Source organism: Streptomyces sp. NPDC002156 (assembly GCF_053593675.1).
In genome coordinates, this window is record NZ_JBSFDA010000001.1 from 228,124 (window position 1) to 283,906 (window position 55,783).

The 55,783-nt window shown below is 70.5% G+C and carries 54 protein-coding genes and 1 riboswitch (2 of these 55 running past the window's edge); of the genes, 26 read left to right on the top strand and 28 right to left on the bottom strand.

Annotation, left to right across the window (positions count from 1 at the left end):
• Positions 1 to 1,205, bottom strand: the 5' portion of a protein-coding gene (locus ACWCRB_RS00970; protein WP_450993960.1) for a S53 family peptidase. 424 nt of this gene lie to the left of the window's left edge; the window shows 1,205 of its 1,629 coding nt (coding positions 1–1,205); the start codon lies at positions 1,203 to 1,205; the stop codon falls past the left edge of the window.
• 123 nt (positions 1,206 to 1,328) lie between these two features.
• Positions 1,329 to 4,193, bottom strand: coding sequence for an AAA family ATPase (locus ACWCRB_RS00975; RefSeq protein ID WP_450993961.1), 2,865 nt, complete (start codon positions 4,191 to 4,193; stop codon positions 1,329 to 1,331).
• Between the two features lie 246 nt (positions 4,194 to 4,439).
• Positions 4,440 to 4,553, top strand: a riboswitch (SAM riboswitch).
• 34 nt (positions 4,554 to 4,587) lie between these two features.
• Here ACWCRB_RS00975 and ACWCRB_RS00980 point away from each other — a divergent pair.
• The 5 genes from ACWCRB_RS00980 (at position 4,588) to ACWCRB_RS01000 (ending at position 10,127) form a co-directional block, all read left to right on the top strand.
• Positions 4,588 to 4,704 carry a putative leader peptide gene (locus ACWCRB_RS00980; RefSeq protein WP_332874970.1) on the top strand — a complete coding sequence of 39 codons (117 nt, stop codon included), beginning with the start codon at positions 4,588 to 4,590 and terminating at the stop codon, positions 4,702 to 4,704.
• A 214-nt stretch (positions 4,705 to 4,918) separates the two neighbouring features.
• Positions 4,919 to 6,538: an ABC transporter substrate-binding protein gene (locus ACWCRB_RS00985; RefSeq protein ID WP_450993962.1), complete on the top strand. Its 1,620-nt coding sequence runs from the start codon at positions 4,919 to 4,921 to the stop codon at positions 6,536 to 6,538.
• Between the two features lie 3 nt (positions 6,539 to 6,541).
• A complete protein-coding gene (locus ACWCRB_RS00990) occupies positions 6,542 to 7,501 on the top strand; it encodes an ABC transporter permease (RefSeq protein WP_450993963.1) in 960 nt (319 codons plus the stop codon).
• A complete protein-coding gene (locus ACWCRB_RS00995; protein ID WP_450993964.1) occupies positions 7,498 to 8,439 on the top strand; it encodes an ABC transporter permease in 942 nt (313 codons plus the stop codon). Before ACWCRB_RS00990 ends, ACWCRB_RS00995 begins: the two co-directional genes overlap by 4 nt.
• Positions 8,436 to 10,127 carry a dipeptide ABC transporter ATP-binding protein gene (locus tag ACWCRB_RS01000; RefSeq protein WP_450993965.1) on the top strand — a complete coding sequence of 564 codons (1,692 nt, stop codon included), beginning with the start codon at positions 8,436 to 8,438 and terminating at the stop codon, positions 10,125 to 10,127. Before ACWCRB_RS00995 ends, ACWCRB_RS01000 begins: the two co-directional genes overlap by 4 nt.
• 679 nt (positions 10,128 to 10,806) lie before the next feature.
• On the opposite strand, the gene ACWCRB_RS01005 is transcribed toward ACWCRB_RS01000, so the two are convergent.
• Positions 10,807 to 11,580, bottom strand: a complete 774-nt coding sequence (locus tag ACWCRB_RS01005) for an IclR family transcriptional regulator (protein ID WP_450993966.1) — start codon at positions 11,578 to 11,580, stop codon at positions 10,807 to 10,809.
• A 135-nt stretch (positions 11,581 to 11,715) separates the two neighbouring features.
• On the opposite strand from ACWCRB_RS01005, the gene ACWCRB_RS01010 reads away from it, so the two are divergent.
• The 3 genes from ACWCRB_RS01010 to ACWCRB_RS01020 are packed head-to-tail and all read left to right on the top strand — an operon-like array spanning position 11,716 to position 14,943.
• A complete protein-coding gene (locus ACWCRB_RS01010; RefSeq protein WP_450993967.1) occupies positions 11,716 to 12,909 on the top strand; it encodes an FAD-dependent monooxygenase in 1,194 nt (397 codons plus the stop codon).
• A gap of 32 nt (positions 12,910 to 12,941) precedes the next feature.
• Entirely contained in the window at positions 12,942 to 13,883 is a 942-nt protein-coding gene (locus ACWCRB_RS01015) for a dioxygenase family protein (protein WP_450993968.1), read from the top strand.
• Complete coding sequence (locus ACWCRB_RS01020; RefSeq protein WP_450993969.1) at positions 13,867 to 14,943, top strand: maleylacetate reductase; 1,077 nt, start codon at positions 13,867 to 13,869, stop codon at positions 14,941 to 14,943. Before ACWCRB_RS01015 ends, ACWCRB_RS01020 begins: the two co-directional genes overlap by 17 nt.
• 184 nt (positions 14,944 to 15,127) lie before the next feature.
• Here ACWCRB_RS01020 and ACWCRB_RS01025 read toward each other — a convergent pair whose 3' ends face one another.
• Genes ACWCRB_RS01025 through ACWCRB_RS01040 form a run of 4 tightly spaced genes read right to left on the bottom strand, consistent with a single transcriptional unit; the run spans position 15,128 to position 17,379 of the window.
• Positions 15,128 to 15,364 carry a Rieske 2Fe-2S domain-containing protein gene (locus tag ACWCRB_RS01025; RefSeq protein ID WP_450994061.1) on the bottom strand — a complete coding sequence of 79 codons (237 nt, stop codon included), beginning with the start codon at positions 15,362 to 15,364 and terminating at the stop codon, positions 15,128 to 15,130.
• Complete coding sequence (locus tag ACWCRB_RS01030) at positions 15,333 to 15,938, bottom strand: nuclear transport factor 2 family protein (protein WP_450993970.1); 606 nt, start codon at positions 15,936 to 15,938, stop codon at positions 15,333 to 15,335. Before ACWCRB_RS01030 ends, ACWCRB_RS01025 begins: the two co-directional genes overlap by 32 nt.
• An 11-nt stretch (positions 15,939 to 15,949) precedes the next feature.
• Positions 15,950 to 17,191 (bottom strand): DUF3500 domain-containing protein, encoded by a 1,242-nt coding sequence (locus ACWCRB_RS01035; protein ID WP_450994062.1) that lies wholly within the window; start codon positions 17,189 to 17,191, stop codon positions 15,950 to 15,952.
• Entirely contained in the window at positions 17,188 to 17,379 is a 192-nt protein-coding gene (locus tag ACWCRB_RS01040; RefSeq protein ID WP_450994064.1) for a hypothetical protein, read from the bottom strand. The genes ACWCRB_RS01035 and ACWCRB_RS01040 overlap by 4 nt, the downstream gene beginning before the upstream one ends.
• Before the next feature lie 77 nt (positions 17,380 to 17,456).
• Between ACWCRB_RS01040 and ACWCRB_RS01045 the strand changes: the two genes are divergently transcribed.
• The 4 genes from ACWCRB_RS01045 (at position 17,457) to ACWCRB_RS01060 (ending at position 20,658) form a co-directional block, all read left to right on the top strand.
• Entirely contained in the window at positions 17,457 to 18,374 is a 918-nt protein-coding gene (locus ACWCRB_RS01045; protein ID WP_450993971.1) for a fumarylacetoacetate hydrolase family protein, read from the top strand.
• 191 nt (positions 18,375 to 18,565) lie between these two features.
• The gene (locus ACWCRB_RS01050; protein WP_450993972.1) at positions 18,566 to 19,339 is read left to right on the top strand and encodes a 2-keto-4-pentenoate hydratase; all 774 of its coding nucleotides are present in this window, start codon (positions 18,566 to 18,568) and stop codon (positions 19,337 to 19,339) included.
• A 19-nt stretch (positions 19,340 to 19,358) separates the two neighbouring features.
• Positions 19,359 to 19,562, top strand: a complete 204-nt coding sequence (locus ACWCRB_RS01055; protein ID WP_450993973.1) for a 2-hydroxymuconate tautomerase — start codon at positions 19,359 to 19,361, stop codon at positions 19,560 to 19,562.
• Between the two features lie 226 nt (positions 19,563 to 19,788).
• Positions 19,789 to 20,658 carry an IclR family transcriptional regulator gene (locus ACWCRB_RS01060; protein WP_450993974.1) on the top strand — a complete coding sequence of 290 codons (870 nt, stop codon included), beginning with the start codon at positions 19,789 to 19,791 and terminating at the stop codon, positions 20,656 to 20,658.
• Between the two features lie 377 nt (positions 20,659 to 21,035).
• On the opposite strand, the gene purU is transcribed toward ACWCRB_RS01060, so the two are convergent.
• The 5 genes from purU to ACWCRB_RS01085 all read right to left on the bottom strand — a co-directional run bounded on the left by purU (position 21,036) and on the right by ACWCRB_RS01085 (position 25,601).
• On the bottom strand, positions 21,036 to 21,905 hold the full coding sequence (purU, locus tag ACWCRB_RS01065) for a formyltetrahydrofolate deformylase (RefSeq protein WP_450993975.1): 870 nt from the start codon (positions 21,903 to 21,905) through the stop codon (positions 21,036 to 21,038).
• Entirely contained in the window at positions 21,902 to 22,063 is a 162-nt protein-coding gene (locus ACWCRB_RS01070) for a hypothetical protein (protein WP_450993976.1), read from the bottom strand. Before ACWCRB_RS01070 ends, purU begins: the two co-directional genes overlap by 4 nt.
• A 202-nt stretch (positions 22,064 to 22,265) precedes the next feature.
• Positions 22,266 to 23,171, bottom strand: coding sequence for a methylenetetrahydrofolate reductase (locus ACWCRB_RS01075; protein ID WP_450993977.1), 906 nt, complete (start codon positions 23,169 to 23,171; stop codon positions 22,266 to 22,268).
• Positions 23,168 to 24,586, bottom strand: coding sequence for a vanillate/3-O-methylgallate O-demethylase (gene ligM / locus ACWCRB_RS01080; protein ID WP_450993978.1), 1,419 nt, complete (start codon positions 24,584 to 24,586; stop codon positions 23,168 to 23,170). The genes ACWCRB_RS01075 and ligM overlap by 4 nt, the downstream gene beginning before the upstream one ends.
• A gap of 121 nt (positions 24,587 to 24,707) precedes the next feature.
• Positions 24,708 to 25,601 carry a dioxygenase family protein gene (locus ACWCRB_RS01085; protein WP_450993979.1) on the bottom strand — a complete coding sequence of 298 codons (894 nt, stop codon included), beginning with the start codon at positions 25,599 to 25,601 and terminating at the stop codon, positions 24,708 to 24,710.
• A gap of 313 nt (positions 25,602 to 25,914) precedes the next feature.
• Between ACWCRB_RS01085 and ACWCRB_RS01090 the strand changes: the two genes are divergently transcribed.
• Positions 25,915 to 26,556: a TetR/AcrR family transcriptional regulator gene (locus tag ACWCRB_RS01090; RefSeq protein WP_450993980.1), complete on the top strand. Its 642-nt coding sequence runs from the start codon at positions 25,915 to 25,917 to the stop codon at positions 26,554 to 26,556.
• Positions 26,557 to 26,614: 58 nt separating this feature from the next.
• Here ACWCRB_RS01090 and ACWCRB_RS01095 read toward each other — a convergent pair whose 3' ends face one another.
• Genes ACWCRB_RS01095 through ACWCRB_RS01105 form a run of 3 tightly spaced genes read right to left on the bottom strand, consistent with a single transcriptional unit; the run spans position 26,615 to position 29,297 of the window.
• Complete coding sequence (locus tag ACWCRB_RS01095; protein ID WP_450993981.1) at positions 26,615 to 27,034, bottom strand: nuclear transport factor 2 family protein; 420 nt, start codon at positions 27,032 to 27,034, stop codon at positions 26,615 to 26,617.
• The gene (locus tag ACWCRB_RS01100) at positions 27,031 to 27,993 is read right to left on the bottom strand and encodes a PDR/VanB family oxidoreductase (RefSeq protein ID WP_450993982.1); all 963 of its coding nucleotides are present in this window, start codon (positions 27,991 to 27,993) and stop codon (positions 27,031 to 27,033) included. The genes ACWCRB_RS01095 and ACWCRB_RS01100 overlap by 4 nt, the downstream gene beginning before the upstream one ends.
• Entirely contained in the window at positions 27,990 to 29,297 is a 1,308-nt protein-coding gene (locus ACWCRB_RS01105) for a Rieske 2Fe-2S domain-containing protein (protein ID WP_450993983.1), read from the bottom strand. The genes ACWCRB_RS01100 and ACWCRB_RS01105 overlap by 4 nt, the downstream gene beginning before the upstream one ends.
• Before the next feature lie 458 nt (positions 29,298 to 29,755).
• Between ACWCRB_RS01105 and ACWCRB_RS01110 the strand changes: the two genes are divergently transcribed.
• The 8 genes from ACWCRB_RS01110 (at position 29,756) to ACWCRB_RS01145 (ending at position 37,048) form a co-directional block, all read left to right on the top strand.
• Complete coding sequence (locus ACWCRB_RS01110; protein WP_450993984.1) at positions 29,756 to 31,429, top strand: GMC family oxidoreductase; 1,674 nt, start codon at positions 29,756 to 29,758, stop codon at positions 31,427 to 31,429.
• Positions 31,426 to 31,848 carry a GlcG/HbpS family heme-binding protein gene (locus ACWCRB_RS01115; protein WP_450993985.1) on the top strand — a complete coding sequence of 141 codons (423 nt, stop codon included), beginning with the start codon at positions 31,426 to 31,428 and terminating at the stop codon, positions 31,846 to 31,848. The genes ACWCRB_RS01110 and ACWCRB_RS01115 overlap by 4 nt, the downstream gene beginning before the upstream one ends.
• A gap of 39 nt (positions 31,849 to 31,887) precedes the next feature.
• Positions 31,888 to 32,961 carry an amidohydrolase family protein gene (locus ACWCRB_RS01120; protein WP_450993986.1) on the top strand — a complete coding sequence of 358 codons (1,074 nt, stop codon included), beginning with the start codon at positions 31,888 to 31,890 and terminating at the stop codon, positions 32,959 to 32,961.
• Positions 32,961 to 33,368 (top strand): metal-sulfur cluster assembly factor, encoded by a 408-nt coding sequence (locus ACWCRB_RS01125; RefSeq protein WP_450993987.1) that lies wholly within the window; start codon positions 32,961 to 32,963, stop codon positions 33,366 to 33,368. Before ACWCRB_RS01120 ends, ACWCRB_RS01125 begins: the two co-directional genes overlap by 1 nt.
• Positions 33,358 to 34,320 carry an alpha/beta hydrolase fold domain-containing protein gene (locus ACWCRB_RS01130; protein WP_450993988.1) on the top strand — a complete coding sequence of 321 codons (963 nt, stop codon included), beginning with the start codon at positions 33,358 to 33,360 and terminating at the stop codon, positions 34,318 to 34,320. Before ACWCRB_RS01125 ends, ACWCRB_RS01130 begins: the two co-directional genes overlap by 11 nt.
• Positions 34,313 to 34,759, top strand: coding sequence for a DoxX family membrane protein (locus ACWCRB_RS01135; RefSeq protein ID WP_450993989.1), 447 nt, complete (start codon positions 34,313 to 34,315; stop codon positions 34,757 to 34,759). Before ACWCRB_RS01130 ends, ACWCRB_RS01135 begins: the two co-directional genes overlap by 8 nt.
• Before the next feature lie 313 nt (positions 34,760 to 35,072).
• The gene (locus ACWCRB_RS01140) at positions 35,073 to 35,921 is read left to right on the top strand and encodes an alpha/beta fold hydrolase (protein WP_450993990.1); all 849 of its coding nucleotides are present in this window, start codon (positions 35,073 to 35,075) and stop codon (positions 35,919 to 35,921) included.
• A 176-nt stretch (positions 35,922 to 36,097) separates the two neighbouring features.
• On the top strand, positions 36,098 to 37,048 hold the full coding sequence (locus ACWCRB_RS01145) for a nuclear transport factor 2 family protein (protein ID WP_450993991.1): 951 nt from the start codon (positions 36,098 to 36,100) through the stop codon (positions 37,046 to 37,048).
• A gap of 109 nt (positions 37,049 to 37,157) precedes the next feature.
• On the opposite strand, the gene ACWCRB_RS01150 is transcribed toward ACWCRB_RS01145, so the two are convergent.
• The gene (locus ACWCRB_RS01150; protein ID WP_450993992.1) at positions 37,158 to 37,814 is read right to left on the bottom strand and encodes a TetR/AcrR family transcriptional regulator; all 657 of its coding nucleotides are present in this window, start codon (positions 37,812 to 37,814) and stop codon (positions 37,158 to 37,160) included.
• The gene (locus tag ACWCRB_RS01155) at positions 37,807 to 38,721 is read right to left on the bottom strand and encodes an SDR family NAD(P)-dependent oxidoreductase (RefSeq protein ID WP_450993993.1); all 915 of its coding nucleotides are present in this window, start codon (positions 38,719 to 38,721) and stop codon (positions 37,807 to 37,809) included. The genes ACWCRB_RS01150 and ACWCRB_RS01155 overlap by 8 nt, the downstream gene beginning before the upstream one ends.
• A 122-nt stretch (positions 38,722 to 38,843) precedes the next feature.
• On the opposite strand from ACWCRB_RS01155, the gene ACWCRB_RS01160 reads away from it, so the two are divergent.
• On the top strand, positions 38,844 to 39,338 hold the full coding sequence (locus ACWCRB_RS01160; RefSeq protein ID WP_450993994.1) for a MarR family winged helix-turn-helix transcriptional regulator: 495 nt from the start codon (positions 38,844 to 38,846) through the stop codon (positions 39,336 to 39,338).
• 42 nt (positions 39,339 to 39,380) lie between these two features.
• Here the strand turns inward: ACWCRB_RS01160 and ACWCRB_RS01165 are convergent, their stop codons facing one another.
• The 9 genes from ACWCRB_RS01165 to ACWCRB_RS01205 all read right to left on the bottom strand — a co-directional run bounded on the left by ACWCRB_RS01165 (position 39,381) and on the right by ACWCRB_RS01205 (position 48,101).
• Positions 39,381 to 40,013, bottom strand: a complete 633-nt coding sequence (locus ACWCRB_RS01165) for an MBL fold metallo-hydrolase (RefSeq protein WP_450993995.1) — start codon at positions 40,011 to 40,013, stop codon at positions 39,381 to 39,383.
• Positions 40,010 to 41,095: an S-(hydroxymethyl)mycothiol dehydrogenase gene (locus ACWCRB_RS01170; protein WP_450993996.1), complete on the bottom strand. Its 1,086-nt coding sequence runs from the start codon at positions 41,093 to 41,095 to the stop codon at positions 40,010 to 40,012. Before ACWCRB_RS01170 ends, ACWCRB_RS01165 begins: the two co-directional genes overlap by 4 nt.
• A gap of 18 nt (positions 41,096 to 41,113) precedes the next feature.
• Positions 41,114 to 42,325, bottom strand: a complete 1,212-nt coding sequence (locus ACWCRB_RS01175) for a cytochrome P450 (RefSeq protein WP_450993997.1) — start codon at positions 42,323 to 42,325, stop codon at positions 41,114 to 41,116.
• A 44-nt stretch (positions 42,326 to 42,369) separates the two neighbouring features.
• On the bottom strand, positions 42,370 to 43,377 hold the full coding sequence (locus ACWCRB_RS01180) for a PDR/VanB family oxidoreductase (RefSeq protein ID WP_450993998.1): 1,008 nt from the start codon (positions 43,375 to 43,377) through the stop codon (positions 42,370 to 42,372).
• Between the two features lie 100 nt (positions 43,378 to 43,477).
• Positions 43,478 to 44,284 (bottom strand): IclR family transcriptional regulator, encoded by an 807-nt coding sequence (locus ACWCRB_RS01185; RefSeq protein ID WP_450993999.1) that lies wholly within the window; start codon positions 44,282 to 44,284, stop codon positions 43,478 to 43,480.
• Positions 44,285 to 44,414: 130 nt separating this feature from the next.
• Complete coding sequence (locus tag ACWCRB_RS01190; RefSeq protein ID WP_450994000.1) at positions 44,415 to 45,449, bottom strand: nuclear transport factor 2 family protein; 1,035 nt, start codon at positions 45,447 to 45,449, stop codon at positions 44,415 to 44,417.
• Positions 45,450 to 45,615: 166 nt separating this feature from the next.
• Positions 45,616 to 46,635, bottom strand: coding sequence for a helix-turn-helix transcriptional regulator (locus ACWCRB_RS01195; protein WP_450994001.1), 1,020 nt, complete (start codon positions 46,633 to 46,635; stop codon positions 45,616 to 45,618).
• 80 nt (positions 46,636 to 46,715) lie between these two features.
• On the bottom strand, positions 46,716 to 47,447 hold the full coding sequence (locus ACWCRB_RS01200) for a TetR family transcriptional regulator (RefSeq protein ID WP_450994002.1): 732 nt from the start codon (positions 47,445 to 47,447) through the stop codon (positions 46,716 to 46,718).
• 114 nt (positions 47,448 to 47,561) lie between these two features.
• On the bottom strand, positions 47,562 to 48,101 hold the full coding sequence (locus ACWCRB_RS01205) for a MarR family winged helix-turn-helix transcriptional regulator (protein ID WP_450994003.1): 540 nt from the start codon (positions 48,099 to 48,101) through the stop codon (positions 47,562 to 47,564).
• A gap of 93 nt (positions 48,102 to 48,194) precedes the next feature.
• On the opposite strand from ACWCRB_RS01205, the gene ACWCRB_RS01210 reads away from it, so the two are divergent.
• The 4 genes from ACWCRB_RS01210 (at position 48,195) to ACWCRB_RS01225 (ending at position 51,784) form a co-directional block, all read left to right on the top strand.
• The gene (locus ACWCRB_RS01210) at positions 48,195 to 48,833 is read left to right on the top strand and encodes a GTP cyclohydrolase II (protein ID WP_450994004.1); all 639 of its coding nucleotides are present in this window, start codon (positions 48,195 to 48,197) and stop codon (positions 48,831 to 48,833) included.
• Between the two features lie 107 nt (positions 48,834 to 48,940).
• Positions 48,941 to 49,888, top strand: coding sequence for an NADP-dependent oxidoreductase (locus tag ACWCRB_RS01215; protein WP_450994005.1), 948 nt, complete (start codon positions 48,941 to 48,943; stop codon positions 49,886 to 49,888).
• A 64-nt stretch (positions 49,889 to 49,952) separates the two neighbouring features.
• Positions 49,953 to 50,885 (top strand): NADP-dependent oxidoreductase, encoded by a 933-nt coding sequence (locus tag ACWCRB_RS01220; RefSeq protein ID WP_450994006.1) that lies wholly within the window; start codon positions 49,953 to 49,955, stop codon positions 50,883 to 50,885.
• 104 nt (positions 50,886 to 50,989) lie between these two features.
• Positions 50,990 to 51,784, top strand: coding sequence for a maleylpyruvate isomerase family mycothiol-dependent enzyme (locus ACWCRB_RS01225; protein WP_450994007.1), 795 nt, complete (start codon positions 50,990 to 50,992; stop codon positions 51,782 to 51,784).
• An 82-nt stretch (positions 51,785 to 51,866) separates the two neighbouring features.
• Here ACWCRB_RS01225 and ACWCRB_RS01230 read toward each other — a convergent pair whose 3' ends face one another.
• A complete protein-coding gene (locus ACWCRB_RS01230) occupies positions 51,867 to 55,556 on the bottom strand; it encodes a family 78 glycoside hydrolase catalytic domain (RefSeq protein WP_450994008.1) in 3,690 nt (1,229 codons plus the stop codon).
• Positions 55,557 to 55,746: 190 nt separating this feature from the next.
• Positions 55,747 to 55,783: the final stretch of an EthD domain-containing protein gene (locus tag ACWCRB_RS01235; RefSeq protein ID WP_450994009.1), read on the bottom strand. The gene runs 710 nt beyond the window's last position; only the last 37 of its 747 coding nucleotides appear in the window; its start codon lies off the right edge, out of view — the gene reads right to left on this strand; it ends in the stop codon at positions 55,747 to 55,749.

Here is a 55,783-nt window from a genome sequence, read left to right on the forward strand (position 1 = left end):
TTGCTGAAGGCGTTGGCGGAGGTCACGGTCAGCTTGGTGCCGCCGACGCCGGTGACATACGGGTCGCTGGCCGGGTAGTCGACGGAGGTGCCGCCGTCGCCCGCGTCGTCGGAGCCGTCGTCACCGGAGGCCGCGTAGAAGCCGAGGCCCTGGGCGGCACCCGCCTTGAAGACGGCGTCCACGGCGTTGATGTTGGAGGTGGTGCGGGCGCTCTCGGCGGCGCCCCAGCTGATCGACGTGGTCGGGATACCGCTGTCGACGATGGCCTGGTACGTGTCGACCTCGCCGGCGTCGGAGTTGGGGCCCTCGAAGACGGTGACGTTCGCCTTGGGGGCGATGGCGTGCAGGACCTCGATGTCCAGCTCGACCTCGACCTGGCCGTCCCCGAGCGCCCCCGAGCCGCCGTCCACCTTGGACACGGTCGGGGTGGGCGATCCCAGGCTGTAGTTGGTGTCGTACTTGGTGATGTTGGACTGCTGGAAGCCGTCGAACTCCAGCAGCGCGATCTTCTGGCCGCTGCCGGTGTAGGTACCGGAGACGTTGTAGCCGCCCTTGAGCTGGGCCGGGGTGTAGCCGCCGCCCGGGCCGTTGCGGGGCGCGACACGGGACGTCGACTGGTGGTGCAGCTGGACGCGGTTGTTGAGGCCCGCCACATCACTGACCAGGGCGGCGACGGCGGACGGCAGGGTCGGCGCGGCGTCGTTGGCGTAGAAGGAACGTCCCGACGCCGTGTCCTTCCAGGTCGACAGCTTGGTGCCGAAGGCCTTCTCCAGCTGGGCGGCCGTGCCGCTCGCGTCGACGAGCAGGTTGCCCGAGTGGACCTTGCCGACGGTGAGGCCCTGCGCACGGAGGTAGTCCTTGAGCTGCTCGACCTCGGCGTCGGTCCGGCCGAAGCGGGCGGCGAACTGCCCCTTCGTCAGATAGTGGCCGTAGGAACTCGACTTCGGGTCGCTGACCTTGGCCACGAAGGTGTCGAGCGCCTTGGCGTTTCTGGGGGTGAGGCTGATCGCCACCGCTATGCGCTTCCCGGCGGCGACCTTGCCGGTGCGGGTCGCGTGGGTGTTCAGGCCCTTGAGGACGTCTCCGGTGACGGCCGCCCGAGTCGCGTGCGGCTGCGCGATGTTGGCCGCGTAGGCGGTGGGGACGGCTGCGGCGAGCAGGACCGGTGCGGCGACCAGTCCGAGCAGTTTCAGACGTGACTTCACTGACGTCCTCCGAGGAGTGGGGGGTGGCTGTCCCTGAAGCGGAACGGCTTCACCGTAGGAACGGCGGCCCCTCCCCCATAAGCGGGGGAACCCTTGCTCTCCGTGTTAACTGCACATGTCACGTCAACGGCGTGTGTCGGGCGTGCGGGACATCCGGATCCGCCCGGGCTGACTCACCGTCACTCCCTGTGTCACGGGGGTCACTTGGTCGTCGTCGCCGTATCCCACGGCGGCCCCGGAGGCGAGGACGGCGACCGCCATCGCGTGCGCGAGCGCGGTGCGTGAACGGACGCCGAGCTTGCGGTAGACCCGCGAGAGGGCACCCTCCACCGTCTTGACGCTGATGAACAGCCGTGCGGCGACTTCCCTGTTGGTGGCCCCGCCGCCGACCAGTTCGGCGATCCTGGCCTCCGTGGGGGTGAGTTCGGGGCCGCCCGCCTCACCGGCGCGGTCCCCGGCGTCCAGCCGCACCAGCTCGTCCCGGGCACGTGCCGCGAGGGGAGCGGCGCCGATCCGGGTCGCGGTCTCCGCCGCCTCGCGCAGGACCGTCCGCGCCGCGCTCCGGTGCCGTGCGCGGCGCTCGACCGTACCGAGGGCGATCAGGGCGCGCACCAGCTCGACGGGCAAGGGAAGCCGGCGCAGCCGGTCCACGGCGGTACGCAGCCGCAGCGCCCCCTCCTTCGCCCGGCCGAGCGCGGCCTCCCGCAGCCCCTCCGCCCGGTCCAGAGCCGCCAGTACGCTCCCGGGCGCATCGCGGGACACTCGTGTACGGGCATCCTGGAGGACGGCTCCGGCCGCGTCCGTCTCGCCCAGGACGACCAGGGCCTCGGCCAGGTCGGCGTACCAGTGCAGCAGCGGCGGGTCGGCCGCGCACATCGCCTCACCCAGCCGCTTGACGCGTTGCAGTGTCTCGACGGCGGCAGCGGCACCCCGTGGGTCGCCGTCGAGCAACTGGGCCTGGCCGAGCACCGCCAGCGCGCGCAGCAGGAACAGCCGGTCGCCGTCCGCCTCGGAGGCCCGAACCGCCTGTTCGGCGAGGCGCCGGGCCTCCTGCGCGGTGCCGCCGGCGGTCGCCGCGAGCGCCGCCGCGTACAGGGCGGGCGCGGTTTGGACGCCCGTCCCGGTCAGGGTGCGCGAGCAGCGGGCGGCGGTGCGCAGCGCCTCCCCGCAGTGCCCGGCGCGCACCTGGATACGGGTCAGCGCGACGAGGGTCGCCACGGTCTCCTCGACCCCGGCGAACTCGCCGATCTCCGCGAGGAGCCGAGTGACACGCTCCCCCGCCTCGACGACCCTGTCGGAGTCGAGGGCGAGGATCGCACGCATCCGGATCAGTCCCCAGCTGTCCGGGCCGGCGTCGGCGCCGCCGGCCAGCCCGAGCGCCTCCTCCAGGGCCGCGTCGGCGGCGACCGCTTCCCCGGCCAGGGACAGCACCCGGGCGAGGGTGGCGAGGGCCCCGATCCTGGTGTCCGTGTCACCGACCGACCGCCCCTGCCGGGCGGCGCGCCGGGCATGCCGGGCGGCGTCCGCCAACTCCCCGCACAGCAGCCCCCGTACGGCCGCCCAGTAGTGCAGCCAGGCCTCCGCCTCCGGGTCGCCGGCCGCGTCCCGCAGGCCCTCCTCGATCAGGTCGCGGGTGCCCTCCAGCGCCTGCCCGGCATTGCGCAGCAGGATCACCCGGGCCCGGGCCCGCCGCCGCGCGGAGCCCGACCCGGCGAGGACGGTTCGGGCCGCCCGGGCGGCCTCCTCCGACAGCCCGCCGTCGCAGGCGTATTCGGCGGCGGCGAGCAGCCGGTCGGCGCGGTCCTCGGGGCGGTCGGCGGGAGTACGCAGGGCGGCGAGCCCGGCGAGTTCGAATGCGGCGTCGGGGGTGCCGTCGCGGCGTACGGCCTCGGCCGCCGACATCAGTGTGCGGGCGGTGGTCTCGTCCTCGTACGGGTGGGCGAGGGCGAGATGGCGGGCTCGCTCCACGGGCTCGGTGGCGGCGCGGGCCAGGAGGGCGTGCGCCTCGCGGCGCCCGTGTTCCGGTGCGTCGGCGTAGACGGCGGCCCGGAGCAGCGGATGCCGGAACCGTACGGTGCCGTGGGCGTCGGCCTCCGCGACGCCGATGCGTTCGGCCGCCGCGAGATCGGCGACGGGGTCGGGGAGTCCGGCGGCACGCAGGAGGGTGAGGGTGGCATGGGCGGTGGCGCTCGTGACGAGGAGGGTGTGCCGGGCCGGCTGCGGCAACGAGCGTGTCCGGTCGAGGAGTCGGTCGCGGAGTCTTCGGGGCACGGGCAGTGGCCGGCCGAAGGGCACCGGGTCGCGCGGGGCGGCTCGCGCCAACTCCTGTGCGTACGACGGGTTTCCGGCGGCGGTGTCCTGGATCGCCCGCAGGACGCCCGGCGGTGGTTCGGCGCCCACGGTGGTGCGCACTAGGTGGGCCACCTCGTCGTCGCCGAGCGGTGGCACGGGGAGTTCGACGGTGTCCGGCGGGCAGCAGCGCAGCCGTTCGGGCTGCTCGCCCTCGGCCACCCGCTCGGTGGCCACCATCCGTACGCCGAGGCCCTCGACCCGGCGTACGGCGAAGGCGAGGACCTCGGCGGTCGGCTCGTCGAGCCACTGGAGACCGTCGACGACCAGCAGGACAGGGCCTGTGGCGGCGAGGGCGCGCAGCACTTCGAGGACGGCGAGACGCACCGCGAGACGGCTCCGGCCGTCGGCGGGTTCGCGGCCGAGGAGCAGGGCCGCCCGCAGTGCCGCCCGGGGTTCGGACGGCAGTGCCTCCAGGCAGCCCTCCGGCACCCGGGCGAACAGGTCGACGAGACCGCCGAACGGGAGCCGGACGTCCTCCGGAGCGGGCGAGCAGTACAGCACTGTTCCCGGCGCGGACGTCATGAGGGCGGCCACGAGCGTGGACCTGCCGATGCCCTCGGGGCCGTGGAGGAGCACTCCGTGACGCTCCGTCAAAACCGCCCGGGCGGTGTCGAGCAGCTCACGGCGACCGCTCACCGGCGGTACACCCGTGGCGATCGCCCACGCCCGGCCCGGGAGCCGGGGGCAGGGCCGTCGGCTCGTCGGGGGCGGGGCGCGGGGCACTGGATCATGTGCTCATGACAGCCCTGGTGGATTCGGCTTGTCAATGCGGTGGCCGCAGCGGCGCCGTCGGCAACAGCGGCTCGGCCGGCCGGAGTTCCACCTCAGGATGCCCCTTTCCGGCATTGACGTACGACAAGACCGCTCCGTACGATCGCGTCCGGCATTGAGTGTCAGCGTCAAGCCCTGGCTTGCTGACCGGCAACCCTCCCGCGCGGTGGGGTGCTCCAGGTGAAAGCCCGGCGGGATCACCGACGATTCCCGCAAGCGCGTGGCCCTCGATCGGGGCCGGAGATCAGGGAGGACCGGTATGCGGCACAGCGGTGACCTGCCTGCCTCCTTCGCCGACGCCACGCCCTTCTCCCGGCTCTCGCGCCGACGCCACATCGATCTGAAGCGCTCGACCAGCTGCCTCTGTCGATCCTGACGAGCCCGGTCCGCGCCGGTTGACGTCCGTCACCGGCCGGCGCCACTTCGCGCTTCTCTCCCTGCCACCGCTCCCGGTGTCGCCTCCCCCTGACCACATGTCTGTACAGCGCTCCCCCGCGGCCGGTGTCGAGCCTGCCGGGGCCGCACACCCATGCACGGCCGTGCCTAGCACGGCACCCCGTGCCTGGTGATACGAGTAGGAGAAACCCTCCGTGACAGCACTCCCGGATTCCAGACTCTCCCGTCGGGCGCCCCTGGCCGCCCTGCTGACCACCAGTGTTCTGCTGACCGCCTGCGGGTCGGGCGGTGACGACACCAGCAGCGGAAGCGGCCGGCCGAAGTCCGGCGGCACCCTGACCTTCGCGGTGGGTTCCGACGCCGGCTGCGTGGACCCGCAGCAGTCCGGCAGCAACGAAAGCATCTACTCGGTACGCCAGACCGTGGACTCCCTCACCGACCAGGACCCCGAGACCGGCAAGATCGTGCCGTGGCTCGCCAAGAGCTGGGACATCGACGCCGACGCGACACAGTTCACGTTCCATCTGCGGTCGGGCGTCACCTTCAGCGACGGGTCGAAGCTGACCGCGCAGGTCGTCAAGGACAACTTCGACGCGGTGCCGAAGCTCGGCGCGCTGGGCAGTCTCCCCCAGGGTTATCTGAGCAGCGTGGAGAGCACCACCGTGGTGGACCCGCTCACCGTCAAGGTCACCTTCAAGGAGCCCAACGCCCAGTTCCTGCAGGCGACTTCGACCCACTCGCTGGGCATCGAGTCGTCGGCGAGCGTGAAGAGGTCCCCGCAGCAGAAGTGCAGCGAGGGCGCGATCGGGTCCGGGCCGTTCGCGCTGAAGCAGTATGTGCAGAACCAGTCGATCACCCTGGTCAAGCGCACCGGGTACGACTGGGGCTCCGCGCTGTGGTCCAAGAAGGGCGAGGCCTATCTCGACAAGCTGGTGTTCAAGGTCGTGCCCGAGGCGGGGGTGCGGGCCGGCAGTCTCCAGTCCGGGCAGGTGGACGCGATCAGCAGCGTCGGCAGGGCCAACGAGGCGGCGCTCGGGGGCGGTCAGGTCACGCTGCTGCGCCGGGCCAACCCCGGTGTGGTGTTCGGCCTGGGGGTCAACAACTCTCGGCCGGTGCTGAAGGACGCGAAGGTGCGTCAGGCGATCCTGGCCGCTGTCGACCGGAAGCAGATAGCCGACACCGTCTTCCCGACCGGCACCCGGCCGGCGACCAGCGTCCTCGCGCACACGACGCCCGACTACACGGACCTCTCCGCCGACCTCGCCTTCGACGCGGCCAAGGCCAAGTCCCTGCTGGACGAGGCCGGTTGGAAGACGGGCAGTGACGGCATCCGCGCCAAGGACGGCAAGAAGCTGAGCCTGACCATCGCCTGGTTCCCCAACGCCGCCACCAACCAGCCCGCGCTGGAGCTGGTCCAGCAGCAGCTGAAGGACGTCGGGATCGACGTGGTGCTCAAGCAGGGCCAGGTCAGCCAGTTCGCCACCACGCTCCAGGGCGGCGACTTCGACCTGGTGTGGAGCAACGTGACCCGCGCCGACCCCGACATCCTGCGCAGCTCCTTCTCCAGCAAGCTGGCCAACTTCTACCGTCTGCCCGCCAGTTCGCTCGACACGACGCTGGCCGGGCAGGCCGCGACCACGGACGCCACCGAGCGGCAACAGCTGGTGACCGAGGCGCAGAAGCTGATCGTGGAGAACGCGTACAACGTCCCGGTGGTGGAGCTCCAGACCCAGCTGGCCGTGACGAAGAGGGTGCACGGGCTCGCCTTCGACTCGGGCAGCCGGGTCCAGTTGCACGACACCTGGATCGGCTAGGACATGCGCCGGTATGTGATCAAGCGGCTGGCGCAGGCGGTCGGCGTGCTGTGGGCGGCGTACACGGTGTCGTTCCTGGTGCTGGACTTCCTGCCCGGTGACCCGGTCACCGCGATGGCGAGTGCGGGGATGGACTCCGGGCAGGTGGATCCGGCCCAACTCGCCGCGCTGCGGCACGAGTACGGCTTCGACAAGCCGGTGCTCGTGCAGTACGCCGACCATCTGGGCCGGGCGGTGCGCGGCGACTTCGGCGACGCGATCTCCACCGGCCGCCCGGTGGCCTCCACCGTGGCCGACGCGCTGCCGCAGACGCTCCAGCTGACCGGCACCGCGCTGCTCCTGGCGGTGCTGTTCGGCGCCGGTCTCGCGGTGGTGGCGACGTACACCTCGCGGCGGTGGCTGCGGCAGTTCCTGCTGTCGCTGCCCCCGCTCGGGGTGTCGGTCCCGACGTTCTGGGTGGGGCTGCTGCTCGTCGAGACGTTCTCCTTCCGGCTGCGCTGGTTCCCGGCGTTCGGCAACGACGGGCTCCAGGGGCTGGTGCTGCCCGCCGTCACGCTGGCGATCCCGACCGGCGCGCAGGTCGCGCAGGTGCTGGCCAAGAGCCTGCTCACGGCCCTCGACCAGGCCTATGTGGAGACCGCGCGGGCCAAGGGCGCCGGCCGGTGGCGGGTGCATCTGCGGCACGCGCTGCGCAACGCGTCGCTGCCCGCGCTGACGGTCGTGGGCCTGCTGGTCGGCCAGCTGGTCGCCGGTTCGGTGGTCGTCGAGACGGTCTTCTCCCGCGACGGCCTGGGCCGGGTGACCGCGGCCGCGGTCACCTCCCAGGACATCCCGCTGGTCCAGGGGGTGGTGGTGTTCGGGGCGCTGATCTTCGTGGCGACGAATCTCCTCGTCGACCTCGTCTATCCGCTCCTGGACCCGCGGATCGTGGTCGCTTCGGACAGGGGGGCGAGCTTCGCATGAGCCAGAGTCTGGCCAAGGACGTCGACGGCGTGGCCGGCCGGGCGGAGGCCTCTCTCGGTCTCGCCCGCCCGGTCGGGGCCGGGTCCCCCGCGGACCCGGGCCGTCGCCGGACCGACGTACGGGAGGTGTTGCGGTTCCTGCTGCGCCGTCCCGGTCTGCTGCTGTCGGCGGTCGTCGTGGTGCTGGTGGTGCTGGCCTCCTTCTGGCCGGACCTGTTCACCTCGCAGGACCCGTTGAAGGGGGTGCCGTCCGAGAACTTCCGTGATCCGAGCGGGAGTCACTGGTTCGGTACGGACGAACTGGGCCGCGATGTGTTCTCCCGCGTGGTCCACGGCGCCCAGCTCTCCCTCGAGGCCACGATCATCGCGGTCCTGGTCGCGTTCGTGGTCGGCGGTCTGCTCGGTGTGGTCGCCGGGTTCGTGGGCCGCTGGGTGGACGACGTGCTGATGCGTTTCGTCGACGTCCTCCTCTCCATCCCCGCGCTGTTCCTGTCGCTGGCCCTCGTCACCGCGCTCGGGTACGGGACGGTGAAGGTGGCGGTCGCGGTGGGCATCGCGAGCGTCGCCTCCTTCGCCCGGGTGGCGCGGGCCGAGGTGCTGCGGGTACGGCAGGCGGTGTTCGTCGAGGCGTCCCGCGCGAGCGGGGCCCGCTGGTACTCGGTGCTGGGACGGCACGTCCTGCCCAACGCGGCCGGCCCGGTGATCGTCCTGGCGACGCTGGACTTCGGCGCCTCGATCCTGGCCGTGTCGGCGCTCAGCTTCCTCGGCTACGGCGCTCCGCCACCCGCCCCGGAGTGGGGGACGTTGATCTCCGACGGCCGCAACTACCTGGCGAACGCCTGGTGGTTGACCGCGCTGCCCGGTCTGGCCATCGCCGCGACCGTGCTGGCCACCAACCGTATCGCCCGGGCGCTGGACGGCGAGTGGTCCCGGCGATGACCGACGTACGAGAGAACGGTGAGGACGTGACCGCACCACTGCTGGAGATCCGCGGCCTGTCGGTGTCGTACCGCACCCGTGGCGGTGCCGTACCGGCGGTGCGGGGCGTGGACCTCGATGTCCGGCCCGGGCAGGTGACCGCCGTGGTCGGCGAGTCCGGCTCCGGCAAGAGCACCACGGCGCATGCCGTCACCCGGCTCCTTGCGGCGAACGGCACCATCGACGCGGGCACGGTCCGTTTCGGCCGGCACGACCTGGCGACGCTGTCGGAGGCGGAGCTGCGCGCCGTGCGCGGCGCGCAGATCGGGCTGGTCCCGCAGGACCCGACGGTCTCGCTCAACCCGGTCAAGCGGATCGGCGAGCAGGTCGCCGAGGTGCTGCGCATCCACGGTCTGGCGACCCGTCGTACGGCGGCCGCCGAGGCGGTCGCGGTACTGGACCGGGCGGGGCTGCCCGACGCGGCCGTCCGTGCCCGGCAGTACCCGCACGAACTGTCCGGCGGTATGCGGCAGCGGGTGCTGATCGCCATCGCCATCGCCGCGAAGCCCAGGCTGATCGTCGCCGACGAGCCGACCAGCGCGCTCGACGTCACCGTGCAGCGCGTCATCCTCGACCATCTCCAGCATCTCACCGAGGAGTTGGGCACGGCGATCCTGCTGGTGACCCATGACCTCGGGGTGGCCGCCGACCGCTCCCAGCGGCTGGTGGTGATGGAGCAGGGCAGGGTCGTCGAGGCGGGTGAGACCCGTGCCGTCCTGGCCGACCCCCAACACGAGTACACACGGCGGCTGTTGGCCAGCGCCCCGAGCCTCACCACGGCCCGCTCCCGCACCCCTGCCTCCACCGCACCGGCCGACGAGGCGGCTCCCCTGGTCGAAGTACGCAACATCGTCAAGGAGTTCAGGCTGCCGCGCGCCGGCGGCGAGACCCGTACCCTGCGCGCGGTCGACGACGTCAGTCTCACCGTGCGTCACGGGCAGACCCTCGCCCTGGTCGGCGAATCCGGCTCGGGCAAGTCGACCACCGCCCGTCTGGTCCTCCGCCTCACCGAACCGACCTCCGGACAGCTCCTGTTCGACGGCACCGATGTCACCCGGGCCAAGGGCGCCCAGGTCCGACAGCTGCGCCGGCGCGCCCAGCTCATCTACCAGAACCCGTACGCGTCCCTCGACCCGCGCTTCTCCATCGCCGAGGTGATCACCGAGCCGCTGCGGGCGTTCAAGGTCGGCGACCGCGCCTCCCGGCTCGCCCGGGCCGGCGACCTGCTGGACCGGGTCGCGCTGCCGGCCTCGACACTGGAGCGCCGCCCGGCGGAGCTGTCGGGCGGACAGCGGCAGCGCGTCGCCATCGCCCGCGCGCTCGCCCTCTCCCCCGACCTGGTGGTGTGCGACGAGCCGGTCTCCGCGCTCGATGTGTCGGTCCAGGCCCAAGTCCTGGAGCTGCTGGCCGAGTTGCAGGCGGACACCGGCGTCGCGTACCTCTTCATCTCCCACGACCTGGCCGTCGTACGGCAGATCGCGCACCAGGTCGCCGTCATGCGGGCCGGGCGCGTCGTGGAGACGGGACCGCCCGAGGACCTGTTCACCGAGCCCCGCCACGAGTACACCCGCGAGCTGCTCGCGGCGATCCCCGGCAGCCGCCTCGCCGACGCCGCCGCGAAACCGATCCCGAGCCGAGGACCGGCATGACCACTCCCGTCATCACCTCGCCGGCCGACGCGGTGGACCGTTCGACGCAACCGCCGGCCGCGGACCGCTCAAGCCGTACACGGTGCTGGTCCCGGTCTCCACGTTCCCCTTCGCCGCGCCGGAGGACGAGCGCCTGATCACCGGCGACCCCCGCCCGAGCGTCCAGAAGCGCCGCCGGAACGCGCGAAGCAGACTTGACCTAGGCGCAAGTCGTGCGCGGGAGGTTCCGGCGTGCGCCATCGCACACACCGTGTGGTCCCCAACTGGTCCCCACCGACCTGCTCTGCGCTGCCATCAGGCACCCGGTACGGCGAGGCGGCATCAACCGATATCCGAGGTAACGCCCCTGCTTGCAGCTCCCCGCGGATACCATCCAGCCGCCGGATCTGAACGGCTCATCCGAGATGCGCCGGGCCCCACGACGCTTCATCGCAGAACAGCAACAGACCCTCTGTGAGCATCGCTCGCTCCGCTGGGCGGGTGCAGCCTGCCCGCCCTGGCGACCCCAAGCGGGTCGGCTCTTACCGGATCATCGGCCGCCTGGACTCAGGCGGCATGGGCGGTCAAGGTCATCCACGCCGCGCAGGCAGAGGACCCCGAGTTCCGAGCCCGCTTCCGCCGTGAGGTACAGCTCTCCGCCCGCGTCAAAGGGCCGTGCCTCAATCTCTGGGAGCCCGGCCTATCGGAGGCCGGCCGAGGGGTGCCAGCCCAGCCTGCGCGACGCGGCCAGACCTGAGGCGATGACCGCCGGCCGTACCGTCCGCAGGTCGACCGACCCGGCGCCCACGACGACGGACAGGGCCGCGACAACCTCGCCGTCGGCGTTCAGGATCCGGGTGGCCACCGAGTCGACACCGGGTGTCGTTTCCTCACGCACGACGGCCACGCCGCTCTCGCGGCACTCGGCCAGCATCGTCCGCAGCCGCGCCGGGTCGGTGACGGTGCGCTCGGTGTACGCCAACAGCCCTTTCCCGATCACCTGTTCCAGCAGCTCGGGATCGGCGTGGGCGAGGAGCACCTTGCCCACGGCGGAGCAGTGCAGCGGCAGCCTCTCCCCGACCTTCGACATCACGTCGACCGCGTTGTCCGCCGACAGCCGCTCGACGAGAACCGCTTCGGTGCCCTCCAGTACCGCGAGCTGCACGTGCTGGCGCAGAGCGTGGTGCAGGTCGTCCATGAAGGGGAGCGCCGCGGTACGCAGCGGGACGCTCAGCGGCGCCAGTGTGCCCAGCTGCCACAGCCGGATGCCCACGGTGAACCCGCCGTCCGGTGCCCGCTCCAGCGCCCCGGCCTCGACGAGTTCCAGCGCCAGTCGGCGCACCGTGGCATGGGGCAGCCCGGTCTCCCGGGTCAGGTCGGCGAGGGTGAGCCGGGAGCGGCCGGGCCTGAACGCGAAGAGAACCTCGAACAGCCGTGAGCTCACGCTGCGACCGGGCTGACCGGAACGCGGCATCAGACTTCAGCTCCTCGGGACGGCCGCCGAAACAGGGTGTCCATTGAATGAACATAGACGTTCTCGGCGGTGCGGGACGTCGGTGAGGATCGAGGTCTTGCCAGGACGTTCCCTTCGAGGCAGAGGAGTGGATCCATGCCCGCCCTTGTGCACGGCCCGCGGATCGCCATCATCGGGGGTGGCATCGGCGGTCTGGCCGCCGGCGCCTTCCTGCGCCGCGCGGGCCTGACCGCCACCGTCTACGAGCAGGCACCCGCACTCGCCGAGGTCGGCGCCGGGCTGGTCGTGGCTCCCAACGCCGCACGGCTGCTGCGTCGCCTGGACGTCATGGAGCGGTTTCTCCGCCGAGCCGTGCCGCTGGACTGGGGTTGGGAGTTCCGCCGCTGGGCGGACGGGACCGTGCTCTCGGTGGAGAAGCTGAGCGAGGTGTGCGAGCGGCTCTACGGCGAGCGCACCTACGTCGTCCACCGGGCCGATCTGTTCGGCACCCTCAGGACGGCCGTGCCCGACGATTGGATTCGGCTGGGCGCGCGCTGCACGTCGGTCGACGCGGGCCCGGGCGGCGCGCTGCTGGGCTTCGCCGACGGCAGCCGGGCCGAGGCTGATGTCGTCATCGGCGCCGACGGTGTGCACTCCGTCGTCCGTGGCGCAGTGGCCGAACCCGCGCCGCCGGAGTACTCCGGCATCTGTGCGTTCCGCACCATCGTGCCCGCCCACGCCGCGCCCGACTTCGCCCTTCGCCCCGCTCAGACTCTCTGGCTCGGGCCCGGACGGCACTTCGTGCACTACCCGATCGGCGACGGGAGCGCCGTCAACGTCGTGGCCTTCGCCCCCGCCGGGGACTTCACCGACGAGTCCTGGAGTACGAAGGCCACGATCGAGGAGTTCCACGCCGAGTTCGCCGACTGGGACCCGCGAGTGACGGACCTGATCACCGCCGGCGGCGTCCCCGGGCGCTGGGCGCTGCTGGACCGGGCACCCCTACGGCACTGGAGCCGAGGCAGGATCACGCTGCTCGGTGACGCCGCGCACCCCATGTTCCCCTTCTTCGCCCAGGGCGCAGCCCAGTCCATCGAGGACGCCGCGGTGCTGGCGCGCTGCCTCGCCTCCTCCCTGGACGACCCCGAACAGGCGCTGAAGCGGTACGAGTCGGCACGCATCGAGCGGACGACGCGCCTTCAGCAGGTCAGTCACGCCCGCAGAGACATCAACCACCTGCCCGACGGGCCCGAGCAACAAGCGCGTGACGCGGCGCTGGCCGGGTCCGACCCGCTGGTGAGCAACGGCTGGATCTACGGCCACGACGCCGAGGAGGTGTCCGCCGCGTGACCCGCCGTGTCGACGACAGGAGGAACCCGAGCATGACCACCACCGCTCCCACCGTGTCGGGCCGACAGCGTCAGGTCGAGGACGAGCTGGTCCAGACGGTGCTCGCCTCGTTCCAGCACACGCCGGACCCCCGGCTCAAGGACCTGATGCAGGCCCTGGTGCGGCACCTGCACGCCTTCGTCCGCGAGGTCCGCCTGACCGAAACCGAATGGCAGCACGCCATCGACTTCCTCACCGCCGCCGGCCACATCACCACCGACCGCCGCCAGGAGTTCGTCCTGCTGTCCGACGTTCTCGGCGCCTCCATGCAGACCATCAACGTCAACCACGAAGCCACCGCGGACGCCACCGAGGCCACCGTGGTCGGCCCGTTCTTCGTGGACGGGTCCCCCGAGATCCCCATAGGCGGCGACATGGCCGCCGGCGCCCCCGGAGAACCCTGCTGGGTCGAGGGCACGGTCACGGACACCGACGGCAACCCCGTCCCCGGCGCCCGCCTCGAAGTATGGGAAGCCGACGAGGACGGCTTCTACGACGTCCAGTACGACGACGACCACCTCGCCGGGCGAGCCCACCTCCACACCGACGACCAGGGCGGCTACGCGTTCTGGGGGCTGACTCCCACGCCGTACCCCATCCCCCACGACGGACCCGTCGGAGACCTCCTCGACAGGACCGCACGCTCGCCGCTGCGCGCATCCCATCTGCACTTCATGGCCACCGCACCCGGCCTGCGCACCCTCGTCACCCATATCTTCGTCGAAGGCGACAGGCTCCTGGACTCCGACGCCGTCTTCGGCGTCAAGCAATCCCTCGTCAAGCAGTTCCGACCGCAGCCGGCCGGCACACCGACCCCCGACGGACGCGACCTGACCGGGCGCACCTGGTCCCGCGTGCGGTTCGACATCGTGCTCCCGCCTCGGCAGACAGAAGGGCAGGCAGAAGGAGAGGGCTCACGTGCGATTCGAGCATGAAACCCTGGCGCAGCGCGTCTGTTTCGCACCCGGCGAAGCGCCGGCGACAGTGCGCGCCGAGGTGGCGCGGCTGGGCGGCTCTCGGGTGATGGTGATCGCGGCGGCGCCCGAGACCGGCCTGGCCGAGAAGGTCACCGCGGAGGTGCCGGTCGTGCTCCGCCACGACGAGGTGGTGATGCACGTGCCGGTCGCGTCGGCCGCGCGGGCGCGCGCGGCGGCTGCCGCACACGAGGTGGATCTCGTCGTCAGTGTCGGCGGGGGTTCGACAACCGGCCTCGCGAAGGCGATCGCGCTGACCAGTGGCATCCCCATCGTGGCCGTTCCCACGACCTACGCGGGGTCGGAGGCCACCAGCGTCTGGGGCCTGACCGAGGGGGCGCGCAAGACCACCGGAGTCGACGCACGGGTCCTGCCCCGCTCGATCGTGTACGACGCGACCCTCACGTTGTCGCTGCCGGTGGCCATGAGTGTCGCCTCGGGACTGAACGCGCTCGCCCACTGTGTGGACTCCATGTGGGCACCGCGTACCGACCCGATCGACCAGGCGCTGGCGGGAGAGGGCATCCGTGCGCTGGCGGCCGGATTGCCGGCCGTGGTGGCCGCCCCGGCCGAACGCGAGGGCCGTGAACAGGTCCTGTACGGGGCCTACCTGTCGGCGGTGGCGTTCTCCTCGGCGGGCTCGGGGCTGCACCACAAGATCTGCCATGTGCTGGGGGGCGCGTACGACCTGCCGCACGCCCAGACGCACGCGGTCGTGCTGCCGTATGTGCTGGCGTTCAACGCACATTCCGCACCGGAGGCCGAGCGCCGGATCGCGGAAGCGTTCGGCACCGTGTCAGCCCTTGAGGGCTTGCAGCGGCTGCGGCGCTGGGTGGATGCGCCGAGGGCACTACGCGACTACGGCTTCAACGAGGCCGACATCGAGGATGCCGTGCACGCGATCCTGGATGTGGTCCCGGCGGACAACCCACGCCCTGTGACCCCCGACGGTCTGCGGCAGTTGCTGCGAGCCGCCTGGCAGGGCACCGACCCACTGGCGCCGGACAGCGAGGAGAACTGAGGCAGAGGTCAGCGGCCGTGTTCATGCGGGGCTTGCGCACCGAATCCGGTGCGCAAGCCCGGCGTTTTTCCTTGTCTCGGCAGTCACGGACTCAGCAGTCGATGGTGACTCCGGGCCCGGCGATCCGGGACACACGTGCCACGTCTGGCGGCCCGCTGTTCTCTGCCGGGAGCACAGGAACACGTCACGGTGGTCGACGCGGCAGAGTCCGCATTCGCCGTGCAGACAGTCGTACATGATCTCGACACCCGCCTCTTGCCGCACACACCAGGTCGTCGCCGTCCGGTCGGCCCATCGACAGCGGGACGAGCCGGTGCCGGCACACGTCGGCCAGGGCGACGGGGCGTTCAGGGGATGCATGCGCGCAGTCCCCTGCGCCGCAGGGCGGGTCATCGGGGGTCCCCTGGGTGCTCGGCGCCAGCCAGCCAGGCGGCGCCCTCCGCGTAGAGCCGTGCGACCGTGTTCCCGATCAGGCCCGGCAGGCCGGGCTTCACCGAGAATCCGGCCTTCGTCTGTACGTAACCGAGGTGGCGGTACCCGACGGGGAACCGGGCGAGCAGTTCGGGATCGAGGTTGAGGGAGGCGCCGGGGTCGACGACGTCGAGGCGGTCCTTCTCGTAGATGGGCTGCCTGCGGAGAATCGTCCACTCGCCGTTGTCCCGGGACAGGAAGTCGTAGAAGCGCCCGGTGCACACCACGTCCACCAACACGCCGTCGACCTCCGCGCGCTGACTGATCGTCATCTTGGTCTGCGCGATGGCGCGCTCCCCCGCCACGTCCGAGGTGTGTCCGCCGAGGAAGTGCAGAATGCTGACGCCGTTGTCGAAGCCCTGCTTGCTGGCGGCTATGAAGTCCGCGGCCGGGCCCTGGAACCAGGTGGCGCTCATCCATCCGTCCGGATGCCAGGTGGTGGCGAACCGGTCCCAGTGGCCGGCGTCCCGCCACAGCACCCAGTTCTCCACAAGCTGCCTGATCTTCATCTGATCCGCGTTCATCGCGACCTCCGTCACTTGTCCACCGGTAGCCTGCGGGCGAGGATGTCCTCGCGCTGCTTCTCGTACAACGCCTCGGCGTCCTCGTGGAACCGTGCGTGCGCCTCCGGACTCGCCCACCCAGGAGCGCAGCTGGTCCCGGCCTGCCTCTGTGAGGCTGTACCGGCGCTTCCTCGCGTTCTCGCCGCGAGGCACCTCCTCGCCCTCGATGAGACCGCCGGACTCCAACTTGCGCGGCTCGCCGTAGATCTGGGTGTGGGGCGCGTGCCAGAGGTACCCGACGGACGCAACGACATGGAAGGACCGCTGCTCAAGCGGACCGTCGTTCCCGCCAGGCGCGGCCGTAGTCGTTTCCGTGGGGAGTGCGGACCACGGTGTGGATGTGGAAGGGCTTCGGGGTGTCGTAGTCGAGGAAGTTCGGCGGTGAGCACCGGGGACTGGATCCGGTAGTAGAAGACATCGCCTGCCGCGTGCCCGCCGATCCAGCTGAACCAGGTGGCGTCGAGGTGGTCGCGGATCTCACGCATCCGGGCCGTGCACGGGCCGTCGGGCAGCAGGGACACGAACGACTCGACGAGTTCCCGCAGGATCCGCCGGGGCCGCTCGGGCATGTCCGCGGCGCGAAGGCCTTCGACCGGGATCACCCGGTTGTCCTGGAAGGCGCCGGCGAGGTGCCGCTCGTCTCCGGGATGGACCCGGCCGGGAGGCATCTCGGGGTCGGCCATCCGCCGGTACACGGTCGTGGCGGCGCGCAGATCCGGGGGCAGCGCGGCCATCAGGTCCGTTCCGAGCCGGATCCGGTCCGTGAACGCCGCCGTGCCGGCGCGAGGGCCCGCGTCGATCTCGTTCGGTTCGGCGCCCAGGAAGACCGGACTGAGAACCATGCGCCCCTCCACGACGAGACAGTTGACGGCGCAGTGGTGGCCGAACAGCTGACGGCCCCACGGCTCCACGAGGTCGGGGCTCCCGTAGAGCGCGAAGTTGTAGCTGAACTCGATGAGGATGGTCTCCAGGCCCACGACCTCGCCGAGGAAACCGTTGATCAGCATCATGTCGCGCACCAGGCGGAAGCCGTCGGGGCTCAGCGACGCCTCGATCAGTGCGAGCGCCCTCTCCCGCACCTCGGGCGGCTGAAACTCCAGCCGAATGCCGGTGTCGAACTGCGGGAACTCCGGGTTCGACCAGGTCTGCCACTCGATCGCGTCCACCGGGTGGCTCAGCTTGGTGCGGCCGTCCTCGTCGAGTGCCGCCGTCAGGTCCCGTGCCGCGGCGACGGGAGCCTCCTCGCCGGGGCGGGCGGGCTCCCGGACGCCTCGATGGTGCCTACCGGCGAGTCGGGAGTCAGTCCACGGATGCGGTCCTCCAGGGCTGTGGCGAGCTGTTCGGCGCGTGTGCCGCCAGGGGCGCTGAGGCCGACCAGCAGGGCTGGTTTCTCGGTGACCACGACAGTATTCCATCATAAAGGTTGTAACCTTTATAGAGGTTTTCTCGCGCAGCTTCGCCTCAAAGGTGGGAGTCCGGATGCGGATCGTGGGAGTGGTGCTCGACGGCGAAACCCGTGTGGCGGACCTGTCGCCCGACGGCGAGAGCTGCACCGTAGTGGCCGGGCTTCGGGAGTTCTGGGCCGATCCCGAGTCATGGCTGGCCCGTCCACCAGCCGGCGGGACAGTGCCGGTGGGTGACGCGTGCCTGGTGCCGCCTGTGCTGCCGGAGGCACAGGTGCTCTGCATCGGGCTGAACTATCTCGAGCACGCCGCCGAAGGCTCGTACCGGGCACAGGAACTGCCCGAGAACCCCACGCTGTTCGCCCGGTGGACGCGGTCGCTGACGATCGGTGGAGCGGAGATACCCGTGCCCTCCGCCGAGGACGGTCTGGACTGGGAGGGCGAGATCGTGGCCTGGGTGGGCCGGACGCTGGTGGACGCCGACCCCGTCGAGGCGCTCGCGGCTGTGGTCGGCTACTCGACGTTCAACGACGTCACCGCGCGGCGGGCCCAGAAGCTGACCTCGCAGTGGACTCTCGGGAAGAACGCCGACGGTTCAGGCCCGCTGGGGCCGATGGTGCCGACCGGTGAGGTCGGCGACCTGCGGGACGGGCTGCGGGTGCGGACCCGGGTCAACGGCGTGACCGTCCAGGACGCGTCGACCAGCGACATGATCCACCCTGTAGGCGAAACGCTGGCCCACATCTCCCGCACCGTCACACTGCACCCCGGTGACCTGCTGGCCACCGGCACCCCGTCCGGTGTCGGCTACGCCCGTACCCCGCCCTGGTTGCTGGTTCCGGGCGACGTGGTGGAGGTCGATGTGGAGCGTCTCGGGACACTGCGCAACACGATCGTCGGCGACGAGCACCGCCGGAATCCCATCTCCCGGCGAACAGAGCGACGTCAGCCTTCTCCGGAGGCCCGCTCGGACCCTCTCTCGCAGGGCCGCTGAGGCGCCTGCGCGGGTCATGTCGGGGTCGCGTCCGGACCGAACGTATGCCTCCGGTCAACGGCGAGGCGTCTCTGGAGGCGCCCAACGTCAACGTCCGTGCGGGAACTTCGCCTTCCGAAATGTGGAAGCGGGCTAGGCCGACGACGCAGACCGATCCAGAGTGACGCAGGATCGTCGAATGAAGGAGTGACATGAGCGTCACCGAGACCACTGTGGCGGAGCTGGCCGCCCGGCTGACCAAGGCCGTGACCGACCGCACCTCCATCGAGCCGCTGTCGGCCGAGCACCCTGAGCTCGACATCGTGACCGCCTACCGGATACAGCGCGAGCTGCGGTCCGCCGCGGGCCCTCTCGTAGGCTGGAAACTGGGCCTGACCTCACGGGCCAAGCAGACGCAGGTAGGGGTGGACAGCCCCATCTACGGCTTTCTGGCCGAGGCGAACGCCGTGAACCCGGGCGAGCCGCTCGACACCGCGTCGCTGATCCAGCCGCGGTGCGAGCCGGAGATCGTGTTCGTACTCGGCCGTGACCTCGCCGGGGCGGACGTGACCGCGGCGGACGTGGTCGCCGCGTCGTCCGGCGTGGCGGTCGGGATCGAGGTCCTCGACTCCCGTTTCACGGACTACCGGTTCACGATGGCCGACGTCGTCGCGGACAACACCTCGGCCGGGAGGTTCGTCGTCGGCGACCCGGTCGCCCCGGAGGGAATCGACCTCGATCTGGTCGGCGTGACCATGGAGAAGAACAGCGAGGTCGTCGGGACGGCAACAGGCGCCGCCTCCCTCGGCCACCCGGCCGAAGCGGTGGCGTGGCTGGCCCGGCAGCTCGCCGCCGAGGGCGAGGGCCTGCGCGCGGGCGAGGTCGTCCTCTCCGGAGGGCTGACCGCAGCGGTCCACGTAACCCCGGGCGACGTCGTCGTCGCCTCCGTCGACCGGCTGGGCTCGCTCCGGCTGGACTGCAAGTAGACCAGGAGGAGGCAAGTCCATGCCTGTGATCCAGGTGTCACTCGCGAAGGGCCGCTCGCCCGAGCAGCTACAGGCGCTCGGTGAGGCCCTGACGGCCGCGGTCGAGGGAACGATCGGCGCGCGGCGCGAGACGATCCGTGTGGTGCTGACCGAGTACGAACCGGACCACTGGTTCGTGGGCGGCGAGACCCTCGCGGATCTACGGGCGGCCGACACGAGGTGACGACGCCGGTCCCGGCACCGCCTCGTGAACCACCGCGTCACGGACCACCCGGCCCGGCCTCGCCCAGCACCACCCGCGGAGCCGCCGCGGCCACCGCCAACGGATTCCGAAATGTGGAAGAGGGCTGGTGGAAAGGAGCGGTCCGAGGTCAGGATCAGGAGCGGTGAGCCGACGGTGGCGCCGTCACGGGCCGTCGTCCCCGGTCCCTGGGGAATGAGGTCTGCACGTGACGAGGGATTACCACAGCCTGGGCAGAGCCAGTGCGGCCCTGCCCGTGGACGACATCTCGCCGCCCGACGGACCTCCGCCACGACACGGCGGGCGGCACTCCCGTGGCGAGACCGGACCGGTGATCAACCGGGTGGTGGACATCCTGACCGCATTCACCTGGGAGCGGCCTGTCCTCACTTTGACGCAGTTGTCCCACCGCACCGGGCTCCCTCTCACCACCGTCCACCGTCTCGTGGGGACGCTGTGCGACCGCTCGATCCTTGAGCGTCTCCCTTCCGGGGAGTACCAGATCGGACTGCGCGTCTGGGAGTTCGCCTCACTCGCTCCCCGTGGACTCGGCCTGCGGGAGGTCGCGTTCCCCTTCATGGAGGACGTCTTCCTCGTCACCCGTCACAACGTGCAGCTCGCGGTCCGGGAAGGCCATGACGCCGTCTTCGTCGAACGCATCACCGACCGTTCCGCGGTGCCTGTCATGAACCACGTCGGGGGACGGTTTGCGTTGCACCCGACCGGGGTGGGACGACTGCTGCTCGCCCACGCCCCGTCGTCCGTGCAGGAGGAGGTGCTTGCCGGGCCCTTGGAGGCCTTCACCTCGTACACCGTCACCGAGCCCCGCGATCTGCGACGCGTCCTGGCTGCCGTACGCGAGCAGGGATTCGCCGTCAGTGACCGTGAGGTCACCGAGGACGCGATGTCGGTGGCCGTGCCCGTCCGCGGCGCCGACGGTACGACGGTCGCCGCGCTCGGCCTCGTCGTGCCCGCCGGATACGCCTCGCCCGTCACGCTCGTACCGCTGTTGCAGACAGCCGCACGCGGCATCTCCCGGGGGCTGGCAATCGAACGGAAAACGTCGGCAGGCACCTGAGAGTCGGGACAACGCCCCGCATCTCGGTCGCGCTCGTGATGGCGCTGATCGTCGGAGCACCGGTCGCCGGCAGTGTCGGCGGCCCGATGGCGCCCGACCTGAGCCTGTACGAACCGAATCCGCGCACCGCCGCGGTGGGAGCGGGGGCTCGCCGTCGCCCGAGCGGGCGCGATCCTCACCCTGGCCGCGGCCGGCCGGCTCCTCGAACCCGAATGATCTCCGAGGCATGTCCACCTCATGGCCGAGGATGTGCTCCGCGTCGCGGGTGTCCCGCGCCGGTCCGTATGCCTCCGGGGTGCTCCCACCGGATGTGCCCATCGCACGGTGCGGGACACAGCCGGAGCGACCGGTGGCTCAACCGGCGGGTGCGGGTGGGGTCAGCCGAAGACGACGGTCCTGTTGCCGTTGAGGGTGACCCGGTTCTCGGTGTGCCAGCGGACGGCGCGGGCCAGAGCGCGGGTCTCGGCCTCACGGCCGCGCGCCGCGAGTTGGTCAGGGGTCAGTGAGTGATCGACCCGCAGGATCTCCTGCTCGATGATGGGGCCCTCGTCGAGGTCCGCCGTGACGTAGTGGGCGGTGGCGCCGATGAACTTGACTCCTCGGGCGTGGGCCTGGTGGTAGGGCCGGGCGCCCTTGAAGCTGGGCAGCATCGAGTGGTGGATGTTGATCGCACGGCCGTCGAGCTGTTTGCAGAGGTCGTCGGAGAGGATCTGCATGTAGCGGGCCAGCACGACCAGATCGACGTGTTCGTCGCGGACGAGGTCGAGCAGGGCCTGTTCGGCCTGGGGCTTGGTCTCGCGGGTGACGGGGATGTGCCGGAAGGGCACCCCGTAGTTGTCGGCGATTCGGCCGAGGTCGGGGTGGTTGGACACGACGGCGACGACGTCGAGGTTGAGTTCGCCGATGGAGTTGCGGAACAGCAGGTCGTTGAGACAGTGCGCGAACTTGCTGACCATGATGACCACGCGCGTCCGCCGGGACGCGTCGTCGAGGCGCCAGGTCATGCCGAAACGGTCCGCGACCTGACTCACCCGCCGGCGCAGAGCGTCCACGTCGAGTTCGCCGCCGCCCGCCCGCGCGAATCCGACGCGCAGGAAGAAGGCGTCCTCGCTCGGATCCCTGAACTGCTGGCTCTCGACGATGGTGCACTCCGCGTCGACCAGCGCCCCCGTCACCGCGTGCACGATGCCCGGGGAGTCCGGCCCGGACAGGCTCAGGACGAGATGCTCGGAGCGGATCGGGGTCACGACGCCTCCACAAGTGTTCGGTTTCCAGTGGGCGGGAGCGGATCGGTTCCGGTGGCCTCGTGCCCGGCGAGGAACCGTGCTGCCGTCACCGTGTTGTGCGGCAGCCACACGTCGGTCACCGGCCCCACACCGCCGGGCACCGGGGTGATGGCCCGCACACGGGGGCGACCGAGCCGAAATCGACGTCAGCGACCATGTGTAGTGGGTGCAGGGCACGGAACACGGCCGCCGCGTCGATGTGCCCTGGCAGGGGACACGGCACGAGGATGCCCGGCACCTCCGGATCCACGACCCCCAGCTCCTCCGCCGGCTTCCGCAGCCGACGTTCGTGGGCCGCGGAGCCGAAGCCGTCGCCGGCCATCACGACAGACGGGCGAGCCAGTTCTGACGCCAGCTCTCGGTCTCGGCCAATTCGTTGAACGTGAAGACGTGCAGGCCGTCGAGGCCGTTGTCGGCCTGGCCGAAGGCGGAGGAGAGGCTCTGCACCAGCCGGTTGGGGCTGTAGCCGCCGGGGAGGAAGAAGCGCCAGAGCATGCTGCGCTGCTTGCGCAGGAACCGCGCCGACTGCCCCAGCCCCAGAGTCGACGAGATACGGATGAGCTTCTGACGGTTGACCGCCCCCGGGATCCCGACCCTGATCGGCAGGTCCACCCCGTGGGCGCGGACAGCGCGAGCCCACTCCAATGTGGTCGAGGGGTCGAAGCAGAGCTGCGTGATGATCTGGGTCGCGTGCGGGGACTTGGCGTCGAGCGCACGGGACATCGCGTCGGGGGCGATCTTGGCGTGACCTTCCGGGTAGCCCCCGATCCCGACCGTCGAGAACCGGTGTCCCAGGTCCTTGAGCCCTTCGAGGAGGCTGAGCGCGTCGGGGAAGTCTCCCGTGGGCTCGGCGGCGTCGCCGGCGACGACGAACACCGCGTCGACGTCCGCCTCGCTCAACTGCGCCACGATGTCGGCGAGCTGGGCCTCGTCCCGCACCAGGCGGGCGGCCAGGTGGGGTGCGACGCGGTAGCCGTGGCGGCGGAGCCGGACGGCGAGGTCGAGCGTCGGGCCCAGCCCCTTCGTCTCGGTGGTGGTCACGGTGAGCGCCACGTCCTTGGACACGTGTGCGAGAACCTTCTCCTCCGTGGCCCGGAAGGGAAGCACCTCGTACGTCGCCTCCCGCAGCGCCCGCGCCAGGCCGGCCCGCCGCGACCCGGCCACACCGGCCGACCGCACCGGGGGCCCTCCCACGCGCCGCGGCGCCACGTCGAACTTCTCGGTCATGCCGCCGGAGTCCCTGTCGCCGCGGTGCGCCAGCCCGGCTGGTACTGCTCACGGGCGACCTCCGCGTAGGGAACCGGACTGACCGTGGCACGAACCGCGATCTCCTCGTGCGGGGCGACGGTGGGCTTGCGCGTCCCGCCGTCCGGCTCGCCCCACACCACGCTGACCTCGGCGCCGAGCGGGAGATCCGGGTCCACCGTGGCCAGGGACAGTGCCCGGCGCTCGTTGGAGCTGTATCCGGTGAACATCGACAGGCCCACGACACGGCCGTCGCCGTCGATCACCGCGTCGTAGTTGGACGACCCGTAGTTGGCCACCGGCAGTTCGAAGGCGTGGTGGCCGGGGCCGGCGGGGTCCGCGGGCGAGGCCAGCACCTTCGCGAAGTCGTCCGGGTGCCACGCGAGGGTCACCTTGCGCCGCAGCGTCTCCGGGGTGAGGGCCTCCAGGGCGTCCCGGCCCACGAAGTCGTGGTCGAACTTCACGAAGGAGCCGTAGCCCAGCTCCCACGGGGTGAGGTAGTAGTCCTCGATGTCCGAGGAGACGAAGCTGCCCGCGAGGGAGTTGACCGCCTCGTAGCTGTCGACGGGCAGCCACTCGCGGTACGGGCGGAGTTCCTCGCCGCTGTACACGGCGGGCAGCGGCGACGGGATCCAGCCGGACTCCAGGGTGTTGGAGGCGTACGTACGCGATCCGACCGCCTCCATGCCGAACTCCTGTCCGGCCGCCAGGATGGTCTCGCGGATCTTCTCGTAGCCTTCGTAGGGCCCCCAGATCTCCAGACCGGGTGCTCCCGCCATGCCGTGGCGCAGCGTGCCGACCCGCTCCCCGGCGATCGTCATCGTGCTCATCCGGAAGAACGGCAGTTGCTCGACCTTGCCGCCGTTGAGCTTCTCGATGATCTGCCAGGCGTACGGGCCCTGGATCTGGAACCGCCACAGCTCCCGCCGCACGGCATTGCCGTACGGACGCATCGGGGAGCGCGCGTCGAACCGGACGTCCACGTCGTAACCGCCGGTGGCGGCCCGGAAGGCCAGCCAGTTGGCCAGCGGGGCGCGGCCGATCGACTCGAAGCGGTCCTCGGCGGTCCGGAACAGGATGCTGTCGCCGATCACGTGCCCGGCCGGGGTGACGGCCACCAGTTGCTTGGCCATGCCGACCGGGAACCGGGCCACGCTATTGACGCCGGTCTCGGCGATCAGCCGCAGCGCGTCCTTGCCGGAGACGAACAGGTTCACCATGTGGTGCGACTGGTCGAACAGCACCGCGGTCTCCCGCCAGGCGCGCTGTTCGCGTCGCCAGTTGCTGAACTCGGCCGGGACGACCGGGTAGATGAAGGCACCGATCTGGGAGTTCCTCAGCAACTCCACCGGGTTGCCGGACGCGTCGAGCAGTTCCTGGAGGTTCTTCGGGCTCATGGGTTCCTCACTGTGCTGCGGGGGGGGTGGACCAGGGCGTGGGGCATGCCGAACCACGGCGGGGCGTCGGGTGAGCGAACGCGACGGCTCGCCGTCCTGGGCGGACGTGTCAGTGCGGGGGTTACGCGATGGGCGGTCGCGGCAGTTCCGCCCGGCCGGCCCGCATCACGAACTCCTTTTCCAGCGAGTACCAGGGGGTCTCGAGGCCGGGGTGTTCGGGGTGCGGCTCGGAATGACCGGTGATGTCGCCGATGGTGGCGCGGGTGACGCCGAACTGGACGTCGCTCTCCAGCTTCGGGTCGTCACTGCTGTAGATCTGCGAGATGACGGTCTTGTAGCCCTCTTTGAAGATGAGGAAGTGCAGGTGTGCGGGGCGGAAGGGATGGCGGTTCTGCGCCGCGAGGAGTTCCCCGACGACCGCGTGGGTGGGGATCGGGTAGCCGGCCATCTTGACCGAGCGGAACCAGAACCGTCCGTCCTGGTCGGTGGTGAACTTGCCGCGGAGGTTCATCAGGGCCTGATCGGGATCCTGGTTCTCGTACAGGCCCTCGGGCGAGGAGTGCCAGACGTCGACCTCGGCGCCGACGACCGGTTCGCCCGCCTCGTCGAGGACCCTGGCCGCGACGAACAGGGCGGGACCCTCGGTCGGCGAACGCACGATGCTGTCGCCGTTCTCGGTACGCGGCGAGTGCATCCGCCAGAACGGGCCGAGCAGTGACTGCTGCGTCTCGGTCACTCCGTCGCTGCCGTTGTTGAGCAGACACACGAGCGACGAGATGCCCAGCGACCCCGCCATGAGCACCGCCTCGTTGTGCGTATCGGTGGTGGCCTGCCCGATGCGGTTCACGATGCCCGTCGCGGCCTGGAACTCCTTCTCCGTCAGCCGCACGTCGCGTACGAAGGCGTGGAGATGGTCGACCAGAGAACGAAGGATCTCGCGCTGCCGCGGATCCTGGGTGCGGTCCATGACCGCCAGTGCCGCCTTCGTGACGTCCCACTGATCTTCGATGATCATTTGCGCGTCTCCAGCCCGTGCGGAAATCGTCGTGCCGGGCCGGGTGCGGTCGGGTGCCGGCACGAGTTCGACGTGGCCGACTCTGGCGTGTGTCGTACCGCGATGACAGGCGGCTTCCGCTTTTCGGAAGTTCTCGCGCGGGGAACGAACCGCACGGGACGTCGGACCGGCAAAGGTAGTTGGCCCATCCAACAAGGGCGCGGGTAGTGTCGTCCCTGTGGCAGCGGAGGAAACGTCAGGGAAGCCGACAGCACCGTCCGGCAGACAGCAGCGCCGGAGGCACCCCAAGAATCCCGACCGCCAGCGAGACCCCGTGGGCACCCGACGGGCCATTCTGGCCGCGGCCGGCGCGGAATTCGGCGCCCACGGTTTCGACGGGGCCCGGGTCGTCCGTATCGCGGAGTCGGCCGGTGTGAGTCATCAGCTGATCACCTACTACTTCGGGGGCAAGCGCGGACTGTACGAGGCGCTGAGCGAGCGGTGGCTCGAGGAGTCCATGCAGGTCAGCCAGACGCATACCTTCGCGGAGGCCACTCGCCGCTACGTCCACTGGGCGCATGAGGACCCCGCGTGGGTGCACACGCTGACACGCGAGGAGCCCGACACACGGCCACCCGCCGAGGACGAGCGGGCCACCGAGTTGTTCAAGCACGTCGAGGAACTCCGCGAGCGGCAGCGGCGCGGTGAGTTCCGCAGTGATCTCGACGTCGGAGCCCTGTCCCTCGTCTTCTTCGCCGCCTCGATCGCCCCGGTGGCCCTCCCGTGGATCAGCCGTGAGCTCACCGGGCAGGACCCCGCCTCACCGGAGTTCATCGACCACTACGCGGAGCAGGTGGGCCGGATCATCTCCGCGCTGGCCGAAGCGACGGTGAACGAGACGCCACCGGACGACCACGCCGCGGTCGGCGATGCTTCGGCGGATACCGCCCCCGTGGAGGGCGAGCCCCAGGAATGACAGTGGCCGTGCTCCCCGCCGACCGGGAGCACGGCCACGCACCTGGAGCCCTGCCGGCTCAGCCCGGCGGCAGACGGCGGGCCATCTGGAGGTGGGCCAGTTGCCAGCCGCCCGTATCGGCCGCCACCCAGACCCGGCTCACGGCGGCCTGGATGACGAAGGGGGTCAGGTCGGGCACGAAGGCGACGTGCATCTCCTGCAGACAGCTGACCACGGCCGTGGTGCCCAGTCGCTGGACGGTCACGTCGTAGGTGACCACCTGGCTGGTCCGGCCGAGGCGTGCCGCGTACCGCAGCCATTCGTCCGCACCATGGATGTGGCCCACCGCCGAGTGCACGACGACGCAGTCGGGGTGCAGCAGGGCGCGGATCGCCGGCTCCGGGTCGGGGAGCGTCTGCGCGGCGAGCCAGGCAGCCTCGGCCTCCTCGACCGTGGCCGGGGCAGGGCGGACCGTGGCCGCCGTGGATGAGATGGTCATAGTTCCAGCTCCAGGATCGGGGTCCGGGATCGCGACGAGCACGGGGTGAACAGGCCCTCCGCGCGCTCGTCGTCGGTCAGTACGTCGTCCCGGTGGTCGGGGACACCTGCGCGCACTCGTACGATGCACTCGCCGCAGATGCCCTGGCCGCACGAGTAGGGGGCGTCGAATCCGTTCGCCAGCAGGACATCGAGGACACTCTGGTCCCCGGGTACGGGGTACTCCGCTCCCGTCGAGGAGATACGGACCGCGAAGCCGTCCGCGTCTCCCCCGTCGGACCCGGCGGCGGTCGGTGAGGCGCTGAAGCGCTCCTTGTGCAGGGCGGACGCGGGCCAGCCCAGCTCGGCCGCCCGCCCGAGCGCGTAGTCCATGAACCCACCGGGTCCACAGACGTAGACCGCGGTGTCGGCAGCGGGCTCCCCCACGTCGCGCCGCAGATCGAGGCGTTGCCCGGGAGCCTCGTCGTCGAAGTGCAGGGTGACGCGCGGGTTGTTCTCCAGCTCGGGGACGAAGGCCGCCTCGGTGCGGCTGCGAGCGCAGTAGTGCAGGTGGTAGTCGGCGCCGGTGGCGTCGAGGCTCTGCGCCATGGAGAGCAGCGGGGTGATACCGATGCCGCCGGCGAGGAGCAGATGACGGCGCGCGGACGTCAGGCCGAATCGGTTCCGGGGCGCGGCGACGCGGAGCGTGTCGCCCTCGGCGAGAGCGTGCATGGCGCGGGAACCGCCGCGCGAGGCGGCCTCGTTGAGCACGGCGATCCGGTACTGCTTGCGGATGCCCGGCGGTCCGCACAGGGAGTACTGCCGGACGGGTCCCGCCTCGCCGACCTGTACGTCGATGTGGGCGCCGGGCTCGTACTCCCACAGTTCGTCGCCGTCGGCCCGGGCGAGGTCGAAGACCGCGATGCGGGGCGTGGTGTCGTGGCGGGCCACGACGACCACGTCCGTCCAGAGGGTGGTCACGTACCGACCGCCGTGGGCGCCGCCGCTCCGTCCAGGGCGTCGTTCTCCGGCTTCGAACTGATGGAGAGGCCGGCTTCCACTCGGCGGACCGGGTCGCCGGGGGCTTCGACGCCGAGCGGGGTGCGGCCGGCCTCGACATCGTCGACCATCGTGCGCAGCATGCGCCGGAGCATGACGACGCCCTTGTCGGACGGGGCCAGGGTCTCCTCGGAGTGCTGGGTGATGTCACCCTGCGAGCGCTGGGCCTCGTAGTCGCCGGGGAAGCGCTGCTTCTCCTCCTCGGTCAGCTCCCAGCCGTTCTTGCCGTTCTGCTTGATGCCGAACATGAAGCCGTTGACCCGCTCCGGGCCGGCCGCGCGGATCGAGAAGACCAGGCGGTGGTGCGTGTCGTCGACGGGGACCATCCAGAGCAGCATGTCGTTGCGGCCGTCGGGAGTGGACTTCACGAAGTCGGGCAGGGCGAGGATGTTCGGCAGGATGCACTGGGCCGACCACTCCATGTCGACGAGCGCGCCGTCGGGGCCCTTGGTGTCCTGGTAGCGCCAGACGTACGCCACGCCGTGCTCGGTGCGGTGGTAGGAGGTGCGCTCGCCGGCGGTGCGGTGGTCGTAGTAGCTCTCGGGGAAGCCGGTCGTGCCGGTGCCCGCGAACTGGTACCCGCTGTGGTTGGAGTGCAGCCAGGCGGCGTGCACGGGGTCCACGGCGTTCTCGAATATCTGGAGCCAGTTGAAGTCCTGATCCAGACCGACGACCTCGGCGCCGGGCACCGCCCAGCTCGTGTAGTAGGACTCGCCCTCCCCGAGGGGTTCCAGGCTGTCGAAGCGCGGCAGCGGGGGCTTCTCCTCGGGCGGGCCCATGTAGACGAAGACCAGGCCGTACCGCTCCTCCACCGGATACCACGGCTGACGTGCGAGATTGCGGCGCTTGCCGCCGCCGGGCTCGCACGCCTGGTCCAGACAGTGGCCCTGCACGTCGAACTTCCAGCCGTGGTAGCAGCAGCGGATGCCGTCCTCCTCGATACGGCCGAAGAAGAGGCTGCTGCCGCGGTGCGAGCACCGTTCGAAGACGACGCCGGGGCGGCCCTCGCCGTCCCGGAAGACGATCAGGTCCTCGCCCAGGACCCGGGTGCGGTGCGGAAGGTCGCTGGTCAGTGCGGTGGAGCTGGCGACCGGCTGCCAGTAGCGGCGCAGCGCCTCGCCCATCGGCGTGCCGGGGCCGACCTCGGTCAGCCGGGCGTCGTGCGAGGAGGGCTTGCGGCCATAGCCGGTTCCCGTGTCGGCAGCGGTCACGGTCGTGTCGGTCATCCTGAACCATCTCCTCGGCGTTGAGGCAGCGGGACGCGTGTACGAAGGCCATGGGAGGGGCCGAACAGCTTGCGGCGAGCCTGCGGTCGAGGCTTCTTCGCGCTGTCGCCCGGTGCGGCCGCACGAGCGTGCGACGGCTCTTCCTCCACGGCTCGGGCAAGCGCGGCGAGCAGTGCGGCCAACATGGCGTTTCTGCCGTTGTACGGCTCTGATGAAAAACTGTCAATGCCTCTGACCTCGTTTGATGAATTACTTGCAGACCTCTGTCGGATCGTCGAACGCCCTGTTACGTTGCCCCTGCGCCGAGGCGACGAGCCGCACAGGGACGTCCTGCCGCCTCGCGATCACCTATCGAGAACGCGCCGCGCGAGTGACCGCCTTCCCCGCGCTTCCTCCGATCCCCGCAGCCGCGCGTTCGCTCCATCGCCGAAGGAGACGATGATGTCTGGACCTTCCGTATGAGTGGCCGGCACGGCGCCGAGTACGACTACGTCGTCATCGGCGCGGGTACGGCCGGCTGCGTCGTCGCCGCCCGCCTGTCCGCCGACTCCGGCACCCGGGTGCTGCTGATCGAGGCCGGCCCGCCGGCCGACCGGGACCTGCTGGTCCGGCTGCCGCTCGGCGTCGGCCTGCTGTCCGGCCGCACGGACATCAGCTGGGGATACGAGTCGGAGCCCGAGCCGGGCCTGAACGGCAGGCGCATCCCCGTCCCGCGCGGCCGGCTGGTCGGCGGCACCGGTTCGATCAACGGCTCGACCCATGTCCGCGCCCATCGCCTCGACTACGACGACTGGGTCAAGTCCGGTGCGACCGGCTGGGGCTGGGACGACCTGCTGCCCTACTTCCGCCGCACGGAGAGCAGTTGGCGCGGGGACACCGAACACCACGGCGGGTACGGACCCGTCACCGTGTCGACCAACGTCCACAGGACCGTCTTCGGACGGCGACTCGACAGCGCCGCCCGCTCGTTGGGCATCGAGTTCCCCGACGACACCCAGAGCGGCGACCCCACCGGCGCCGGCCAGATGGAGAACTCGATCCGGCGCGGCCGACGGCACAGCACCGCCGCCGCGTATCTGCGCCCCGCGCTGCGCAGTCGGCCGAACCTCACCCTGCTCACCGGGGTACTGGTGGACAGGCTCGTGCTGGAGGACGGCCGGGCCACCGGCGTACGGGTCCTCAAGGGCGGGCGAGAGAGGACGATCCGGGTGGCCCGCGAGGTCGTGGTCTGCGCGGGCGTCTACAACTCGCCGCAGCTGCTGATGCGTTCGGGCATCGGCCCGGCGGACCACCTGCGCGAGTTCGGCATCGACACGGTGACGGATCTTCCCGGCGTCGGCGCCAACCTTCAGGAGCATCCGGCGGCGCCCGTGCTGTTCGACGTCAAGGATCCGGTGACCTTCCACGAGCATCTGCGGGCCGACCGTGCGGCGGTGGGCGCGCTCCGCTGGTACTTCACCGGGAACGGCCCGCTCGCGCAGATGCCGGAGTTCCTCTCCGCGTACATCCGCACCCGGCCCGACCTGGACCGGCCCGACGGGTTCCTCGGCATCCTGGGTGGCGGCTTCGGCGCCCGCCCGTGGTTCCCGGGCATCCGTCCGCTGAAGGACCGCCAGTGCGTGGCCCTCAACGCCGTCGCGACCCCGCGCAGCCGCGGCGAGGTACGGCTCGCATCCGCCGATCCGGCCGCCGCGCCGCGCATCACGTTCAACCTGCTCACCGAGCCGGAGGACGTCGCAGCACTGCGCGAGACCGTGCGCACCACGCTGGCCATCCTGCGCAGCCCCGAGGTCGCCCCGATGATCAAGGCGGAACTCGCCCCGGGCCCCGACGTACGCACCGACCAGGAATTCGAGCGCTATCTGCGGGACACCGGCTACTCCGCCAACCACTCCAGCGGCACCTGCGCCATCGGCGCCTCGGAGACCGCCGTCGTCGACCCCGACCTGCGCGTTCGCGGAGTCGAGGGACTGCGCGTGGTGGACGCCTCGGTCCTGCCGAGCGTGCCCGGCGCCAACGTCAACGCCACCGTCATCGCCGTCGCCGAGAAGGCGTCGGACCTGATCCGCGGGGTCCCGGTCGCCACCCGTGCCACCGCCGCCGCCCCGCTGCGAGAGAGGACCACGGGATGAGAGAGCCCCTGACCCACGCCATCGCGTACGGGGCGGCCCAGGCCGCGCTGGAGGCGGCCCGCGCCGAGGGCGCGCGGGTCTGCGCGGTCGTCGTCAACCGCGCCGGGATCGCCAAGGTGCTGCTCGCCGACGACGGCGTGGGCCCCGTCGGCATCGAGACCGCCCGCCGCAAGGCCTACACCGCCGCCGTCACCGGCATGCCGACCGCCCTGTTCGCCGACTTCGCCGCGTCACCGGCGATGGCCGTGGCCCCGGTGCACCTGGTCGACGCCCAGTTGCTCCCCGTACCCGGCGGGGTGCCGATCACCGTCGACGACGGCGAGGTCATCGGAGGCATCGGCGTCGGCGGGGCGGACGGCGCGACCGACGACCGCCTCGCGGTGGAGGCGCTCAAGAGCATCGCGGAGCTGCTGGCCTAGGCCGGCCACACGGAACACCATCAGACGGAGGAGCAGCACATGATCGAGAACACCCTGGTCGTCGAGGGCGTGGCCCACGACTACAACTTCCTGCCCGAGAACTGCGTCAACCCGGTCTTCGGTCGCGCGATCGGCGAGCACATGTACCAACTGCACGCGAAGTGGGGCGGGCCCGAGTACGCCGTCGAGAAGTCGCTCTACCTGGAGCACGGCGCGGGCGCCGAGGAGATCGGCCGGTCGATCCTCGCCGAGAGCCAGTCGGACGTCATCGTCTACCACGAGACGCCGATCTACGGACACTTCCGCGACGGCGGCTCCGCGCTCTCCTCGGGCCTGCGGATGCGCGAGCTGTGGCCGGACCGGGTCCTGGTCTACGGCGCGGTCTCCCCGCTGCGGCCCGGCGCCGTGGACCGGGTCGACGAACTGGTCGACGAGCACCGGGTGAACGCCCTCAAGCTGTACCCGATCGACCTGGTCGAGGGCCGGGTCACCTCCCTGGACATGAGCGACCCCGAGGTCTGCTACCCGGTGTTCGAGCGGGCCAGGGAACGCGGCATCAAGGTGATCGGGATCCACAAGGCGCTCCCGGTCGGCCCCGGCCCGGCCCACGCCCTGCGCATCGACGACATCGAGGGCGCCGCGGCGGCGTTCCCCGACCTGACCTTCGAGGTGGTGCACGGCGGCCTCGCGTTCGTCGAGGAGACCGCGATGCTGATGGAGTGCGCCCACAACGTGGTGGTCAACCTGGAGGTGACCTCGGCCCTGGCCCGCACCGCGCCGCGCCGCTTCGCCGAGGCCATGGGTGCCTTCCTCGCCGTACCCGGCGGAGCGAAGCGCGTCATCTGGGGCACCGGGGTCATCGCGGTCCACCCGCGCCCGATCATCGAGGCGTTCTGGAACTTCGAGACGCCGCAGGACCTGATCGAGGAACGCGGTGTCGAGCCGCTGACCCTGGAGGCGAAGAAGGACATCCTGGGCCGCAACTTCCTGCGGCTGCACGGCATCGACGAGGACAAGCTGCGGGCCACGATCGCCGGCGACGAGTTCGACACCGACGAGCTGGCCCCGGCCTGGGGCGGCCGGATCCAGCCCGAGTCCGCGGCGGTGGCGTGATGAGCGGCGACGTCACCGAGGACCGGGTCCGCGAGGTGCTCAACACCATCGTCGACCCGTGCAGCATCACCGCCGGTGTCCCGGCCGGTATGGACGACATGGGGCTGATCAGCGACATCCGGATCAGCGACGACGGGACGGGCGGCCGACGGATCGGCGTGAAGTTCGGGCTCACCGACGCGACGTGCATGCTGCTGGGCGCCTTTTCCAACGAGGCGCACGAGCGGCTCGGCGCACTGCCCGGGGTCACCGGTGTCGAGGTCACGCTCGACACCGAGATGGAGTGGACACCGGACATGCTCGCGCCGCACTACCGGCAGCGGCTCGCCGAGCACCGGGCCGAGCGGCGCGCGCGGCTCCTGCCCTTGACCGCGGTGACCTCGGCGAGGCGGTCCGGTGACCACTGACACCGCGCAGGTGCGGGCGCACAACGCCGACGTCATGGGCCGGTTCATGGAGGGGCTCAGCCGGGCGCCGCGGCCTCCCGAGCAGATCGAGGCGACTCCGGTCCGGGTGGTGCGCGACATCGAGTTCGACCCCGGGACCGGACTCCGGATGGATCTGTACCTGCCGCTCTCCGCACGGGCCCCCGCACCAGTGATCGTGTGGCTCGCGGGCGGCGGCTGGCGTCACCAACGGCGAGGCTACGGGCCGAGGCTGACCCGGCTGTTCGCCGAACGCGGTTACGCCATGGCGGACATCGAGTACCGGTCCTCCGAGGTCTCCCCCTGGCCCGCCCAGCTGGACGACGTCACGGCCGCGCTGCGTCATCTACGCGGCATCGCGGACCACCACGGTCTGGACCCGGCCTCGATCGGCCTGTGGGGCAGCTCGGCCGGCGGCCACCTCGCACTGCTCGCCGCTCTCACGGCCGACGCGTCGAGCGGCGTACGAGCCGTCGTGGCGGGCTACCCCCCGACAGACCTGCTGTCCCTGAACGAGGACGCCCTGCCGGGCGGGGTGCTGGGCGTGGACGCCACGGATCCGGCCTGGGGTCTGCTGGGCGGACGCCCGGCGGACCGGCCCGAGACCGCCGCCGAGGCCAGCCCGGCCCTGCGGGTCCACTCCGGGGCGCCGCCCGTGCTCCTGCTGCACGGCGACGCGGACCTGCTCATCGGCCCGCGGCAGAGCCGTCGGCTGCACGACGCCCTGGTGGCGGCGGGCGCCGAGTCCCATCTGCTGCTGGTCCACGGCGCCGACCACGGCTTCCTCAACACGGGAGGCTGGGAGCTGCGTCCCATGACGGCCACCGTGTCGTCCTCGCATGCCCCGGGCGACGACCGCTCGGTGCTGCTGACCCCCTCCCTCATCGAGCGCTTCTTCGACCGCAATCTGAGAACGGATCCCTGGAATGCGTGACATCCCACCGCGCTACGACGACATCGGCCTCGTCCTCTCCCGATTCGCCCTGGCCACCGTCTTCGTCTCCGGGGGCCGCCATGTGTGGCGGCACCCGGAGGGGCCCGCGCAGGGAGCGGGGAGCTTCCTGAAGCGGTGCCGAAGCGCAGTGCCCGTGCTGGACCGGTTCACCGACCCCCAGCTGGTCCGCGCCAACGCGGCCGTCCATGTCGTCGCGGGCGCCGGCCTGGCGGCCGGGCTCGCCCCCGCCGTCTGCGCGACGGCGCTGGCCGGCACGCTGGTGCCCACAACGCTGGCGGCCTTCCCCTTCTGGACCCAGCCCGAGGGGCCGCAACGCGTCCGCCAGCAGGGCGACTTCCTGAAGAACCTCGCCCTCGCCGGAGGCCTGCTGGCAGTCGCCCTCGACCGCGGACGACGGTCTCGCCGCACCTTCGGGTAAGCGGTCGTCAGCGTGTCCGGACACCCCTCGTCGCTCGTCGCCGCCATCGGTGTCGCGATACCGAAGCCGGCGCGGACGTGGCGCTGCCGCTCACCCAGCGGGCGCTGACCGGCGGGCAGCCCACACCCGTTGGCGGGTCCGGCAAGGAAGGCCGAGGGACTTGTTCTTCCGCCTGCCGAAATGCGTATGGAGCGCGCTGGTTCCGATCCGTTCGAATCCCCCACAACCGTTCTCGGCACAAGGCACGGGCGGGCCCTGCGCTGTACGCGCATGCCGGCCGACCTCCCAAGCCGGCCGTCACAAAGGAGTGATCATGTCTGCTGGTTCGACCCCGCTGATTTTCGTGCACGGCTACTGGCACGGGTCCTGGTGCTGGAGTGAGGTCATCGCCCGTGTGGCGGCCACGGGCCGCCCCGCGGTCGCGGTGGACATGGCGGGTCACGGGCTTCGTGCCGGGCGACCGCAGTGCCTCACCAGACGCCCGTTCGACGCCGAGGCCCTGGCCACGGAGATGTCGCCGGTGGCGGGAGTGGACCTCGACCATGCAGGCGACCTGCTCGTCTCCCAGATCAAGGAGGTCGGTCGCGGGGGCCCGGTCACGGTGGTCGCGCACAGCATGGGTGGCACGGTGCTGAATCGGGCAGCGCAACTGGCGCCCGAGCTGATGGCCCACGCGGTGTATCTGACTGCTTTCATGCCGGCCTCGGACGTACCGGCCCTCGCCTGTGTGCAGATGCCGGAGAACGCGGGCGAGCTGGTCGCACCGTCCGTCCGGGCCGATCCCGCCGCGATCGGGGCACTGCGCCTCGACCTCGCCTCCGACGACCTCGCCTATCGGCGGCAGCTGCGGGAGGCGTTCTACGGCGACGTCGACCCGGCCGTCGCAGACGCCGCCCTCGCGCTGCTCACTCCCGACGCCCCGGCCGGTATCGCGCTGCAAGCCACGACGCTGACCCGCGACGGCTGGGGCTCGGTGCCCCGCACCTATGTCACATGCGCTCGGGACATGGCCGTTCGCCCGGCCCTGCAGCAGAAGTTCATCCGCGACGCGGACGCCGCCTTCCCGGACAACCCGACCTCCGTGGTGGCGCTCGACTCCTCGCATTCGCCGTTCCTGTCGATGCCTGGTCCGGTGGCCGACATCGTCGCGAAGCTGGGCTGACCACCCTGGTCGCGCATGCGGCCGTTCGGCATCGACCGGGTCCACGGCCTTCGCAACTCCCACACTGAAGCTTGAAACTTCAACAAGTAGCTGCTTACATGGTGGCAGTCGCGAGTTCAATTTTGAACTATCGACCTCCTACTCATCTGCTCGACAGGATCGGAGATCCGAGCACCATGACTGCCACCACACCTGTCCGCAGGACCGTCGCCGCCACCCTCGCGGCCGCCGCCCTCACCGCCGCCGTCGCCATCCCCTCAGCCGCAGCGACGCCGTCGGCCGACGGCGGACGCCAGGCCGGCCGTCCCGCCGCTTCCAGCCATGACGAGAGCGCCCGCCTCGCGTACCAGAAGTCCGTCGCCGTCGCGGTCCTCAAGGGCCTGTTCGAGCGCGGAGACACCGAGGTCGTCGACCGCTACGTGCTCCCGGACTACATCCAGCACAACCCGACGCTCCCCAACGGCACCGAGGCGTTCAAGAATCTCGGCGTCGCCATCCACCAGCAGTTCCCGGACGCCAAGGTCAACGTCAAGCGGGTCATCTCCGAGGGCGACCTGGTGATCGTGCACTCGCACGTCCAGGTGACGCCACAGGACCGCGGCAGCGCCCAGTTCGACATCTACCGTTTCCGGGGCGGGAAGATCGCCGAGCACTGGGACACCATCCAGGACGTGCCCGCGACCACGGCCAACGGCAACGACATGTTCTCCATGATCAGTCGGCCCTCGACCCAGCAGTTGGGGCCACGGTGGCTCACCGCGTACAACAAGAAGCTGGTGACCGCGTTCTTCGACCGGCTCATGGTGCGCAAGGACCTGTCCGCCATCGACACGTACGACTCTCCCGACTACATCCAGCACAACCCGATCACCCCCGACGGCCCCGCCGGTCTGAAGGCCACGCTGGGGGCCTACTTCGAGCAGTTCCCGCAGTCGACGGTCGTTCCCAAGCGGATCGTCGCCGAGGGAGACCTGGTAGCCGTCCACAGCAACTTCATCAGCGCGCCCGGCGAGCGCGGCCAGGCGGTCGTCGACCTCTTCCGCGTACAGAACGGGAAGATCGTCGAGCACTGGGACGTGATGCAGGACGTGCCGGCGACATCGGCGAACGACAACACGATGTTCTGAGCCGCAGCCTCCCGATCGGTGACAAGGCCCACCACGGCGAGAGCATGGCGTGGGCACGATGGAGCCGCGAAAGCACGGAGCCGGCCACCGCAACACGGTCGGGGCGGCGTCAGAGCGAGGTGGCCGGCCCGACCGTGGGAGTGCTTGCGTCACGACCGGCCGGTGCCCCAGCGGATGGGGCCCCAAGAGCAGGCAGGACCACGGAATCGATGTACGAGGCAAGGAAGGCCTGGCTCGGCGGCTGCTCAATGAGCAGGCCGTGGGAAATGAGCGCACCGAGCATCACATGTACCGCGTAGGGCAACGCGGGATTGCCGGGACGGATCTCCCCTCGCTCCACGGCACGCTCGAGCAGACACCGGATGGTCGCCGTCTCGATCGCCGCTCGCTTTTCTCGCAGCACTTGGCGCAGATCCGGGTGGTGCTGGAGTGCGATCGCCACACCTCGCAACAGGTCGGAGTTCCGCTGGAGCGGGTGACTCCCTGGCGCGGTCACCAGGGCATGCAGGTCACCCCGTAGTGAGCCGGTGTCGATCGCGTCGATGTGGAACGGCGTGCCGCTCCGGAGAGCCTGCACCACCAGTTCGGCCTTGCCACCCCAGTGGCGGTAGAGCGTGGCCTTGCTGAACCTGGTACGCGCGGCTACGGCTTCCACGGTGAGAGCGTCGTAGCCGACCTCCCTGAGCAGGCTGAGCACGGCCTCGTACAACTCGGCCTCACGTGCGGGCGAAATCCGACCGCGGCCCTTCGCGGCGATCTCAGTCATGCGGGGTCCCCTGATCGGCGACGCGGACCCCCGTCCGCGACAGCAGCGCTCCTGAGGCGGTCATGAACGCGTTGATGTGGTCGTTGGTGAATTTGGGCGAGGGAAGGAAGGCGTTCCCCTTGTGGTCGAACATCACCGCGTTGTGTCCTTCCAGGTCCGGGGAGACGAACAGCGGCGCCATCCGTTCGGCATAGGTCTCCGCGGATGGCATGAACAGCCCGACGAGCGATTCGGAGAGGCGGTACCGCAGGCTGTTCTCACCCCCCATGAGGTTGCTGCGGATGCTGCTCTTGACCAGACCCGGGTTGAGTCCGTAGGCGTTGAGGTGCGGGTAGTGCTCGGCAGCGTCGTGGACGAGCATTTCGTTGCCCGCGATGGTGTTCATGTGCGTGCTCATGGCGCCGTAGGTTTTTTCGGCGTTGAGGTCGTGCACATTTCCCGTCTGGCCGTGCCCGGGGGCGCCCATGACGAAGACCCGGGGCTTCATCGTGGCTGTCGGGCGTTGCTGCCCGAGCCGTTCGCCGATGCCATGGAGGATGACGAATCGGCTCAGGTAACTGACGGCCATGTCCTTCTCGAGTCCTTCGGCGGTCTCCTGCCGCTTCGGGGCCGCGAGGATGCCGGTGGTGAAGACCACCAGGTCGAGCGTTTCCGCCGGCAGCTCGTCGGCGACACGCCGGGCTTCGCTCATGAGGCTCAGATCGGCGCGCAGGAAGTCGATGCCTTTGACACCTCCGTCACGAAAGGTCTGGCCGACGACCAGGACCTGTGCGCCACGCGATGCCATGTAGCGGCTCAGTGCGCGCCCGATGCCGCCCGTGCCGCCGACGACCGAGACGTGCAGTCCGTCGAGGTCGAGGCCGGCCGGGTCCGGGCGATGCCAGACCACACTCTTGTCTCTTTTCATGACGCTCTCGCTTCCTGCTGTTCGCCGGCCACGCCGCGATCTGTCACGCGCTGCTCCACAGATCGTATGTCTCACCAACTATCTTCGCAACAAATGATCTGTGGCCTGGGTACAGTACGTGCATGCAGGAAAAGGGACTCAGCAGCTCAGCAGCGCCGGTTGCCGGTGCCCACGGCTCAGATGAGACAGGGGTCTCGCTGCTCGCCCTGACTCGCGCCTATCTGGGCACGGTCGACCCGATCCTCTCCGGTCTCCCGCACGGAGCCCGCGGCTATCACACCCTCGGCGCGGTCATCCGCGGCGACCATCCCAGCCAGCTGGCCCTGGCCACCTGGCTGGGCATCGATCGCAGCGTCATGACCTACCTGCTCGACGATCTCGTCGCCGCAGGCCTGGTCGAACGTCGGCAGAACCCTGCCGACCGACGCCAGCGCAAGATCGTCGCCACGGCCCTCGGCGCACAGAGCTGGACCGAGCTTCAGAGCAAGGTGCTTCAAGCCGAGGCCGAGCTGCTCGGTGCGCTCGACGATCAGGAGCGCGACGCCGTGCGCGACCTGCTCAACCGGGCCGTGGCCGGACTTCCCAACGGCGGTGGCACCTGGGCGGTCGAGTGTTGAGGGAAGGCGCAGGGCCCCCGCCGAACGCTCTCTGAACCGCTCTCAGTACCCTCGGTCGATCCATTCGTCGAGATGGGGGGCCTCGGCGCCGACGGTGGTCGACTCGCCGTGGCCGGTGCGGACCACGGTCTCCGGGGACAGCACCAACAGTCGGTCCCGGATGGATCGGACGATCGTCGGGAAGTGGGAGTACGACCGTCCCGTGGCCCCCGGTCCGCCGGCGAACAAGGTGTCGCCGGTGAACACGGTGCCCAGTGCCGGGGCGTGCAGCGAGATCGCCCCCGGTGTGTGGCCAGGGGTGTGAAGCACCGTCAGTTCGATGTCGGCCACGGTGATCCGGCGCATGTCGGAGAGGTAGCCGTCGGGGTTCCGGTCCGGGTGGGTGTGCTTCCACAACAGCCGGTCGTCGACATGGATGAAAATCGGCGCACCGGTCGTTTCGGCGACGGCGGGCGCGGCAGCTATGTGGTCGTCGTGGCCGTGTGTGCACACGATGGCCCTGAGCCGCCGGTCGCCGACGGCGGCCACGATGGCGTCGGCGTCATGAGCGGCGTCGATGACGATCACCTCTTCGTCGTCGCCCACGATCCAGACGTTGTTGTCGACGTCCCAGGTGCCACCGTCCAGGCTGAAGGTGCCGGACGTGACCAGGTGCTCGACGCGGGCGGCCGTCACAGCATGACCACGGAGCGCAGCACGTCGCCCTTGTGCATCCGGGCGAAGGCGTCCTCGACCCCGTCCAGCGCGATCGTCTCGCTGACGAACGCGTCGAGGTCCAGGCGGCCCTGGAGGTGGAGGTCGATGAGCATGGGGAAGTCACGGGAGGGCAGGCAGTCGCCGTACCAGGAGGACTTCAGCGAGCCACCGCGCCCGAAGACGTCGATCAGCGGAAGCTCCAGCTTCATCTCGGGTGTCGGCACCCCGACCAGCACCACCGTGCCCGCGAGGTCACGGGCGTAGAACGCCTGCTTGTACGTCTCCGGCCGGCCGACCGCCTCGATGACGACGTCGGCGCCGTGGCCGCCGGTCAGCTCACGGATCGCCTCGACGGCGTCGGCCTCCTTGGAGTTGACCGTGTGGGTCGCGCCCAGCGTGCGGGCGGTGGCCAGCTTCCGGTCGTCGATGTCGACGGCGATGATCCTCGCGGCGCCCGCCAGATTGGCCCCGACGACCGCCGCGTCACCCACGCCCCCACAGCCGATGACGGCGACCGTGTCACCACGCCCCACGTCGCCGGTGTTGATCGCGGCCCCGATACCGGCCATCACGCCACACCCCAGCAGCCCGGCGACAGCGGCCGAGGCGGCCGGGTCGACCTTGGTGCACTGCCCGGCCGCGACGAGGGTCTTCTCGGCGAAGGCACCGATACCCAGGGCCGGGGACAGCTCGGTGCCGTCGGTGAGCGTCATCTTCTGCTTGGCGTTGTGCGTGTTGAAGCAGTACCAGGGCCGCCCACGCAGACAGGCACGACAATTCCCGCACACGGCACGCCAGTTGAGGACCACGAAGTCACCGGGGGCCACGTCCGTGACCCCCTCCCCCACCGACTCCACTACGCCCGCCGCCTCATGCCCGAGCAGGAACGGGAAGTCCTCGCTGATGCCGCCCTCGCGGTAGTGGAGATCCGTGTGGCAGACCCCGCACGCCTGGATCCGCACCACCGCCTCGCCCGGACCCGGGTCGGGGATCACGATCGTCTCGATGCCGACCGGCTCGCCCTTGGCCCGCGCGACAACACCTCGTACCTGCTGGGACATTGCTGGGTTCCCTCCTGATCAGACGGTCTGGACGCGCAGGGGCAGGGACGCCCACGAGCGCAGGGTGTTGTTGGGGTGGCGGTGGGGTGTGCCGGCGAGTTCGAGCCGTTCGACACGGCGGGCCAGGGCGGTGAGCAGTGCCTCGGCCTCCAGGCGGGCCACGTGCTGGCCGATGCACTGGTGGAGGCCCATGCCGAAGCCGACATGGCCGGAGGGGTCACGGGTGAGGTCGAAGCGGTCGGGGTCGTGCCAGCGCTCGGGGTCGCGGTTGGCCGCGCCGAGGAACATGAGGATCTTCGTGTCCTTGGGGACGACCGTGCCGGCGATGGTGACGTCGGTGGTCGCGGTACGGAAGAAGGTCTGCACCGGCGACAGCCAGCGCACCGCCTCGTCGAACACGGCCCGCACCGACTCCGGCCGCTCCCGCAGCCGTTGCCACTCCTCGGGGTGGGTGGCGAGGGCGTACAGACAGGCCGCCAGACCGTGCACGGTGGTGTCGACACCGGCGGTGAGCAGCGAACGCACCACCAACGGCGCCTGCTCGTACGTCAGATCGCCACGGTCGGCGGCGGCCCAGATGGCGGCCCCGAAGCCGTCCTCGGTCAGCGCCTCCCGTGCGCACTGGGCGTTCACCCAGGCGGACAGCTCGCCCACCCGGTGGGCGTCCGCCGCGACGAGGTCATTGCGCGGACCGAAAGCGTTGAAGGCCATGTTTCCGTAGGGCAGCAGGTTGTCCCGTCCATCGGGGCCGAGGCCCACCGCGTCCGGGAAGGCCCGCAACGGGAACGCCTCGGCGAGCGCGGTGAACCCGTCGAACTCGGTTCCGTCGGCCAGGACCTGGTCGACGAGTTCCTCGGCGGTAGCGGCCCAGGTCGTCCGCAGTCGGCGCAGCGCGGGTGGGGCGAGGATCTCGCGCAGCACCCGGCGCGGGGCGTCGTGCAGGGGCGGGTCGGCCTCCAGCAGCAGGCTCGGCGGACGCCATGGCTTCTCGTGCCGGAAGTTGGCCAGGCCCACGCCCGAGCCGGATTCGAAGTGCTGCCAGTCCACGAGGGCGGCGTGCACCTGCTCGTAGCGGGCCAGTGCGTGGACGTCGTAGCGCGAGAGGTACACGACCGGACCGGCCTCGCGCAGGGCCTGGTGCAGCGGTTCGGGGTCGAGGAGTGCTTCGTGGGCGAACGGGTCGGCGTCACTGACGGGCGGCACGACGGCACGCTCCAGTGCCTCGGTCATGGCGGCTCCTTGGAGAAGGGGTGAGGAGAGGTGGGAGGCCGGTCTCAGAGGTCCAGGACGAGACGGTCACCGCAGGAGCGGGACACGCAGGGGAACATGCAGTCGTTCGCCACACGTTCGTGGTCGGCCAGCACCGAGTCCCGGTGGTCCGGCTGTCCCTCCAGCACCGGCGTCAGGCACGTTCCGCAGGTGCCCTGCTCGCAGGAGGACAGCACGTCCGCTCCGGCGCGGCGCACAGCCTCCAGCACCGAGACGTCCGGGGTGACGATGACGGTTCGTCCGGTGCGGCGCAGTTCGACCTCGAAGGCCGTGTCCCGCACCGGCGCGGTCTGCGCGGCGGCGGTGAAGCGTTCGGTACGCAGGGCGTACGGCGGCCAGGCGGCGCAGGCCGTTTCCACGGCGGCGAGCAGCGGGGCAGGGCCGCAGCAGTACACCGTGGTGCCGGGTCGGGGCGTGCCCAGCCAGGCCGCCAGGTCCAGCAGGCCGAGTTCGTCCTGCGGGACGACGTGTATCCGATCGCCGTAGGTGGCCGTCAGCTCGGATTGGAAGGCCATGGACGACCGCGTACGCCCGCCGTACAGCAACTGCCAGTCCACGCCGAGGAGTTCGGCCTGGCGGACCATGGGCAGGATCGGGGTGATGCCGATGCCGCCCGCGATGAAGAGGTACTTCTCCGACGGTGCGAGGGGGAAGTGGTTGCGCGGGCCGCCGACCCCCACCCGGTCCCCCGGGCGCAGCCGGTCGTGCACATGAGCGGATCCGCCCCGGCCCGCGGGCTCCCGGAGCACGGCGATCCGGTAGGTGCGCGGGTCCCATCGGTCCCCGCACAGGGAGTACTGCCGGACAGTCCCGTCCGGCAGTACCAGGTCGATGTGGGAGCCGGGCGTCCAGTCCGGCAGCCGGGTGCCGTCCGGGTGGGCGAGGGTGAGTGACACGACTCCCTCGGCGATGTCCTCCTTCGCGGAGACCGTCAGAGTCGCCGCGTTCCTCGGCGTCGACCGTCCTGCGCCGACGCCTGATCCGGCGTCCGCAACCACGCTGGTTCCGACCACGTTGTCGCCTCCCGTCGTTGGGTTGCACGCAGGATGCGCGGCCACGACGGACGCTCGCGACGGCATTCTCAATCAGTGAGAGACGAGCTTCCGCTGCTCGTCATACGGCCGTTGCACTGCCGTCACGTGAGTCACCCGGATCCCGGCGCTGTCGCGAGGCGTCCGGGGCTCCCAGCGCACGGGAGATCCCGCGAGCCGCGGTCCGCACCACCGGCGCGACAGACGTGGCCCCGGCCTCGTTGGGGACGATCACCGACAGCGCGGCCACCACCTCACCGCGCGCATCGCGCACCGGCGCGGCGATCCCCAGGGCGTCCGGGTGCACATAGCCGGGGCAGTACGCGTATCCCTGCCGGCGAACCTCGGCCAAGACGGCCCGCAGCTGCGTGGCGGTGGCGGGAGTGTTCGGGGTGTAGCAGCGCAGAGGTGCGTCGAGTAGCCGTCGGCGCAGGTCGGCTGGGCCATGGGCGAGGAGAACCAGGCCGCTCGACGAGGCATGCAACGGAAGGCGGCCCGCGATGCGGGTGTAATTGACGACCGCGCCCGGTGCCGTCAGCCGCTCCAGGAACAACACCTCGTCGCCGTCCAGCACACCGAGCTGGACGTGGTGGCCGACAACGTCGTGGACGCCCTCCATGAACGGCATGGCCGCGTCGCGCAGCGACAGGGTGGGCGAGGCCCGGGTGGCCAGCTCCCACATGCGCATACCGATCCGGACCCGGCGGTCGGCCTCCCGGGTCAGGAACCCGTACGAGACCAGCTCGGCCACCAGCCGCGACGCGGTCGCCACGTGCAGCCCCGTACGGCGGGAGATCTCCGAGACGGTCAGGGCCTGCTCCTCCGGCGTGAACGCCTCGAAGATCCGTACGACCCTCGCCAGGACCGACTCGCCGTTCTGTGTCCTCACCTCGCCATCATCGGATGCCTTCCGGGTACGTCAAGCCCACGGTTCGTCCTGCCGAAACGGCCGCGTTCGACTCGGTGGCGGGCCAGAAACCCGACGACGTCCAAGGAGTTCCGGCCCACCACCGGATGGTCTACGGCTCGATCGACAGGGCAGCCAGGGACCGGATCGTGGAGTCTTCGACCAACGAAGCGTCCCAGACGGTGGTCAGCCTGGTGATCCTGGGCGTCCGGACGTCGGGATGAATGTAGTCACCGACCCGGTCGAGCTGCAGGGCGGTGACCCCGTTGGGCACGGCAACGTTGTCGGTGACCCACTCGTAGCCACCGCCCTGGTCGCTGCCGACGACGTGGAGCACTTCGGAGCCCGGCCCGTAGGGGAGCCTGGACAGCGCCCGGGTCAGATAGCGGCCGATCGCCGGTCGTCCGACGATGGTCGTCCGCGTGGTCATGTCCTCGAAGAGGGCGTCGTCCGAGAACAGTGCCGTGGCGCTGTCGACGTCACCGGCTGCCAGAGCCGAGCCCAGCCGGCGGGCGAACGTCCTGATGACCGGGCCGGCGCTCTCCCGCACGATCTCCGTGCCGAGGCTTCGGGGGTTCTGGGTGTTCGGAGGGCGGTTCGCCAGGGCCTTGTCGTTGCGTCGCCCGTCCCAGTAGTCGACCACCCGGACGATCTTGCCGTGCTCAAGGGTGAAGGAGGAGATGATGCGGACTTCGTTGCCGAACAGCTCCGGGGTGTTACGGAAGAAGACGATGGCGCTGGTGGCGTCACCGATGACGCGCAGCGGGTACGACTTCCCGCCGGTTTTCGACCACCCCTCCAGCGTCGGGCCCATGACCTGGTCACGGAACGCGTCACGGGTGGGGAACACGCCGCCGATGTGGAGCGGCGAGTCGAAGTAGGCCATCTGCCCCGGGTTGAAGAAGTCGATGAAGGCATCGATGTCATACCGGGACTTGGCGGTGTAGTAGGCGTGGAACAGCGCCGCTGCCTCTCTTGAGGCGTGGCTGGTCTCCAGCACGTCAGGAAGGACCTCCGGGTGAGGAGACCTTCCGGACCGTGCCGGTTGCGACAGCCCGGGCGACGCCGACGCCAGTCCGGGGGCCGCGGCCAGCGGTACAGCGGCCGCCGCCGCACCGAGCAGAGTCCGCCGGTTCAACGATTCCATGTCCTTCTCCGGTTCACTCGGGAAACCAAGTCGAGTGACCTCGCCCGAGTGCTGCGCCATACGCGTCCACCCGGCCGGCGAGACCACGTATGTAGCCTCGCCAGCCGGAGTGGATCACGCCATGACGGAATCCGCTGGATCCATGCACCTTTCGGGACGGCGCGGATCAGGACGTGGCACCGGCACCCGCAGACGGGACGCCGTCGCGGACACGCGTGCGATAAGCCCGCGGTGACTCGCCGTACCGCTGCTTGAAGGCACGCGAGAAGTAGAACTGGTTTCGGAGGCCGACCCGGGATGCGATCTCGCCGATCTGGAGGTCGGTGAACCGCAGCAGTCGCGACGCCTCAAGCATGACCCGGTCCGTGATCAGCGTCTTCGTCGGGCGGCCGGTGCTGCTGGACAGCGCATGGGCCAGCAGCGGCGCCGGCACGCCCAACGCCTCCGCGTAGTGGTCGACGTCGTGGTGGTGTGCGAAGTCCCGCTCCAGCAGTGCCACGAAGCGGCGGTGCAGCCGCACGTCACCGCCTTCGCTCATCACCCCGTCGGCGCGGGCATCCTCGTAGTAGCGCTGGGCCAGCAACAGCAGCGTGAGCAGCAGGTGCCGCTGGACCTCCACGCTCGACGCGTCCTGCGGGCGCTGTGCTTCGGCCGTCAGGACGTCGACCAACAGGTCCATCCGCGGCGCGTCCTCGACCGGCACGCTCACCGACTGCGTCCCGTAGCGCCCGACGAGCCACACCGGGTTCACCTGCGCTGTGGGCCCCTCGTACAGCAGGTCGTCGCCGAAGCTGATGATCGCGCCGTCGATGTCGTTCATGTCGTCGTACCGGTACACCTGGCCACGGCCGACGAGCGTCAGCGTCGAGGAGCCCACCTCCAGCGGCGTCCCGTCAACAACCTGACGACCGGCGCCGGACCGGATCCAGTACAGGGTGTGGAAGTCCTGTCGCTGCTCCAGCCGACAGCCGGTCTCGTCGTCGGGCACCCCCGATCGGATCCTCACCACATCGAGGGAGGGCCCACCCTCCGGAAGGCTGCGCACCGGCAGGTCACGAGGGTTGCCCGACCGCCGGGGGAACCGCACCGGCTTCCACCTCGCCGCCTGCGGCACATCCCCGTCCCCCGAACCCGGCATCGCGAGGGCGCCGTTCGGGCCGACCGGGTCCAACTCCTGCGAATCCATGGACACATCATCCCGGGCCCGGGACCGTCGCTCACGGATCCTTCACATGCCCGCGTGCGCCGCCCCTGCCGTATCCGGGCCTACGGCTGCTCCCGCCCGGAAGGCCTGCCCGCTGCCGGCGGGTCGCTCCCGTCCGGCAGGGCCCGTACGGCTTGGGCGATGTCCACGCGGAGGTCGTCGAGGCCGTAGTCGGGGCCGAGAACCATGCGCCGCAGTTGGGGCATGGCGATGCTCCAGCCGGCCAGGGCGAGGGTGAAGAACACGCGCGTGCTTGCGTCGCCGCCCTGACCACCGGATGCCGCGGCATCGATCTTGTCCTGGTAGTGGCGGGTGCGGGCCTCTTCCGCCGGGACGGGCTGCTCACCGATCCCCAGGGCCTCCCACATCACCAGACGCAGGGCCTCGGGGTGGGCGCGGTGGTAGTCGAAGAGGCGCTCGGCATAGCCGGGCAGGTCGTCGCTGGGCGGTACGGCCTCGGCGAGGTCCGCGAGTGCGCGTTCGAGGACGACGGCGAAGAGCTTGTTCTTGTCGCCGAAGTAGTCGTAGATCGCGCGCTTGTTGGCCTTGGCCAGGGCGGCGACACGGGCGCCCTTTCGGCGCTCCTCGCCCTCGCCGCGTATCTGGTCAGCCGCCGCGGGCGACGCAGCGGCCGGAAGGCCCGACTCCAGCCTGTCGGCGCATCGCGATGAACACCGGAGGGTGACGCCGATTCCTGGGCGAAGGCGTTCGCCGAGGACGGCGTGTTCCACGACCCGGTCGGCACATCGCCCCTCACGGACCGCGCCGTCTTCCAGACCCAGCTCGCCAGCCACGGAGCCGACCGCTCCCGGCAGCGCAGTACGGTCGCGGTCCATGGCGGTACGCCGCGGGCCGGCGCCGGCGCGGACGGGCACCGACCGCCCGGCTGCGCGCCGGGCGACGGCCCCTCACGCGCCGAGGTCGGCACCGACTTCGGAGCCGGAGCCCAAGCATGCGGTCCCGTCGGCCACGGGAGGGCTCGCTTCGCCGGGTCCGGCGGTCATGCGGCGACTCGCTTCGCCGAGGCCGTCGGCGAGTGCCCGCACCTGGTCGGGCGTGAGCACATCGATGAGCAGTTCCCTGACCATGTCCACATGGCCGGGCGCCGCCCGTTCCAGCAGAGCCATGCCCTCGTCGGTGAGTACGGCGTAGACCGCGCGCTCGTCACTCGGACAGGTCCGACGGCGCACCAGCCCGGCCTTCTCCATCTGCCCGATCTGGTAGGTCAGCCCGCTCTTGGAGTTGACCAGGGCGGAGGCCAGTTCGGCCATCCGCAGTTCCCGGTCCGGGGCCCCGCTGAGCCGGGCGAGGATCTCGTACTGCAGGCCGGACAGGCCGAAATCGCGCTTGAGCCGCTGCTCGAGCCGTCGGTACAGCAGCGCGTGCGCGGTGGTGAAGGCCGTCCAGGCACGCTTCTCCTCCTCATTCAGCCATCGCGTATGGCCCACGTCACACCCCTCCAGGTTGTTCAAATTGGAACTCCATCCTATCGTCAATAGCAAGCGTTCAAATTTGAATCAACTGACGCCACGGGAGACGCCATGACCACCAGCACCGCCGCCACCGTCCGCACCCGGGTCCGTGTACCGCTGAGCTTCTCGGACGGTTACCACGTGACCGCCGAGGTGATCACGTTCAACGGCCTGGCCGACGGCGCCGAGCACATCGCCCTGGTCCTGGGAGACCCGAGCGCCGCTGCCGCCCCGCTGGTGCGTCTGCACTCCGAATGCCTCACCGGTGACGTCTTCGGCTCCGCCCGCTGCGACTGCGGACCTCAGCTGCGCGAGGCCACCGAGCGCATCGCCGCCACCGGAGGCGTCCTGCTCTACCTCCGCCAGGAAGGCCGCGGCATCGGCCTGTACAACAAGCTCGACGCCTACGCCCTGCAGGACCAGGGCCTGGACACCTACGAGGCGAACCTGGCCCTCGGCCTGCCCGAGGACGCCCGCGACTACACGGCCGCCGCCCAGATGCTCACCGCCCTCGGCATCACCGAGCTGAACCTGCTCACCAACAACCCCGACAAGGCGCATCAGCTCCGCGACCTCGGCCTCTCGGTCGCCCGGACCGTCCCCACGGGTGTGCACACCACACCCAGCAATCTGCGCTACCTGCGTGCCAAGGTCCAGCACACCCACCACACCATCGCCCTCGCGCCGGTGCCGAGCCTGGTCGGCTGACCCTCGCAAACGGGCCGTCGGGGACCTGGTCCACAGCCGCTGCCTCGCCGGCTCCCCACCCGAAGCGCTGACAGCGCGACCACCCACCGGCCGAGAAAGGCATCAGCATGAAAGCCGTCGTCGTCACCGATTTCGGAGCCCGGCCCGAGCTCGTCGACCTGCCCACTCCCGAGCCCGGCGTCGGCGAGATCCTGGTCCGCGTCCACGCCGCCGGAGTGAACCCCTTCGACTGGAAGGTCACGGACGGCGCCCTCAGGGACTCCGTGGCGCACTCCTTCCCCCTGGTCATGGGCTCGGACGCGGCGGGCGTGGTCGAGAGGACGGGGACGGGCGTCACCCGCTTCCGCCCCGGGCACCGTGTCTACGGACAGTTCATGCGCCTGATCCACGGCCAGGGCTCCTACGCCGAGTACACCCTCGCCGAGCAGGACAGCGACATCGCCCTCATCCCCGACGGCCTCTCCTTCACGCTCGCCGCCGCCCTTCCCACCGCGAGCGTGACCGCCTACCAGGCCGTCCAGGCCGCGCGACTCGCCGCCGGACACACCCTTCTGATCAACGGCGCCGGCGGCGGCGTGGGCCAGTCGGCCATCCAGTTCGCCGCCCGGGCCGGGGCCCACGTCCTGGCCACCGGAACCGCTGATCTGGCCGACCACCTGCGCGATCTCGGCGCCGACACCGTCATCGACTTCACCCTGGCACCCACCCATGAGCAAGTGGCCGCCGCGTACCCCGAGGGCATCAACGCCGTCGTCGACCTCGTCACCCCGGCCGGCGGCGACATCAGCCCGATGGCCGGTCTGCTCCGCGCCGGCTCCACCCTGGTCAGCACCAACTACGCCACCGATCCGGACACCCTGGCCGCCCGCGACATCCTCGGCGTCAACCTCGGCAACCGCCCCACCGCCGAGACGCTGACGACACTCGCCGAACTCGCCGCCTCCGGCGAGCTGCGCGTCCGTATCGACGCGGAGGTCGCGCTCGCCGACGCCCCCGCCGCCATCGCCGAGGCACGTGCCGGCCATGCCACCGGAAAGACCGTCATCGTCCCCTGACGTGCAAGAACACATCACCGCACCCGGCCTTCCCATGGCCGACCCGACACCCTACGGAGCAGACATGAACCGAACAGCGCAGGTCGTGCGCTTCGACCAGTACGGCGATCGTGACGAGCTGTACGTCACCGATGTCCCGATGCCCGAGGCAGGGCCCGGGGAAGTCGTCGTCGAGGTCCGTGCCGCCGGCATCAACCCCTTCGACGCGATGATCCGCTCCGGGGTCATCCGGGATCTGTTCCCGGTGGACTTCCCGTCCGGCCAGGGCAGCGACCTCGCCGGAGTCGTCACGGCCGTCGGTGCCGGGACCGACGGGTTGGCCGTCGGCGACGAGGTGCTGGGCTGGTCGCCGAGTGGCGCCGCACAGGCGACGCATGTGGCTGTCCCGGCAATCCACTTGGTGGCCAAACCGCCTCAGGTGAGCTGGGAGGTGGCGGGCTCCCTGCACATGGCCGGCGCCACGGCCTACGCCGCACTGCGCGCAGTCGCTCCCCAGCCCGGGGAGACGGTCGCTGTGTCCGCCGCCGCGGGCGGGGTCGGTTCGTTCCTCGTGCAGATGCTCACCGGCCGGGGCGTGCGCGTGCTCGGCATCGCCTCGTCGGCCAATTCCTGGTGGCTACAGAAGCACGGCGTCGTCCCGGTGCCGTACGGGGACGGCCTTCTCGAGCGGCTTGAGCAGGCGGCGGGACCGGGCGGAATCGACGCGTTCATCGACCTCTACGGGCCGGAGTACCTCGACCTCGCCGTCGATCTCGGCATCAAGCCGGACCGCATCCAGACGACCGTCGCCATGGAACGTGCGGCGCAGCTCGGCGCCAGGACCGACGGCCGCCACAACGCGACCGCACGCGAGATCCTGGTGGAACTGGTCGGCCTGGTCGCCTCGGGTGCCGTCGAGCCTCCGGTCGCCGCGACGTACCCGCTCGACCGCGTGGCCGACGCCTTCGCGGAGCTGGAGCAGGGACACACCCACGGCAAGATCGTCCTGATCCCCTGACCGAGGCCACGGGCGAACGCGCGGGTGCAGTCGCCCCCTCCGTCACGTCCACGCTTCCTTTCCCTTTGTATCTCCCTTCCTCATACCTCTACGGAGAAACGCACATGACCGACCGTGCCGACCAGACCATCGACGCCCTGCGCGGCGGACACGACTATCTGACGGCCGTGGTGCACGGCCTCGCCTCCGCCGACCTCTCCCGGCCCTCCGGGGCGTCGGGGTGGGACGTGTCCCAGGTGCTCAGCCATCTGGGCAGTGGCGCCGAGATAAGCCTGGCAGTCCTGGAGGGCGCGCTGAACGCCACCGGCACACCCGACGAGAACTTCAACAAATCCGTGTGGGCGCGCTGGGACGACCTGTCACCCGTCGAGCGGGCCGAAGGCTTCGTGACGGCCAACGAGGCGCTGGTCAGCCGCTATGAGGGCCTCGACGCACAGACGCGCGAGGAACTGAAGGTCGACCTCGGTTTCCTGCCCGTGGCGGCCGATGTCGCCACGGTGGCCGGCATACGGCTCACCGAGTTCGCCCACCACACCTGGGACGTGGAGGTCGCCTTCGATCACAAGGCGCCCCTGCTCCCCGAGGTGACCGGACTGCTCCTCGACCAGGCCGGCCCGTTCCTGAACTTCCTCGGCAAGGCCGACGCCCTGGCCGCCCGCCCGGTCCGCATAGCCGTCCGCACCACCGCGCCCGAGCGCGCCTTCGGGCTGGAGGTGGGGAACGCGATCGCGCTCACCGACGAGCCGGAGCGGCCCGACGCCGTCCTGACCGCACCGGCCGAGTGGTGGCTGCGCCTCACCACCGGCCGCCACGCGCCCGAGCACACTCCGAGCGAGGTGTCTCTGACGAGCGCCTCCCTCACCCTCGACGACCTGCGACGGATCTTCCCCGGTTTCTAGCCGGCGGCTTGCCTCGGAGATCGCACATCGCACCGTGCCGAAGACAACACCTCGGCACGGTGCGGTGGTTCACCCGGTCAGGTCAGCGGGCGTTGAAGCGGTACGCCCCCGCCCGAGCCCGGTAGACCTTGTAGGCGGCGCCTCCGGAGGTGTCGTCGCGCACGAAGGCGACGCCTCGGGGAGCGGTGACGGACTTGCCCTGGGTGGGAACCCAGATCTCGGCCTCGGTGTTGTACGGGACGGTGACCGCCAAGTCGATTCTGCCGTCCGGGCGGCGGCGCCACTCCGAGGACACCTTGCCGCGCACGGTGTCGATCGACGCGCTGACGTGGCCGAGGGTCGCGGGCGACAGGTCGGTGTCCTGCGTGTCCTTCGGGACCAGGCTGTTGACCGCGGCCGCGGGGATGTACGGGCGGATGCGCAGTGATTCGTAGGCCGTTGAGGTCGGTCTGATGCCGGCCAGGCTCTGGTAGAACCAGGTGGCCACGTTGGAGCGGTAGTGGTGGTTGACCGAGAGCCGGTCGGTCCACTGTTCCCACAGCGAGGTGGCGCCCTTGGCGATCTGGTAGACGTAGCCGGGCAGGCCGGTCTGGGTGACGGCCTTGAGGGCGATGTCCGTGTAGCCGTACTCGCTGAGGATGTTGAACTCGTAGCGCGAGCCGTACATGTCGTTCTGGATGTGCTGGTCGGCCGCCGCGATCCGGTCGGCGAGGAGCTTCGCGAGGGCCTTCTTGTTCTCGTCGACCGTCTTCGCGCCAGCCAGGTAGCGGGGGTCGCCGGGGCTCAGGTCCGAGCCGGGGACCAGGTCGAAGGCGATGGCCAGGGTGTTCTCGCTGGAGATGCTGCCCTGGGTGAAGTGGCCCTGTACGGCGTCCCAGTAGTTGGCGATGAACGCCTTGCGCAGGGTGTGCGCCAACTGCGCGTAGTGGGCGGCGCGTTCGGTGTGGCCGAGTCTCCGTCCCACCTCGTCCATGTAGTCGCAGAAGTGGATGTAGAAGGCGAGGCTGATGACGGCGTTGCTGCCGGGGGCCTCGGCGCCGGAGTACGCACCGAGCGAGGCTTCGAACTTGTAGTCGTTCTCGGCGGTGAACAGCGTCTCGTAGTACGTCAGGAGCGTGTCCTGGTGGTCGTACAGCTCGGCGAACAGGCTGCTGTTGCCGTAGTACGTGTACAGCTCCCTGGGCATCACGAAGTACGCCGAGTCCCAGGCGGGCACCGCCTTCCACGTGGCGTTCCAGCCGGGGGTGTGGTCGTAGCCGTAGCCGCCCTTGGCGATGGGGACGAACATGGGCAGCTGGCCGGTGGAGATCTGGGTGTCGGGGAAGTGGCGCAGGTAGTTGGTGAAGACGGCGTTGACGTCCCAGGTGAGGGATTCGGACTCGGAGCTGGCCATGGCGTCGCCGGTCCAGCCGTTCTTCTCCCGTGACGGCGTGTCTGTGGGCTTCTGGACGAGGTTGTTCTGCTCGGACCACTCCAGGTTGCGCTGGAGGCGGTTGAGCAGGGCGTTGTCCGTGGTGATGGTTCCGGTACGGGCGAAGCCGGTGCGGGCGACGCCGACGGTCAGTACGTCCGCGTCCCGCATCAGGTCGGGGGCTCGTCCGAGGACCGCCTCCAGGTTGCCGACCTCCAGGCAGCGGAAGCCGAAGTGGCTGAACTGCTGCTCCCAGGTCTGCGCCGACCGCCTGCCGACCGTGTAGTAGTGCGTCTGGAGGTTGGCGTCGTGCTGGAAGTTCTCCTCCTCGACGGAGAGCGGAGAGCCGGCCGTGCCGTCGCCGCTGGTCCGGTTGCCGCCCCGGACGCGCAGGGTGAGGCCCTCCTTGTCGGAGCGCACACCGGTGAGCTGGAGGCGGACCAAGCCCGTCAGGATCTGGCCATAGTCCAGGATCCAGCTCCCCGAGCCGGGGGCCGTTTCGGTGATCGAGACCGGGCGCAGCGTCTGGCTGACCAGCACCGGCTCCGCCTCGTGGGCCCGCAGGACGGCCGGCTCGAAGCCCTCGGGGACCGTCGTGGCCGGCAGCGCGCCGTGATACTTCGGCGAGGGGCCGGCGCAACTGCCCGGCGGGATCAGGTCGGTCGCCGGACGCCACTCACGCCCGGCGCGGTAGCCGACCGAGCGCCAGTCGCCCAGCTGGTCGGCCCGGCGGGCGTCGTACTTCTCGCCCGAGTACACGGAGTCGAACGTCGTGGGCCCGTCCGTGCCGAGCCAGTCCTTGTCCGTGACGAGGGTGGTGGCGGAGCCGTCGGTGTACGTCACGACGAGCTTCGCGCGCAGGCGGGGCTGGCCCGAGTAGGGGGCGAGCTGCCAGTACCACTCCTGGGGCGTGGTCACGCCGTACCAGCCGCGCCCCAGTTCGGCGGCGACGACGTTCTCCCGGCCGGCCCGGAGCAGCTCGGTGACGTCGAAGGTGTCGTACAGGACCGTGCGGTCGTAGGTGCTCTGGTCGGTGAGCAGCCGGGGCACGTTGGTCCGGTTCCGGGCTGCCGGCCTGCCGTCGACGGTGATCGGGTCGCCGTTGACGGTGAAGGTGACGTTGCCGGCGGCGCTCAGGTGCAGGCGGGCCTTGGCGATACGGCGTCCGCGCGGCAGGGAGAACTCGCGGCGCAGTACCGGGGCCGGGTTGGCGATCGGCAGCACGCTGTTCCTGGCGGGGATGAAGGGGTTCTTGGGCGGGAAGGTCAGGCCCGCGAGGGTGCCGATGCCGGCCTCGAAGGGGTTGGCTCCCGTGGTGAGGTCGACGGAGAAGTCGGGGGCACCGGTGCCGGTCACCTCGACGCTGCGCACGGTGGCGGAGGTGGCGCCGAAGCCGAAGCTTCCGTGGCGGCGGATCTGGTCTCCGGTGAGCGTGCGGCTGTCGATCTCGATGCCGTTGACCGTGGTGGTCACCGTGAGGCCGCGGACCTCTATCCGGACGGTGTGGTCACGGGTGGCCCAGGTGTCCTTGGTCAGGCCGGTCGAGGCGGGGAGGGTGACCGTGCCGACCGGGACGCTGCGGGTGCCCGCGGTGGTGGGGTTGGTCTCGCTCTGCGGGTCGTAGTGGTCGACGCCCCAGTTCGGCTCGGAGGTGCCGTCGTCCACCCAGGTGTTTCCGGCGTAGTGGCTGGTCCTCATCACCAGCTGCATGTCGTCGCCGGACTGCCGGACGGTCCAGTTGAGGCCCTCGCCCCAGGTCTTGCCGATGGGTTCGGCACGCAGCAGCAGCGACAGCCCGGCGGCGGTGTCCGTGCCGCCGCGGAAGACGACGGTCGCGGTCAGGTCCTGCCAGTCGTGGTCCTGCGCGACGCGTCCCCCGATCCAGCGGGCGCCCGACCAGTCCTTCTCGCCCTTCAGCAGGCCGGTCTCCCACACCGCGGGCTCGCTCCAGGCACCGGGGGTGCCCTGTTCGTCCCAGGTCCGCACCTGCCAGAAGTACGACTGTTCGGACCGCAGCGCGCCACCCCCGTAGGTCGCTGCGATGCTGCTGGCGCTCGCCACCTTGCCACTGCGCCAGACGTCCGCCTTGCCGGGCCGAGTGCCGACCTGGACCTCGTACGCCGTCTGCCTGGCCACGGGAGGCACCCAGCTGAACGTCGGCGCGGTCTCCGTGCCGAGGGGCTCGACCCGCGAGTTGACCTGGAGCTTCGCAGGAGCGGGGCCGTGCCCCCCGAAGGCCGGCCCGCTCGCCGCCATGGCGGTCGGCGCGACGGCGAGCGGGAGGGAGGCCCCGGCTGCCGCCGCCGTCATGATGCCGATCATGTGTCGGCGGCTCAACGCACTTCTGTGTTCCTCGGCCACGGCTGAGATTCCTTTCGCCAGGGGTGTCCCTCCCCCGAAAACGCCTGGTCGCTTGCGGCTGCGCGTGGGGCGGCCATGAGCGATCAGACGATCTGAAACGTTTCAATACCTTCCAAGTGGAAAGCTTACGAATAACCTGCGCAGAAGCGCAATGGTCTCGTCGAGGACGACGCGCACCCGCCTGACGAGGTCATGCTGCGGTGTCGTCGAAGATCACGACCTCGCGG

Excerpts from the sequence above, each read along its gene's own strand:
- ACWCRB_RS00980 (WP_332874970.1), top strand. The coding sequence starts at position 4,588 with ATGCGGCACAGCGGTGACCTGCCTGCCTCCTTCGCCGACGCCACGCCC.
- ACWCRB_RS00990 (WP_450993963.1), top strand. The coding sequence starts at position 6,542 with ATGCGCCGGTATGTGATCAAGCGGCTGGCGCAGGCGGTCGGCGTGCTG.
- ACWCRB_RS00995 (WP_450993964.1), top strand. The coding sequence starts at position 7,498 with ATGAGCCAGAGTCTGGCCAAGGACGTCGACGGCGTGGCCGGCCGGGCG.
- ACWCRB_RS01000 (WP_450993965.1), top strand. The coding sequence starts at position 8,436 with ATGACCGACGTACGAGAGAACGGTGAGGACGTGACCGCACCACTGCTG.
- ACWCRB_RS01005 (WP_450993966.1), bottom strand. The coding sequence starts at position 11,580 with ATGCCGCGTTCCGGTCAGCCCGGTCGCAGCGTGAGCTCACGGCTGTTC.
- ACWCRB_RS01010 (WP_450993967.1), top strand. The coding sequence starts at position 11,716 with ATGCCCGCCCTTGTGCACGGCCCGCGGATCGCCATCATCGGGGGTGGC.
- ACWCRB_RS01015 (WP_450993968.1), top strand. The coding sequence starts at position 12,942 with ATGACCACCACCGCTCCCACCGTGTCGGGCCGACAGCGTCAGGTCGAG.
- ACWCRB_RS01030 (WP_450993970.1), bottom strand. The coding sequence starts at position 15,938 with ATGAACGCGGATCAGATGAAGATCAGGCAGCTTGTGGAGAACTGGGTG.
- ACWCRB_RS01045 (WP_450993971.1), top strand. The coding sequence starts at position 17,457 with ATGCGGATCGTGGGAGTGGTGCTCGACGGCGAAACCCGTGTGGCGGAC.
- ACWCRB_RS01050 (WP_450993972.1), top strand. The coding sequence starts at position 18,566 with ATGAGCGTCACCGAGACCACTGTGGCGGAGCTGGCCGCCCGGCTGACC.
- ACWCRB_RS01055 (WP_450993973.1), top strand. The coding sequence starts at position 19,359 with ATGCCTGTGATCCAGGTGTCACTCGCGAAGGGCCGCTCGCCCGAGCAG.
- ACWCRB_RS01075 (WP_450993977.1), bottom strand. The coding sequence starts at position 23,171 with ATGACCGAGAAGTTCGACGTGGCGCCGCGGCGCGTGGGAGGGCCCCCG.
- ligM (WP_450993978.1), bottom strand. The coding sequence starts at position 24,586 with ATGAGCCCGAAGAACCTCCAGGAACTGCTCGACGCGTCCGGCAACCCG.
- ACWCRB_RS01085 (WP_450993979.1), bottom strand. The coding sequence starts at position 25,601 with ATGATCATCGAAGATCAGTGGGACGTCACGAAGGCGGCACTGGCGGTC.
- ACWCRB_RS01095 (WP_450993981.1), bottom strand. The coding sequence starts at position 27,034 with ATGACCATCTCATCCACGGCGGCCACGGTCCGCCCTGCCCCGGCCACG.
- ACWCRB_RS01105 (WP_450993983.1), bottom strand. The coding sequence starts at position 29,297 with ATGACCGACACGACCGTGACCGCTGCCGACACGGGAACCGGCTATGGC.
- ACWCRB_RS01110 (WP_450993984.1), top strand. The coding sequence starts at position 29,756 with ATGAGTGGCCGGCACGGCGCCGAGTACGACTACGTCGTCATCGGCGCG.
- ACWCRB_RS01115 (WP_450993985.1), top strand. The coding sequence starts at position 31,426 with ATGAGAGAGCCCCTGACCCACGCCATCGCGTACGGGGCGGCCCAGGCC.
- ACWCRB_RS01120 (WP_450993986.1), top strand. The coding sequence starts at position 31,888 with ATGATCGAGAACACCCTGGTCGTCGAGGGCGTGGCCCACGACTACAAC.
- ACWCRB_RS01125 (WP_450993987.1), top strand. The coding sequence starts at position 32,961 with ATGAGCGGCGACGTCACCGAGGACCGGGTCCGCGAGGTGCTCAACACC.
- ACWCRB_RS01135 (WP_450993989.1), top strand. The coding sequence starts at position 34,313 with ATGCGTGACATCCCACCGCGCTACGACGACATCGGCCTCGTCCTCTCC.
- ACWCRB_RS01140 (WP_450993990.1), top strand. The coding sequence starts at position 35,073 with ATGTCTGCTGGTTCGACCCCGCTGATTTTCGTGCACGGCTACTGGCAC.
- ACWCRB_RS01145 (WP_450993991.1), top strand. The coding sequence starts at position 36,098 with ATGACTGCCACCACACCTGTCCGCAGGACCGTCGCCGCCACCCTCGCG.
- ACWCRB_RS01150 (WP_450993992.1), bottom strand. The coding sequence starts at position 37,814 with ATGACTGAGATCGCCGCGAAGGGCCGCGGTCGGATTTCGCCCGCACGT.
- ACWCRB_RS01155 (WP_450993993.1), bottom strand. The coding sequence starts at position 38,721 with ATGAAAAGAGACAAGAGTGTGGTCTGGCATCGCCCGGACCCGGCCGGC.
- ACWCRB_RS01160 (WP_450993994.1), top strand. The coding sequence starts at position 38,844 with ATGCAGGAAAAGGGACTCAGCAGCTCAGCAGCGCCGGTTGCCGGTGCC.
- ACWCRB_RS01170 (WP_450993996.1), bottom strand. The coding sequence starts at position 41,095 with ATGTCCCAGCAGGTACGAGGTGTTGTCGCGCGGGCCAAGGGCGAGCCG.
- ACWCRB_RS01175 (WP_450993997.1), bottom strand. The coding sequence starts at position 42,325 with ATGACCGAGGCACTGGAGCGTGCCGTCGTGCCGCCCGTCAGTGACGCC.
- ACWCRB_RS01190 (WP_450994000.1), bottom strand. The coding sequence starts at position 45,449 with ATGGAATCGTTGAACCGGCGGACTCTGCTCGGTGCGGCGGCGGCCGCT.
- ACWCRB_RS01195 (WP_450994001.1), bottom strand. The coding sequence starts at position 46,635 with ATGGATTCGCAGGAGTTGGACCCGGTCGGCCCGAACGGCGCCCTCGCG.
- ACWCRB_RS01210 (WP_450994004.1), top strand. The coding sequence starts at position 48,195 with ATGACCACCAGCACCGCCGCCACCGTCCGCACCCGGGTCCGTGTACCG.
- ACWCRB_RS01215 (WP_450994005.1), top strand. The coding sequence starts at position 48,941 with ATGAAAGCCGTCGTCGTCACCGATTTCGGAGCCCGGCCCGAGCTCGTC.
- ACWCRB_RS01220 (WP_450994006.1), top strand. The coding sequence starts at position 49,953 with ATGAACCGAACAGCGCAGGTCGTGCGCTTCGACCAGTACGGCGATCGT.
- ACWCRB_RS01225 (WP_450994007.1), top strand. The coding sequence starts at position 50,990 with ATGACCGACCGTGCCGACCAGACCATCGACGCCCTGCGCGGCGGACAC.